This window comes from candidate division WOR-3 bacterium, assembly GCA_016934535.1.
GTDB lineage: Bacteria > SDB-A > SDB-A > SDB-A > SDB-A > JAFGIG01.
Window position 1 is genome coordinate 57,672 of sequence record JAFGSQ010000016.1, and the last position, 56,832, is coordinate 114,503.

Genomic DNA, 56,832 nt, shown 5'->3' on the forward strand with positions numbered 1-56,832 from the left:
TCTGTACATCGCTGAACTGATTTCGGATTTTAACGTCAAAATAACAAGACTTGGAAGGGGCATCCCTGTGGGCGGAGACATCGATCTTCTCGATTTGGAAACCATCAGACTTTCGCTTGAAGGCAGAATTGAAATCAAAAAACAGGTTGACTAATAGTGCTATTTCATATAACAAATACTCGTATTCCATGCAAACGGCAGTTTTATGTCTTATGAACATATAGATATACTTGAAGAAGACTTTTGGGTCTTGAAAAACATTACTTCGACGTTACAGAAGACAATTGACGCCAGAGTGGTTGTTCTGATTGACCGTTCCGGCCAGCCCATTGTGTCGTGCGGTGAAACCGAGGACATTGACATCCTCGCCTTTTCTTCGCTGGTCGCCGCAGATTACGCCGCTACAAGCCACCTCGCGGGACTTATTGGAGAGAACGCTTTCGCCACTCTTCACCACCAGGGCATTGAAAACAACATTTTCATTCAGATAATAGAAAATAAATTCATCCTGGCGATAATATTCAAATCTCACACTCCGTTGGGCAGAGTAAAGGTCGAAGCTCTTAGGACAAAGGAAAATCTTACCGATATTTTCCAAAAAATTACGAAAAAGATTGAAGAAGACAAGACCGCGGCTTTTCCGACTGAAGACGTCGAAATAGACAATTTCCTCGAAGACTTTTTTGAAGATTTACATTAGGAGCATATTTGTCAGTTATTAACTACGCGTCAAGAGAGATAAACTGCAAGATAGTTTATTACGGACCAGGCCTCGGTGGCAAAACGACAAACCTGAAGAAGATATACGAAAAAGTGAATCCAAGCCACAGAGGAGAGTTGATATCTTTGGCCACAGACATGGACAGGACGTTATTTTTCGATTTTGTGCCGGTTGATCTCGGTAACATCAGGGGATTCAAAACCCGTTTTCACCTCTACACTGTTCCCGGACAAGTCTATTATAACGCTTCAAGAAAACTTATTTTGCGCGGCGTTGACGGTGTTATTTTTGTCGCAGATTCCCAGATAGAAAGACTCGAGGACAACATTGAGAGCATCAGAAATTTGATTGAAAACCTGAAAGAATACAACCTAAAACTCGGTGAAACCCCTTTTGTCATTCAATACAACAAACGCGATTTGCCGAACATAGCGCCATTGAATCAACTTGAAAAACTCTTAAATCCGTTGAAAGTTCCTTCTTTTGAAGCTGTCGCCAGCGAAGGTGTAGGAGTTTTCTCCACTTTGAAAGAAATTTCAAAGCTCGTTCTCAAAAGACTCTCCCAATAATGGCTGAAACAGAAATCGGAAAATCATTCTTTGACGCCCTCAGGGGCATGAAGATAGCTTTTAAAACTCAAAAACACATTCATTTGCACATTTTCATTTTTTTCCTGGCTCTTTACTCGATAGTTTTCGGCGGGGCAGGTCTGAAAAATTCATTGGCACTGCTCGCGGTAGCTACAATGGTGATAACGGCAGAACTGATTAATTCTTCAATTGAGATTCTCTGCGATTTCATATCTCCCGGTCAAAACGAATTTATAAAAAATGCCAAAGATTTATCAGCGGGAGCGGTTCTTTGCGCGACATTTTCTTCAATAGTTTTTTCGTACATGATTTTAGCCGACTCAGTAATGGTTTCAATCTCCCGCTTTTCTGATTACATTGTGAAAACCCCACTTTTTTTTCTGGTTATGTCAGTTTTCCTTTTTTCAATTATCGTCTCGATTTATTACAAAAGATACTACGGAAAATTTTCATTTCCCCTGGAAAAAACCACTTTCGGGTTAGCTCTGCTGATTGCTTTTCTTTCTCTTTACAGCATTTCCGTGACTTTCATCTTTTTCCTTCTCATCGGCGGCATAATTCTCATAGAAGCTCTTCTGAGAAACCATCCCTGCGACAAAGTATATTTCACGGGAATTCTTGCAATCATCACAGCCTTTTTCTGCTATCGAATTTCATCCCAGATTAACCTTTATATATCGAATGAGTGCGCACTTGCATTTATAATAGGACTGTCGCCGTCTTTGGGATCATGTTACTTAGCTTCTCTCGGCTCTTCATTAACGTGTTCTGAAGTTTCAATCCTCGGTGAGTTTTTGTGTCTTGTTTTTTTTGTATTTTGGGGCGTCAGATTCAAAAATTCATTCGGAAAAAATCTGACTAATCATAAATCTTCACCTTTGAGCAGGTTTTATCTTCTTGGCCTTTTCGTCGTGTCAGCCTCTCCCCTCCCCTTTTCTTCAGCCGTTGTTTCTGCATCTTATGCCGTCGCTTTTTCATGCCCAAAAAAATATTCTATTCCCGTATCTTCAGCCGGATTTTGCCTGAAGTATTTCCTGGTATTTATCTCTTTTCCACCCTACGGAAGGATAGGAGCGTAAATGACTTATCTCATCACCGGCGGCGCGGGATTCATAGGATCTCACCTCACCGAAAAACTTCTCGATCTCGGCCACGAAGTTATTTGCCTGGACAATCTCTCGACCGGACACAGGATGAACGTGGAAAAATTCAAAAATGCCCGGTTCAGGTTCATTGAGGCAGATGTGACAACGCCCATAAAATTCGACGGGAAAATCGACGTGTTATTCCATTTCGCCTCTCCGGCCAGTCCACCGGATTATTTCAGGCTTCCGGTGGAAACACTTTTAGCCGGATCGCAGGGCACATACAACGCTCTGAACCTTGCTCTGGAAAACGACGCGGTGTTTTTCCTTTCTTCGACTTCGGAAATTTATGGCGATCCGACAATTTCTCCCCAGAAAGAAGATCTGTGCGGGAACGTAAATCCCATCTGGCCGAGAAGCGTGTATGAAGTTTCAAAACGCTTTGCAGAATCCATAACCATGACATATCACCGGAAAACCGGCTTAAAAACCCGCATCGTAAGAATATTCAACACATACGGTCCAAACATGAGAATCGATGACGGAAGATCAATACCTAATTTCATTAAATTCGCCTTGTCGGGAGAAGACATAACTATTTACGGCGACGGCAGACAGACGAGAAGTTTCTGTTACATAGACGATGTCACACAGGCGTTCATTCTTCTTTCACAGACAGACTACAATTACCCTTTAAACATAGGCAATCCTGAAGAGATATCAATATTGGATCTGGCGAGAACAATAATTGATATCACCGGATCAAAATCCGATATTTCTTTTCAAAACCCTCTCGATGACGATCCCAAAATAAGAAAACCTGACATTTCGATGGCGCAAAAGATACTGGGATGGCAACCAAATGTTTGCCTGAAAGAAGGATTGGAAAAAACAGTGGCCGCTTTTAAAAAAAAGCTCAGAGGATGACAGGCATCATCCTCGCCGGAGGCATAGGAACAAGGCTTATGCCGCTGACTAAAGTGACAAACAAGCATCTGTTGCCTGTTTTCAAGAAACCCATGATTTTTTATCCCATAGAAAAAATTGCCGAAACCGGAATTGAAGAACTTATCATCGTAGTCGGCGACAGGTCCTCCGGCGACTTCATAAGACTTCTCGGAAACGGCAGGGATTTCGGTTTAAAAAATATTTTTTACATTTATCAGGAAGGAGAAGGCGGCATTGCCCATGCTCTCGGTCTTTGCGAAAATTCGGTCCGGGACGATAAAATACTGGTCGTTCTGGGCGACAATTTGTTTTCCCACAACCTGTCCGATCAAACTGAAATATTCTCGCGGCAGTCAAATGGAGCCCGAATACTGCTTAAAAAAGTCAATGATCCTGAAAGGTTCGGAGTCCCGGAAATTATTGACGGAAAAATAGTGGGAATTACGGAAAAACCGAGTTCCCCCAAATCTTCCTACGCCGTTACAGGAATTTACATGTACCACAGAGATGTTTTCGACGTCATAAGGCGCTTGAAACCTTCTGAAAGAGGCGAAATAGAGATAACCGAAGTAAACAACTCCTACATCGAAAATCATACTTTGTCTTTCGGATTTCTTGAAGGCTGGTGGACTGACGCAGGGACTTTCGATTCGTACTCGCGGGCGTGGGATTTCGTCAGAAAAGGAATCCTGGAACAGTGAAAACAATCCTCCTAACAGGAGGCGCGGGAGTAATCGCTTCCGAACTTTCTAAACATCTGAGCGGATACAGAGTTATTTCCCCCGGTAAAAATGAACTCGACGTCGCCAGGGCGGCTTCTGTCAACAGTTTTTTCAGAAATACACGCGCAGACATGATTGTTCATTCCGCCGCGCTAACAGACGTTGATTACTGCCAGAACAATCCCCAGGAAGCCATGAGAGTCAACCTCATCGGCACGGAGAATCTCTTTCCTTACGCCGAAAACAAAAGGTTTCTGTTCTTCAGCACAGACTACGTTTTTGACGGCAAATCGGAAAGACCCTACACGGAGACCGACAAACCCAATCCGATTTCTGTTTACGGCAAATCAAAATATGCCGCCGAAAAGGCAGTAAATGCGGCCCTGTCGGATTTCGTAATAGTGAGGACTTCCTGGCTTCTCTCCAACTCGGGTGGATTTTTAAAAAAAATATCCAACCTATACGCGCAGAAAAACGAGCTGTTCGTTGTCAATGACATTAAAGGGTCTCCCACGGTCATCGACTACCTCTGTCTTGCAACGATCGGGCTCCTCGAAAGTTCATTCAGCGGCACAGTAAACGTAGCAAATTCAGGAGAAGCGACGTGGTACGAAGTTGCGAAAGAGTATTTTTCTCTGATCAATGCAGATCCCGGACGAGTCAAAAAAGCCGTATCTCCGACTTTTTCAGAAAAAGCTCCCAGGCCGAAATATTCAGTTCTCGACTGTTCCCTGCTTTCATCATTGATTGAATGCAAGCCTCCCGGATGGAAAACTTCACTCAAAAAACACTTGTCGGGAAAAAATGTAAATTAAATATTCTCGAGGTCTCTGTAAAGTTTCACAGTGAATCTGGTTCCCGTTTTATGCTCACTCTCGGCTTTTATAGACCCCTGATGCCTTCCGATTACCTTCTTTGCAAGAGCCAAACCGAGTCCTGCTTTTTTTTCGGGACTTTCGTTCTGTGAAAAAAAAGGATCAAACACTCTCTCAAGATTTTCTTTACTGATGCCGATTCCGTTGTCTTCAAAAATCATGTAAACGCATTTGTCTTCTGCGTCCGATTTCGTTGTAATCTTTATGGTTCCCGTTTCCGTATCAACTGCTTCTATCGAATTGATGAGAATGTTAAGTATAACCTGCCGGATCTGATCTTTATCAGCCTGAATTTCAGTGTTTTTTTTATCCAGAAAAGTCTCGATTTTTACTTTTTTCTTACCCGCGTAATTGCCCAGGATATTTATGGCATCTTTTATCAAGTCGTTCAAGTTCACGGAAGAATACATGAGTTTGTTGCTAGCGGAAATAGACCGCAAGTTGGTGACAATTTCCGAAATCTTTCCGACACCTTCAGTGATGCACGAAAAAGCCTGATCGAATTTCTCTTTTTCGGACACGATGTTCAAGTTGCCTATATAATCTATCGCGATCTGCAAAGCGCTCAACGGGTTAGAGATCTCGTGTGAAATTATAGAAGCTATCTCGGATACGAGAGTAGTTTTCGCATATTCGACAGTCGGCATTTGATATTGAGGAGGATTTCTTAAAGAGTCCGCAATGCCTTTGATCAGCCAAGTATTTTCAATAGATATTGACACTCTGTTGGCCAGCAGTCTGAGAATTCTCAAATCTTCATCGGATATTACGAAATCCGGCGGCAGCGCCATCAGTATCACGCCGTTAATTTCGTTTCTGCTCATCATTGTGAGAACAAACAATTTTTCATTTTTTGTTATTTTATGCATGTAAGCTTGGTTACTGGATATCGCTTCCCTGGCTGTTTCTTCATAACCGGAAGTTTCTTTTTCATCAAAGCCTTCTCCTTTGACCAATACGATGTCATTCTGTTCAGGCGAAGGTTTTATGAAAAACAGCAGTTTTTCGACCGGTAATATGTACCTGCAAGTATCCAGAACGCCCTTGAAGGCATTCTCGATTTTAACTTCGCAGGAAAGCGAATCAAAAAAGTCATTGACGGCGATTATTTTTTTCAAATACGTGTTTTCATTTCTCAAATCCCTCGCCTCAAGTTCTTTTTGAATCACTGAAATAATGTTTTTTGCTCTGAAAGGTTTCGGAATATATCCGACCGCTCCTTTTTTCATGGCTTCAACGGCTGATTCAATAGTCCCGTAACCGGTCATTACTATTGGGATAATCTTTTCTCTGACCTGCAGCGCACTTTCAATGAGTTCTATACCGCTCATTTTCGGCATTTTGAGGTCGGTGAGAACGACGTCGAAAGGTCTGTCTTTTATCATCTGAAAAGCTTCTTCAGAATCGTTTGATATTTCGACGTCGTAACCGCTGGAAATAAGTATCTCCTTGAGGAGTTCGGTTATCGACTTTTCGTCGTCGACAATAATTATAGAGTGCTTTTCAGGCATGTTGCTGATAATATTTCGAAATATCTTATATCAACTTTATGAATAAAACAACCTGTAAAAAGAAACCAGGGACAAAGTAATGCCTTTTACTGAAAACATTTCAGAGAATTATTTACTGACCGGCGATTATATCATGACGACCCCCGACGGAGACTGCATTGAAAACGGATCGGTCGTCGTTTCCGGCGATAAAATAATTGATTTGGGCAAAAGAGCAGAGATGACAGAAAACTATCCCACATTCTCTGAATTCAAAGAAAAAGATTCGATAATCTTTCCTGGTTTGATTAACGCCCACACTCACATAGCGATGACATTATTCAGAGGCATAGCCGAAGACCTGCCCCTGGAAAAATGGCTCAATGAAAGTATCTTTCCGAGGGAAAAAACGCTCTCAGAGGACATGGTATACTACGGATCGCTGCTCGGGTGTTCCGAGATGATAAGAAGCGGAACTACAGCTTTTTGCGATATGTACATTTTTGAAGAATCCGTTGCAAGGGCCTGCGAAATATCAGGTTTGAGATCTCTCCTCGGAGAAGGCCTGTTTGACTTTCCGTCACCTTCATACGGTGTTCTGGAAGACGGCATAATGAAAACCGCCGAACTGATTGAAAAATACATGTTATCTGAAAAAATAAGATTTTCAGCTTCCCCACACTCAGTATATACATGCTCGATTGAAAACGTGAAAAGAATCAAAGATTTAGCTCGTAAAAAAAAATCCAAATTCCAGATCCACGCCGCCGAGACCAGGGAAGAAAATGAAAATTCAATAAAAAATAACGGGCTGTCCGTCGTACAACTCCTCGACAGGGAAGGAATATTGGACAGGGACACACTCCTTTTTCACTGCGTATGGATAAACGAGAAAGACGCTGACATAATAGCCGGGACCGGCGCGACACCGGTAATCTGTTCGACTAGCAATCTCAAGCTTGGATCCGGTATACCGCCTTTGCCAATGCTGCTTGACAGATCAATTCATTTTTGCCTGGGAACAGACGGACCAGCAAGCAACAACAGCCTGGACATGATAGGGGAAATGAAAATTTCAGCGCTCATTCAAAAAGGAGTCAACATGAATCCCGAAATCTGCCCTGCCGAAGCTGTTTTCAGGGCGTCCACTTTAAACGGTGCGGAAGCCCTCGGTTTTGATAAATCCGGGATCGTTGCCCCTTCAATGAAAGCGGATCTGATAGTTCTGGATATAAACGAATCAAACTCATTGCCTCTTTACAGTCCTTTGCATCACATTCTATATTCTGCTTCCTCAAAAGACGTCAGAGACTGCATCGTCGGGGGGAAATTCCTGATGAAAAATAAAAAAGTCATTTCCGTTGATTTGGAAACCGTAAAAAAAGAGATTTCAAAGATAAAAGACTTTTTTTCAAAAAAGTATTCCCTCGCTCTTGCGAAATGAAATGAGTTGACTTTTATTTTTCCTCAAAATAACATTCAGGATATGCCGGGGTGGCGGAATTGGCAGACGCGCTGGATTCAGGTTCCAGTGAATGCAAATTCGTGCGGGTTCAAGTCCCGCTCCCGGCAATTCATTCCCGAAGGCGGCAAGTGAGTAACCTCTTGGAGATCCCGAGAAGATTTTTTGTTTTCTTTCTTCTTTTTCTATCCGCTTCCATGTCTGTTTTTTCTTTCAGAACAATGAGATCGGCAAGGCCGATTCAGGTAGCCGAACAAATGGCATATTTTCCGTCCGGAAAAAATTTCAGAATGGCTGGGCCTACTTTCGCCTCAGTAGTTGCCGACATGGCCTGGCTTCAGATTGTTCAGTACTACGGATGGGAAATCAGAGTGGGTCACGACTTTTCAATGATAAAACCTATACTGTTCATTCTCACCGACATAGATCCGAATTTTACAACTCCTTACACTCTCGGCGCTTTCATACTGCTCGATAACGCTCAGGATTTCGAAGGAGCACACGAACTGCTTAATAAAGGCGCCGTTTCAAACCAGGACGAATGGAGATATCCGTTTTTGAGCGGTTTCATATATTGGATATCAGCACCTTCACAACCCGACAGCCTGAAAAATTACTACTACGCTCTGGCCGGCAGTAAATTCAGGTTAGCCGCATCAAAACCGGAAGCTCCGGAATACGTTTTGAAGTTCTCTTCAGCCGCCGCCAAAAAAACAGGCGAACACCTGCTCGCCGCGGACATCTGGCTTCAGCTTTACGATTTGAGCGAACTGACTGAAGAAAGAGTAATATTCCTCAGAAACGCCAAACTGGAAATCGAGAGACACATTCAGTCCAAAATTGGGGTTTATTCGGATACCGGAAGTATCCCCTCCCTTTCCGAAATAGGATTAAAAGAGAATCATCTTATTCTGCCCGACGGATCAATCCTTTACATGGATGATGCCGGACAGCCGTCGTGGAAAAACCGCTGAATTATTTTTTTTGAACTGTAATTTCATCAACGGCTTTTTGAAGTCTTTTCAGGACCGTGGCTTTTCCGAGAATTTCGCATATTTCAAAAAGACCGGGTCCGGCTGACATACCAGTAAGGCAAACTCTAAGAGCATGGATCAACACGCTGTTTTTAACACCGAATTCTTTTGCGGTTTCTCTAAGAGAGGTTTCAAAGTCTTCTTTCGAGTCAGTTTTCCCCCGGGCAATCTTCCCTGAAAGAGCCGTAAGATACTTTTCAATTCCCGCAATGCTTTTGACCGATTTTTCCCACGCTTCTGCTTCATATTCATCAGGATCCCTGAAAAAATACCCCGCTCTTTCAACAGCATCGGAAATCTTTGGCAATCTTGTCTTTAAAAGCTCGAAAACTGCGGTCGAATACTTCTCGTCAAAATTTCGAGTCTCCAATCCGTTTTCATCGAGAAAACTTATCGCTTTTTTGTAGATTTCTTCTCCGGTCATTTTTGAAACATAGACTGAATTAATCCACTCCAATTTTTTTATATCGAACACCGCGGGGCTTTTCGAAAGCCCCTCCAGCGAAAATTTCGATACGATTTCATCTCTTTCAAGTATCTCTTCGTTGTTTCCGGGAGACCACCCGAGTAACGCGAGGAAATTGAACATGGCTTCAGGAAGTATGCCTAATTTTTCGTAATCACCTACATAAACCGAGCCGTGTCTTTTTGAAAGTCTCTTTTTGTCGGAGCCCAATATCACAGGCAGGTGGACAAACACAGGTTCTTTCCAATTCATTGCTTTGTATAAAAGCACGTGTTTCGGGGTAGATGAAATGAATTCGTCGCCTCGTAACACGTGAGATATCAGCATGTAATGATCGTCAACGACGTTTGCGAAATTATATGTAGGAAATCCGTCTTTTTTCAAAATGATCATGTCGTCGATTGTATCGTTCTGAAAACTTACCGAACCTCTTAGAAAATCTTCGTAAGAAGTCACTCCTGTCAAGGGAGTCGCGAACCTGACAACCCTTTCTTTTTCTTTAAGCGCCTTTATACCGTCGAAAGGCAGGTTTCTTTCACGGCAATGCCTGTCGTACATGGGATTTTCCTTAGCTTCTCGCATGACGTTTCTTATCTTGTCAAGACGCTCTGCGGAACAGTCACAGACATAAGCGAGTCCGTTTTCTATCATTTCAGAGGCGGTTTTTTCATACAGGTGGAGGCGTTCGGACTGACAGTAGGGTCCGAGATCTCCACCCGTTCCGAAACCCTCGTCCGGTTTTATATCCAGCCAGGCGAGGGCTTTTTCAATGGCTTCAACAGATCCTTCTACTAGTCTTTCTCTGTCTGTGTCCTCTATCCTCAGTATGAATTTACCTCCGTTTTTCCTGGCAAAAAGATAATCGAACAGGGCGGTTCTTATGTTACCGACGTGAGGAAAGCCGGTCGGGGAAGGCGCGAAGCGGACCCTGACTGTTTCCATCAATCTCTCCCGACTATCCCGTAAACTGTATTCATGATGTTTTCTTTTAATTTTGCGGCTTCGCCCATCATCTTTTCAGCTTCTTCTCTGACTTTCGTTGAAAAATGATCATCTTGGATTTCCGAAAGATTGATCAAAACGTTAAGAAAAGCTCCTTCGGCAGCAGCCATGGCTGAAAGGGCAGCGACACCGGCGTCCGAGATGCTGTTCGGATTGATTTTCGGAGCTATACTGTCAAGCTGACAGAGGACTTTTACAGCGCACGCGCATGTTCTGAGAGGCACCTCTGCCGCGATTTTATTCGCTGACTCCATGGCTTCCGACCTTTTCAGTTTCTCTTCTTCTGTTTTTTTAGGCAATCTTCTCGCTTGAATTATCATGTTGAAAGCTTCCGTGTCTTTGTCTATGAGTTCAGCCAATTCTTCTTTTAAATCGTGAGTCTTCAAAGCTGTCGTTTCCATTATATCCCTGTGCTCGGTGAAATCCTTGTGACTGAAAGTCAGATTTGAAACCATGGCCGTCAAAGCCGAAGCAAGAGAACCGAGAAGAGCGCTCACGCTTCCACCTCCCGGAGCAACAGAATCGGAGGACACTTCGTCTATAAAATTATAAACAGTCATAGAAGCGAGCGTTCCCGACCTTTTGGCTCCTACCACATAATCAATTATCTTCTTTTCGGGTTCGAATTTATAAAGCGAAGAAAGCCCGAGAGACATGACGGCTGCTTCTACGGTTTTTTTTTCCGGCACCGCAGAGCATTTACCCTGTTTCGAGAGATAGAAACGTCCCGTTTCTTTTAAGGCTTCAAGAGGCACCAATCCGACGATCTCACTTCCCGTCACAAGCGCGCCGCGGATGTCTGCCTGCCTTCTTACCTCTTCGAACGCAGTGTGAATTCCGGTCGTATGGTAATCTGTAAGGTTCATTGTCACCTGAGCAACGTTGAAGTCGGGCAAATACCAGCCTGTGGCTTTGCACGCTTTCAAAGTTCCCGGAATTTTTATTTTTTCTCCGTTTTCGTCGACTTCAAAACTCCCGTTCGTTTTCTTTTTGAATCTTCCGGAATCGCTTATGGTTTTGCCGATGTCTTTCGGGATTTTTGTGTCCGTCGTGTTCAGATTAATGTTGTATGCTATAAGGAAATCTCTGACTCCTATGACAGTTGCGCCGGATTTTGGATTGAAAGAAAAAGGTCCGTAATCGGGTTTCCAAAATTCGTCTTTCATTTTTTCCTCGAGAGCTTCGTATTCGCCCTTACGTACGTCGGCGAGGAGTCTTCTTTCAGGACGCGTGGCTGATCTTTCGTACATATAAACCGGGATTCCAAGTTCGGTTCCAACTTTTTCAGCCAATCTTTCCGAAAGCGCGACGCATTCTTCAGCTGTAACGCCGGACACAGGAATGAGAGGACAAACATCAGTAGCCCCCATTCTCGGATGAGCTCCGGTATGATTGGTCATGTCAATTAACTCGGAAGCCTTCTTTATTGCCGCAAAAGCAGCTTCCATAACTGATTCCGGAGTTCCTACAAATGTCACAACTGTCCTGTTAGTGTCCGGTCCGGGGTCTACATCGAGAAGTACCGCCCCTTTTGTTTTTTCTATTTCTTTGGTGATCAGTCCGATTTTTGACTTGTCTCTGCCTTCACTGAAATTTGGGACGCATTCTATCAGGTTCATCTTTCACCTTTCGATTTCTCTTTTAATGTCCGTCAGTTCGCTGTTAATATTTTCAAGGGATCTGGCTATCGAAGCCGCAGAATTCGCGATTTTTTCCAGATTTCTCGTGTCCGTCTCGAAGCTGTCGTTATTGAATTCAGCGTACATTTCGGAAAATGAAATATACGGTTTCACAAAATTCAGGAACATGAGTACTGCTATAATCGCAAGCAGTATTATAACCGGTTTTGATCCTTCGATTTTAACTGTCACGACTGCCTCCTTTTAAAAGTTAGAAAAACGACAGAATATAGTTTATCACAAACAAAATAAATTGCACGCTCTCGCTAAAATTCCCACGAACAAGACAACGCCTTCATAAGCAGTGAAAAAGCATTTTTACATTTTGCGATTTATTTTTTACCATTTCAATAATTTCTTTAATAAAATCATGATATTGCGTATAATAAACGAGTCAAAAGAATCAACCGGAGGTTTTCATGTTTGAATTCTGCACAGTGGCTATGATCACTCCTTTCATGAACGGTAAACTCGACAGGGACGGTATAAAGAAAAATGTCGATTTTTACATCTGCAAAGGAGTGCAGGGCATTCTTATAGCGGGTACGACAGGCGAGTCTCCTACTCTCAACGACGATGAATACGAAATCCTCACGAATGAAGTCGTCGAATCCGCAAAGAAAAGGGTGAAAATCATGCTTAATGTGGGAACGAATTCGACGGCGAAATCCCTGAAAAATCTGTCGTTTGCGAATTCAGCTGGTGTCGACGGAGTTCTCGCCATCACTCCGTATTACAACAAACCGAATTATTCCGGTATGAAAGATCACTTCGTCAGTATAGCAGAAGAAACCGATTTGCCGGTATACATTTACAACGTACCTTCGAGAACAGGAATAAACATAGACGTCGGACTTGTCGCAGAACTGAGAAAAATGAACAGGAACATAGCCGGCATCAAAGAAGCTTCCGGAAACATTGACAGAATCTCTGAAATGACCGGTAAAATAGACTCAGATTTCGAAATACTGTCTGGAGACGACGGCCTGACTTTACCTTCCATGTCTGTTGGAGCTAAAGGCGTGATATCAGTGAGCGCCAATGTAATTCCCTCCGAAGTTTCCAGAATGACCCGCTCTTTCGCTGAAAGAGACACTGAAACTGCTAGAATCATTCACATCAAATATTTCGAACTCACAAAACTGCTTTTTGTAGAGACAAATCCGGTTCCCGTGAAGACGGCCATGAGGATGATGGGTTTGCCTTCGGGAGAGCTTAGACTTCCTCTTGGTGAAATGTCCGAATCCCACAAGGTTTTACTGAGGAACGAACTTGAAAAACTTGACCTTTTATGAGCGGAATTATAGTACAGAAATTCGGCGGGACAACTGTCGGCAGTCCTGAAAAAATTAAACTCGTAGCCCGCGAAATTTCAGACATGGTCGACAAAGGATATAAAGTAACGGCAGTGGTTTCGGCCATGGGAGACCAAACTGATGATTTAATCACTTTAGCCCGTTCTGTTACAGAAAATCCGGACGCGAGAGAATTAGACATGCTCGTCACTGTCGGAGAAAGAATTTCAATTTCGCTTTTGTCCATGGCTCTGAATAGTCTCGGCAAAGATGCTATTTCTTTCACCGGGAGCCAAGCGGGTGTAATAACTGACTGCAATCACTGCGAAGCCAGAATTCTCAGGATAACTCCGGGAAGAATCCTCGAGGCCTTGAATTCCGGTAAAATTGCCATAATCGCGGGTTTTCAGGGCGTCAGTGAAAAAAAAGAGATCACTACACTCGGAAGAGGTGGATCGGACACTTCCGCGGTCGCTCTTGCGTGCGTGCTGGGAGCGGATTTCTGTGATATTTTCACAGATGTGGATGGTGTTTTCTGCTCAGATCCGAGAATACTGCCCAAAACAAAACTTATCGAACATATTTGCTATGATGAAATGATGGAAATGGCTTCGCTGGGAGCGAAAGTAGTCCACCCCAGGGCGGTCGAAATAGCATCCCGATACGATCTCGAAGTCAGAATCCGGAACATGGAGAATTATTTCAAAAAAGACTTCGGAGGTAAATTGACTCAAATAAAAAATGCCCCTATGTCCCTCGAAGCTGTCACCGTGAAAGGTTTGACGATAGATCACGAAGTGACTCTGATATCCGCCTCATTTAATGACGACCTCTGTCTTTCCTTCCTTCACTCCCTTTCTGAAAATAATGTGCCTGTCAGGAATTTCTTATATGAAAGCAAAGACGGATCGTTTTTACTTGAAGTCCTTATAAGCTCGAATTATTTTGAAAAAGCAAAAAAGACGGCACAAACATACGGATGCTGCAGATTCGAATCGTGGGACAATTACTCGATGATAAGCCTCGTGGGAACCGGCAGCGGTAACTCCCCCGAAGTAATGGAAAAACTCAGTTCCATACTTATAAAGAACGGTTCAGTCCTTAAAATGCTGTCGGCATCAGAAGTAAAAGTAAGCTTTTTGCTTGAAGAAAACAAGGCCGCCGCCGTGCTAAAAGAACTCGCTTCAGAATTCGGTCTTTTCGAAGAAGATTGACCGGATTTATCTGGATTCGCCTTTCTCGGCCGTTTTGACTTGTTTCTTTTTCTGAATACTGATTATAAGACCCAGAGGTATCAAAACAACATATCCTGCAATTAATAGAATCGGCGCCAGAGTGATCGAGCCCTGTCTCAAAAATATATACCCGAACAAAACGGACACTATTCCCGCCGCTATTATAAGATAATTGTATATGTTCAGCCCCAAACCCTCGGTTGCCTGGTTTCTTTGAACTTTACCCGTATCTTTTGTGTCTTTGTCCTTCTTTTTTTCTTCAGTCTTCTTACTCGGCATATTATCTCCTTCTTGCGTGCAGTTTCACTCGTTTAACGGAAGAATGCGCCCTCTCTGTATCGTCAGTAATTTATAGCTGAGGTGGCTTCCGGATTCGAGGGCTATCTGCCCTGATACGCCGGAATAAATCCTCAAAGAGATTATTGCATCTCCCAATTGTTTGGAATTCTCAAAAACTCTGTTCTGGGCGGCGACAAGAATGATTTTCATTGAATCGTAACCCAATCTTGCAACGCGACTGGGTTCTCTCCCGTATTGTTCGGTGTACCCGTTTACGAATTCAAGAGTTTCCGTGCCGTAATAACCTTTTCCAGGGAAAACCGATCCAACTACCGCATCCTCTCCGTACCTTACTATTTCATCGTTGTTCCATAAAGAGGATCCCAGAAATCTGGCCTTGCAACCCATGAATCTTAGCGTCGGTGTAAGTTGGACGATTTCGCTCACGCTCGAAGATATGAAAACTGCGTCTGGTTCCTCTAAAATGATTTCAGACGAAATTCTTGAATAATCACTGGTACCTCTGGGGAAAGTCCAGGAACCGGCGATTTCTGCGTTAAGATTTGTAGCGTAATCCGAAAATTTCCTCAAATCGTCTTCGTAACCTTCTCCGCCAACAACGCACAATCTTCTATAACCCGCTGTTTCCACAGCCCATTGAGCCAAAACATAAAGTTCCTCATCCGTTTCTGGTTTGTTAAGTTGAAAAATATAATTACCGATTTCACCGATTCCTTCCTGAGTCGCCGTCGGAGTCAACATTGGAACACCCGCCTCTTTACATATTTTCGCCACTTCAAATGAAGCCGAAGACAGCAAAGGACCTATGATGGCAATGACTCCTTCTTCGTATATGAGTTTTTTGGCGCATTGGACCGCCTGTGAGGCTTCTCCATAAGAATCGTACACCAGAATTTCCATGTTGCTGCCCCTGAGCGCAAGTTTTACGCCATTTATGACCTCGGTGCTGTATTGAGCGTGTTGACCAGTCAGAGGCATTATTACGCCGACTAGCCTGGGATTGACACGGCGAAGGAAGGGCGGACTTCCGGTGGCCAGGGGAGAATCCGGGTGATTTTTTTTTAAAAGATCCCATATTCTCTCCGATTCCTGCTGATTTCCCTCGCTGAACGCGGCTTTGGAGGCGAAATAAAGAATGTCCGGCGCGAGAGTCAGGGTTCTCTTTGCCTGGTATATTCCCATTAACTCTGCCGATGACAGATTCGCCGAAATCTCGTTTATTTTGTTTTGCGCTATGACCTTGTAAGGATCTTCGTTCGGTATCAAATCGTACATGTCAAGTATCGAGACAAAAGCCTCTTTGAAAGCCTGCTCGTCAGAATAAATCTGAGAGAGAAGCCGCAGAGCGGAAATTCTGTTTTTCTTGGGCAGATCGCCTGAAGAAGTAAGCCCGAGCAGTATTTCTTCCGAACCGGGCAGGTCTCCGAGCATGTATGAGCTAAGGGCGATCATGTATTCGGTCTCCTGCCTTGTGGAATCGGAAGGAGAGGAAGCCAGAATCTGTTTAAAAATTATTATGGCGTCGGAATATTCTCCGAGATCGTATTTTTCAAAAGCCATCCTGTTCAGATCTTCGATATACACTGACTCTTCTGTTCCGTCTCTCCGCAAAGTCGTACATGACAAAACGAGAAGAATCGAAAATCCCAAGGTGAGCAGGTGTTTTTTTTTCACTTCTCTTTGACTGAAATTAATTCGTTCATTTCCTTAACTATCTGATCTACGTCGAGCCCGTGAGCCAAAAGGCCGTCTTTCAGAGATTCTCCTGCCGCCAGAACACAGCCAAGGCAATGGAGGTTGTACTTATGAAAAACTTCGAGAGTTTCAGGATATTTTTGAATTACTTCGGTTAGTTTTGTATCGGGCGTGATGACATCAGACATAATACCTCCGAATTATATTTTTTACTTTTTTTCCTCATTTATCAACTAAATATATCCGAAATAAGCCATAAAGCAAGCCCCTTTAAGGACAATCGAGCTTTTGAGCGACTGCACAGCAGTATCTTGATATATCGCAACTTCCGCAAGCAGGTTTTCTGGCTTTGCAAATTTCTCTTCCGTGATCTCCGATTACGAACGAGAATTTTGTCATAATCTTTGCCGGAATAACTTTAATGAGCTCGAATTCTATTTCGTCGGGAGTAAGACCTTCCGGCACAAGTCCCAACCGGGCGGTGACTCTGATAAAGTGCGTGTCTACAATTATTGCGGGTTTACCGAGATATTCTCCGATGAAAAGATTGGCCGTTTTCCTTCCCACACCGGGAATTTTAACCAGTTCATCCATATCCTCCGGAATTGAGCCTCTGAATTCTTTCACAATGAATGAGGCTGCATCTTTCAGCCTTCTGGATTTCATCTTGTACATTCCTACCGGCTTGAGCAGTTTCTCAAGAAACTCAATATCTGCCTTCGACAAATCCACAAGAGAGGGATATTTCCTGAAAAGCGTAGGTGTAATTGAATTGACCCTTGCGTCGAGAGTTTGCGCCGAGAGTATGCCTGAAAGAAGCAGTTCGTGCGGTTCCTTGTAAACAAGATGACAACCGGCTCCGGGATACAAATCAGACAGGCGCTCGAATATTTTTGAAATTCTCGATTCAACTTTCATCTTTATCCTTTCAGAAATTAGAATGAACCTGACAGAACAGACCATCTGAATTAAAACATAAAATTTGTCACATGAAAACATCCTCAAACTCTGTTGACTGTAATCTCCTCGTGTAATATATATTCTCGTGAATTCTGAAATACCTTTATACACCGCTCTTATGAAAAAAGGTTCTCTGGGTGAAACAACCGCCGAGTTAGAAAGAATACTCGAAAAATGCGAACTTTGTCCCAGAAAATGCGGTGTCAACAGGCTCAAGGGTGAAAAAGGATTCTGCAGGTCGGGAAACAAAGCTTTGATCTCCTCTTACGGGCCTCATTTCGGAGAAGAACCGTTTATCAGCGGGAAAAACGGTTCCGGGACCGTATTTTTCGCAAACTGCACTATGCGATGTGTTTATTGCCAAAACTATCAGATAAGTCAGAATTATTCCGATAGTGCGTCTCGATCAGTCGATGTATCTTTGGCTGAAATCATGCTTTCCCTTCAGCACACCGGCTGTGAAAACATCAATCTGGTAACTCCCACTCATTATTTACCTCAGATATCCGCTTCAATCTTAACCGCAGCCGAAAAGGGACTGATTCTGCCTCTGGTTTATAACTGCGGAGGTTATGAGAATCCTGACGTCATAAAACTTCTTGAGGGGATAATTGACATTTACATGCCCGACGTGAAATATTACGACGAATCACTGGCACAAAAATACTCCGGCGCACCCTTCTATTTTGAAAACGCGATTAAATCGCTCGAAGTAATGATAGAACAGACAGGCAATTTCACTGCAGGAAAGAACGGAAAGGGCGCCAGGGGAGTTGTCTTGAGACATCTGGTCCTTCCGGGAAATTCAAGTGACAGTAAAAATATTCTGTCATCAGTGAAAGAAATAATTGGTGTAAATATCTGTCTCAGCATCATGTCACAGTACTATCCCTGCAATGTCGCAGGGCTGTATCCTGAACTTAACAGAACGCTGGGAAAAGACGAATATTCCGAGGTCGTGGATTTTGCCTGCGATCTGGGTTTTGATAATGTCTTCGCTCAGGATTTGAACGAATCTCCTTATATTTATAAACCGGACTTCAGGAAAGACAAGCCTTTTGAAACATGATGAATCAGGTTTCGTCTTCGGTTTTTTTCAGGCGAAAAAAAAGTGCCGCAGCATTGGCTGCGCAAAACACTGACGTCAAAGCTATCCCCGCAATCCCTGAATACTCGAAAAACCTGTATGTCTCGGCTACTATCCAACCGAGTGCTCCAACGACTGCAAAATAAGCGAAATGTTCTTTGAGAATTTTCTCTTTTTTTGACAATCTTTTCCTGAGGATTTTCGGCTTTTTGTATGATTCTTTCTGTCCGAGCATTACACTCCAGCTTCCGAAAAATAACAAAAGAATCCCTCCCGTTATTCTGCTCAATAATACAGTAACCATGGATTTTCTCCTTTTTCCGTGCAAATTCAGGCAAGTGTTTTGATATTCCGGACGAAACCTGTATAATATATCAACACGAAAAGAGAAGCAACTTCAACCGGAAGAAAACATGAAAATCGCATCCTGGAATGTAAATTCGCTTAAAATGCGTGCCGAATACCTTCACATCTGGCTCGAAAAAAATGACGTCGATATCATCCTTCTTCAGGAGATAAAAACCACCGACGATAAATTTCCAGTCTCATTTTTTCAAGAAGTCGGCTACAGATCATATTATTACGGTCAGAAATCATACAACGGAGTGGCGATCCTTTCAAAAATGACTTTGGAAAATGTCGTCAAGGGGCTTGACGGATATCTTGAAGAAGAAAAAAGGTTCATATCAGCACAGTTAGGTGATTTTGTCTTTGCCAGCGTTTACGTCCCCAACGGTAAGTCTCCCGAAGACCCGGCTTTTAAAATTAAGCTCTCTTTTCTCGAAAAACTGAAAAACCATCTGGTAGGCATTCCCAAACCAAATACTGTAGTCGGAGGCGATTTCAACGTGGCTGTTCGGGACATTGACGTTTGGGATCCCGTTTACCTCGACGGCTCTATCTGTTTCCACAGTTCTGAAAGACAGAGAATGCAGGCTATTCTAGACAGCGGTTTTGTGGACTCTTTCGCGAAAACCCATCCCGACAAACAGTCATTCTCTTGGTGGGACTACCGCGACGGAGCTTTTCATAAGAATCACGGTATGAGGCTTGATTATATCCTTGTATCCGAAAACCTGTCCGATAGGATCGTCTCAAGTTCTATAGACAGGGAATCGAGGAAAAAAGCGGGAGAGTTGAAACCTTCGGATCACTCTCCCGTTCTGATTGAAATCAGGGAGCGATGATTTCCAGAAGCGCTTCCGTCACTTTTGCCTGAATCTCTGCATTTTCAGGATTTGACAAGTGACTCGCTATCCATATAAATTCGTCTTCGGTCATGGAGTACTTTCTGTAAATGTTTTTTTCGGATTCAGTAAAATTTCCCCCGACCGTTATGTTGTTGTAATTGTCTACGATTTCTTTATTATTTGTTTTAAAAGCTGAATCCGCGAGTTGTTCATACGTTACTCCAAGACTGTCCAGATAATTTTTTCCCGCTTCCGCTCTCTGCTGTATAAGCGAGTTTATGTCTTTCGCGCACATAATATATCTTTCAGACATATCTTCAGTAATTATTCCGTCCGCCGGAGGCGTGAAGACTACGTCCATGGTGTCTACTGTGATGGTGTCTATTGCGCCGTTGACTCCTGCCAGGGTCGAGTCTCCTGAGTCACCGGGTTTTTGACTGCACGATAACAATGTTAAAACAGTCAGGATAACTGCTGTGTAAACTCTTTTCACGATTCCTCCTTTTATAAACTATAAACTAAAAATTCGAATATGAAATTTACCATATTTTGTTGAAAGAATCCATACATCCGAAATATTTTTCGTAATCAGGCCCTACGATAATAGTGACGTCGTGCATGCAGTTTTTCTTTATCTCGACGAGAGGAGGAGATATCGAGGAAGCCCGGCAAAGGATTTTAGCGTTTCTGCCGGTTGAATCTTTTCTATCGACGACGAATGATCTGTCGAGTTCGGGTTCATACCAATTGTCAATCCTGATTACGTCGAATATGAATAAAGTTTCGTTGAACAACACTCTTGTGGATTTTAGTGTGTCAGCGACGTATCTGCCGAGAGCGTCTTTTCCTGTTCCGTTAAGTATTTCAACCAGCACCGTGTCCTGCGGATACTGAGAATAATCTGCGTACGGATTTTCAGTTTGCAACCTGATTTTCGGAGGTTTGCTGCAGGACAGCAAAAGGATTAAAACAACTATCGGTAAATTTTTTTTCACGCGGTTTCACCGTTTTTCAAAACAAAGTCTTTTAAATGGCAATGCGGACCCACGACGCAATTTTCGCCAATTTTTGTTTTTCCGGTCAGGTACGCGAAAGGGTGGATCACCGACCCCGCCCCTATATCAACCTCGTAATCGATGACAGTATTCTCTGGAGACGTTATTGTGACGCCTTTCTTCATCAGTTCGTTCATTTTGTCATTTCTTACCAAGGAGCTCAGAATTGAAAGTTCGGCCCTGTCGTTAGCTCCCTGAAATTCTGAAGAATCGCTGGCAATTGAATACATGACTCTCACTCTTTTCTTATTCAATATCCGGATCGTGTCGGTTAGATAATACTCTTTCTGATCGTTTTCCGGCTTCACTTCAGCGAGGGATTCAAACAGCATTTTCCTTTCGCAGATCATGATTCCAGTGTTGACAAGTTTTATAAGTTTTTCAGAATCGTTTGCATCTCTGGCTTCCCTGATGGCCGACAAATTCTCGCCTTCAGTTATCAGTCTGCCGTACGAACCTGGTTTATCGAGCTTCATACCGAGAATAGAGGCAGTCGCTTTTTCGGACCGAAGAATAAAATCCTCCAGCGTTTTAGCTTTAACCAGAGGCACGTCTCCGTAAAGCACCAAAATTCTCATGGATCCTGAAAACATCTTTTCTGTCTGCAGAACTGCGTGACCGGTGCCCAGCTGTGGTTTCTGTTCGACAAATTCCAGGGGTCTTGATTTGAAAAATTCCATAATCAGATCGCCCCCTTTTCCGATTACAACCACCGTTTTATCAGGATGTAATCTATCCGCCTGATCCAAAACATAACAGAGCATAGGATATCCCGCCACTTCGAGCAGAGCTTTGGGTGTTTCCGACTTCATTCTTTTGCCTTCACCCGCGGCAAGTATTACAACGCCTAAGCCGTTCATTCTAATTAATCAATCTGTTGTCGCCGTCAAATTTCAAGACAGTCATTTCAAAGCTGTCAATCTCTTCCATAGACAACAGCACCTCTGACATTATTATCAGCCTGTCGTTTGGGAGACCCAACCTCGCAGCAGCTCCGTTCAGCTTGACTTCACCCGAGAACGGCTCTTCCTCTATAATGTATGTTTGAAATCTTTCTCCGTTGTTGAGATTGGCGACGAGAACCATTTCACCCGGCATCAAAGACGCCTTTTTCAGTATTTCAGAATCAATTCCTATACTGCCGGTGTAAGCGAGGTTGGCCTCTGTCACTTTAAGCCCGTGTAGTTTGACTTTCACAAATCTCCTCAGCATTCATTTCTCCTTGCGGTCGATTATTTCGTTGTCAATGAGTCTCGTTTTACCCACAAAAGCCGCGACAACCAGCAACATCTTTCCTTCCGCTTTCCTGAGAGGTTCCAGGGTCAATGGATGGACGATTTCGGCGTAATCAGCTTCCGCTCCGTACCCGGACAAGACATCGAGCATGACCTTTTTTATTTTTAAAGGATCTTCTTCTCCGGTTTCAATTTCCTTTTTACCCGCCATAACTGCTTTTCTCAAGGACAATGCCTTTTCTCTGTTTTCGCCGGACAAATACCTGTTCCGTGAACTCATCGCCAAGCCGTCTTTTTCTCTGACAATAGGACACATTATAAGTTCGACACCTAATGCGAGGTCTTCGACCATGCGTTTTATTATCATAAATTGCTGATAATCTTTTTGCCCGAAAGCGGATACCGAAGGCTTGATTATCCCGAATAATCTCGCGACGACTGTTGTGACTCCTTTGAAATGACCCGGTCTTTTCAAACCACAAAGTCTTTCTGCTAAATTTCCAACTTCGACCGAGGTTGAAAATCCCTGCGGGTATATTTCTTTATCGTCGGGAATAAAAACATAATCACAGACGCCTTCAAGCATCTTCAAGTCGTTCTTCTCGTCTCTCGGATATCTTTCAAAATCCTCTCCAGGACAGAATTGCTTGGGATTGACATATATACTCGCCACCGCGGCGTGGCATCTATTTTCAATATGCCTGAATAGAGAAACATGACCCTCGTGAAGACTTCCCATTGTCGGAACAAAGCCCAGCCTCAAACCCTGTTTTTTGTAAAATTCCGATATCTCCGTCATTTCAAAACGTTTTCTGACGACTTTCAACGGTAATCTCCTATGTTGTAAAATTTCAATCCTTCTCCAAAGTTTGAAATTTCCCTTATCACGGCAGATGTGTCTTCGCCGTTTGATTCGTCGTAGCCGTTTATTACCATCATGTCCTGATTTGAAAGATTCAACAGGTAATCATCCATCGCCTTAAAAAGAGTTGAAAGATAATCTTTGCTGAGTTCTCTTTCGGAGATGAAACCTGATTTTGCAAGTTTGGCTTTGGCTAAAACAGGATCCGTTCGGATGTATACTATCAGATCCGGTTGGGGCAGGTTGTCGAGGAGAAGTGAAGACATATTGAGAAAAAGCGAATATTCATCGGAGTTCAGGGTACAGGATGCGTAAATTCTTCCTCTGTGCAAAGAAGCATCGGCGATGTAACATCCGCTGCCGAATATTTCAGGTTGAACGATTTTTTTAAGTATTTCTCTTCTTTCGAGAAGCAAAGAAACCTCGGCCGCAAAAGCGAAACTTCCCTCAGAAGAATAAAAATTCTTCAAAAAGGAATTCTGAGAAAAATCAGACCAATATATCCTGGCATCGAGTTCCTCCGACAGTTTTCTGGCCAGACCGTATTTTCCAGAACAGGGCAATCCTTCCATAGAAATCATTTTAAAACGCATCGATTTCCTTTCTCAATTGGTCTCTTTTCCTGAATGCGCACACTTCCACCTGGCCGACAACGCCGCCCAGGCTCGGTGAAGGTTTTTTCACTGTCACCTTTATCTCTTCAATTATGCTGAATTTTTCAAACAGAGATTCCATTATGCTCCTGGCAATCTTTTCAAGGAGGTTAAACCTGTTGTTCATGACCTCCTCTTTAACGGCCGTGTAAACTTTTCTGTAATCGAGTGTGTCCCTGAGATTGTCTGAAATCATTGCTTTATCAATATCAAGAATTATCTCCGCGTCTATTTCAATGTTTATTCCGTTGTTTCTTTCTACTTCAGCGTGTCCGTGATAAGCATAGAATTTCAGTTTTTTCAGCGAAATTCTATCCAGCATCGTTGCCCCTTTCATATATTTCAGTTGTCTGATAGAATATCACAAAAGAATATGAATTCAAGAATTTTATCAATAGACCCGGGACGAAAAAAGTGCGGAGTTTCCATTTCAGACGAAACGTGCGTTATTTCCAGACCTTTGATGACTGTAGAAAGAGACAAGCTTTTCGAAATCCTCGCCAAGCTAATTGAAGAATACTGCGTCGCTGAAGTTGTTGTTGGCCAGACAATGACTCTTAACGGCCCATATAAACCTTCCGCTCGTCTCGCCGAAAAAATAAGAAAAGAATTCAGAATTAAAGTCTCTCTTTACGACGAGAACCTCTCAACAAAAAGAGCGAAAGAAATAAAATCGAAAAAACACGGCGACGATGCGCTTTCTGCCGCCGTAATACTCCAGGATTATCTCAATGAAAATAATTCGGCAAAATAGGATTTTTTTCCCCTTTCCTTTTTTGGTTCAGCTGTTTTTTATATCTTGTAAAATGCTGAATTTATCTCAGAGCTTCACAGTTAACGGATCCGATTCAGTGATCTTCGAAATCAAAAGCGGTTCCTCCGTCGACGAAATAATGGACGATCTGGAAAAAAAAGGCGTTCTTCTCAGAAACGACAGGCAGTATTTCCTCAGATCCATAATCAGAAACGGCAAAGACAGATCAATTGCAAGCGGCAATTACCTTCTGCCCGTTCCTTCCAATCCCGAATCCCTGGCTTTGATTCTCGAAAGAGGTCCCGTTAAAAAATATGTCACAATACCTGAAGGTTTGACGATTGAACAGACGGCTTCCATTTTAAGCACAAAAGCAAATTGCGACAGCGCGGAATTTATCAAACTTTGCACTCAAACGGAAATGATATCCGCAGTATTTTCCGGAGACCGCTTCCGATCCGATCTACCCTCCTCTCTCGAAGGATTTCTTTTCCCGTCGACGTATGACTTCGGTTTCGGGGCATCTCCCGCCGAGGCCATACAAGAAATGGTTTTCCTTTATTTTACCGTCATCGATTCCGTTGAAAGACCTCAAATTATGATTTTGAACGATTACGAAGTCCTCATTCTCGCTTCCATGATTGAGAAAGAAGCCAAAGTTGATGAAGAAAGAGAAGTAATTTCTTCCGTTTACATCAATCGCCTTACAGCCGGAATGCCTCTTCAGTGTGACGCGACAATCCTTTACGCCTTGGGCGGACACAGAGAAAAAATATATTTCAGAGACCTTGAAATCAACTCTCCTTACAACACATATCTTTACAAGGGGCTTCCGCCGACACCGATATGCAATCCCGGAAAAAAATCCATTGAAGCGGCTTACTGTCCATCAGAAACAGATTATTTTTACTATGTGGCAAAAAAAGACGGAACACACATTTTTTCAAAAACTTACACCGAACATATAAGAGCTGTCAACAGCGTCAGAAACAATTGAACGAGAGGCGGTCATGTTTATTCTCGGATCTGAACAAATAAAAGAGGCAGACAGAAAGGCGATCGAAGAGACGGGAATTCACCCTCTCGCGATGATGGAAAATGCCGGAAGAGCCGTGGCTGTCGCGGCAATAAATAATTGGAATTTACATGACTGCGATGAAGTCTTAATTCTAGCAGGAAAAGGGAACAACGGCGGTGACGCCTTGGTTTGCGCAAGGTTTTTAACCAATTTTGGGATCAAAACAAATGTTTTTTGTGTTTTCGATCCTTCTCTATTCTCAAAAGATGCGGAAATTCAGTACGGGATACTCAAAAGAATCGGAATAACCTTGAATGAACTCTCTGTGTCAAATTTTAAAGAAAAATTTGAAGACAGTCTTTTTAACTCGCACCTTGTGATAGACGGAATTTTCGGGACGGGATTCAAAGGTCCGGTCACGGGTTTGCCTTCGGTTATCATTGATTCGGTCAACAAAGCTAAAAAGCCGGTACTTTCAATCGACATACCAAGCGGAGTCAATTCTGACGACGGTTCTGTGAAAGGGACAGCCGTGAGAGCCAGTATCACAGTTACTTTCGCCTGCCCGAAAAAAGGACACTTCTCTATATCAGGAAAAGAACATTCCGGAAGAATAATAGTCGCCGATATAGGATTACCAGGATCAATCGTCGAACAGCTTCACGATTCAGAACTCCTGACAACTGACTACGTCAGAAAAGTCATACCGGCCAGAAATGACACATGGCACAAGGGACAGTTCGGTAAAATACTCGTTGTCGGCGGGTCTGCATGCATGCCGGGAGCCCCTTTCCTCGCGGGCAAAGCGGCCTTCAAGACCGGAGCAGGTTTCGTCACTCTCGCCGTGCCGTCTGATATAATCGGCAATCCGTTCGGTTTTGAAGAGGCGACTTACTTCTGCGCGAACGACGGACCGTATCTGACCATGAAAGGTGCGAAAAGAATAATCGAACTGTCGGAGAATTACGACGCGGCCGTAATTGGTCCCGGCCTCGGCAGGGAAAAAGAAACCGCTTCAGCCGCCGCGGAAATACTGCTCGAATCAAAAATTCCGGCTGTCGTCGACGCTGACGCCCTGCATGCTGTTGTCCCTTTTCTGAAGAATGTCTCCGGGAGAAAACACACTGTGCTGACACCGCATTTAGGTGAATTCAGCGCTTTGACAGGACTCCCTACTGAAGAAATTAATAAGGATCCGGCCGGCCAAGTTCTGCGTTTTGCAGAAAAATACTCACTTACAATTCATTTGAAAGGTCCTCTCGGGAGAGTGACTTGCGGCAGTACATTGATGACCGCTGTGAATCCGGTGATGGAAAGCGCTCTCGCCACAGCTGGAAGCGGCGACGTTCTTTCGGGCATAATCGCCGCTCTCCTTGGAAAAACTTTTGACGCTTTCAAAAGCACCGGAGCAGGAGTTTTTATACACGCAGTATCCGGGATTATTGCGAGAGAAAAGTTTTATGCCGTTACTGCTTCCGACATTTACCGAAGTATTCCGGACGCGATAAAAGCCGTCATAGAAAACAGAGACTTCGGATTTATAGATACAATTTAATGAATTTTAGCAAAAACAGAAAATATTATTTCGTTTCAGCGTTTTTAGCCCTGGCGATACTGATCTTTTTTTCTTTTTTTTCAAAATCACTGCTTATAAAATCTGTCGACAAAATCCTTCGATCACGCGGAGTCGAAGCCTCACGGATCGCATTCCGGTTCCCTCTATTTTTTACTCTCAAAGACGTGAAATTTACAGAGGCAAACAGATTTGAAGGCGGATACGCGGAAGAAATTTCTTTCGCGCTTTCCCTACCGGATCCGGGAAAGATAAAGTTTTTATCTGTCGAAGATTTCCGAATTCCGTTTGCCAGCCGGATGAAAACAGGTGAAAGCGGAGATATTTCAGTTTCCGGCAGAAATATTCCTGACGAAATAAGACTGAAAAACGGGATCATAGAATTTTCAGGGCGTGAAATTATTGTGGATTCTTTTTCAGTGAAAACGCAAGAAGATTCTCTCACGGGATATTTCAGTTCTTCTGGATCATTTTGCACTATTAACCTGCGTGATTCATCCGGAGTCTATCTTTTGTCAGCGCGGTCCAAAGACACTATAAAAATCTCTGAATACATGAACTTAAGCGGCTTCTCACTGAAAGCTGAAATTACAAGCGGTTCAATAAAAGGAAGCGTAAGAGGGAACTTTTCGACTTCGTTTTTCGGCGGGATCGAAACAACCTTAGAAGATAAAATCGAGATTGATTTTTCAGCTTCCCCCGCTGTCTTCTCACTTCCCAACAGAGGTGTTCGTGTCTCGACCAGTGAAGACTGTCTGATGATATCAGCCGACAGTTTCTTTTCACCGATCAAACCTCACGAAAAATTCGAGATAATATCATACAGCGTTTCCGGAAATTTGAGATTTTGCATAAAAGAAGGATTGTTCCTCGTAGATGCCGACTCTCTGAAAGTTTCAAACCTTCGGGTTCATTCACGTTTCATCTGCCGGGACACAGTGACTTTCAGCAGTTTGAACATACCATTGGCGCGGCTGTCGATTTCCTTTGATGACAGTTTAGTCGAAATTGACACTTTTGTCTTCGCTTTAGACAATTCTGATGTTTCGATCAACGGTTTTGTTGATTATTCCGACTCAGTGAGACTCCGGATTTCTTTCTGCGGAGAAAAAATCTCAGTCGAGGACATCATCAACTTTGTACCTGATGAACTTCTTCCGAATCTTTCCGGAATAAGCGGAAGAGGAGATTTCGATGTCTCGGGATATTTTTATTACGTTTCCTGCTTTCCAGAAAGCACAGATTTCGGCATCGGTTCTGTTTTCCGTGGAGTGTCAATAGATCACTTCGGACCGAAAATAGACATGGACACTTTTTCAAGACCTTTCGTCGCCACCGTCAGGATCGGTTCTTCGAAAGGTGAAAAGATAGCTCTCGGTATTCACAACCCGAATTTTGTGCCCATTGAAAATTTGCCCCAGTCTCTCATCGGCGCCGTACTGGTTTGCGAAGACGGATCGTTTTTCAGCCACAGGGGATTCAGTCTTTTCCATATAAGAAGAGCCATGAGAGAAAACCTCAGCGCCGGCAGATACATAAGCGGCGGAAGCACTATAACGATGCAGTTGGCCAGAAATCTATTCCTGTCGGACGAAAGAAGCCTTTCAAGAAAACTCGAAGAAGCGGTGCTCACCTGGCAGTTGGAAAAACACCTCTCAAAGAAAAGAATACTTGAAATTTATCTGAATATTATCGAATTCGGTCCCGGAATCAGAGGAGTACAGGAGGCGTCAAAAGAATATTTCGGAACTGACGCCTCAAATCTTGATCCTCTTCAATCAGCGTATTTCGCCAGTATTATACCAAACCCCAGAAGATATTATCAGATTCAATTCGAAAGAGGCTCCATCTCGCCGTACTGGCACCAGAAACTTGTCAGAATTATGGAACTGGAACTGGCAAGAAATTACATCGATTCAACCGCTTTCGACAGTTTCTCCGCAATTGATTTGGAATTCATTGATCGATAAATTTGCTGGGGGACAGAATCGAACTGTCCACACCGGGATTTTCAGTCCCGTGCTCTACCTACTGAGCTACCCCAGCAAAAGAAAAACGATTCTATAACATAGCCGAATGATTGTCAATAATAATGAAACAAAAAAATGGACACCAAGCCTTAAAAACTTTATCATCCCTGTATGATTAGAATTTCGAGCGTTTTCGTTATCCCGGCTTCTTTGATTTTCCTTTGTTTGTCCTGCACACAGCCCGCAGATCCGTCATATAAGGGTCCCGTAATTGAAAGTGTCAGCGGCCGCCATGTTTTCATTCTGTCGGAACCTTGTTCCCTCAAGATATATGTTTCCGACGAGAAACACTCTTCCATAGAGATCAGATCTATTACAGGAGAAGACACCTCTCAATGGATGAATTCTTTTCCTTCCAATCAGGATTTCTACATGGAATTGAATCAACCGGACACGGGCTTCAACTCCGTAACACTGCAGGCGAGAAATCCTGATGAAATGACTTCTTCCTGGTCCGACCCGTTTATTTTTTTCGCGGCGGCGGACTCGCTTTATTTTTATGATGATTTCAACACACAGGACACATTTCTCGACACGTCCGTATGGACATTCGGCACGAGCGGCAACGCCGTAATAAAGATCGGCGACTGTGATCAAAGAAGGGCGGTTTTATTTTACGACCCTCTGATAGGTTCGAGCTGGATTACAGCCTACGCCTACATTCCGTTGGCGGATTCCGGTTCGATTTCATTTTCAGTTTTCATTCCTTCGTCTGCTTCTGCGGACGAAAGCAATTTACTGTCTTTCCGGACATTTCCCTATAACTGGGACTGGCCCTCCCGGGGAATGCATTTCGGGATAGTTTCAGATTCACTCTGCTACAAATACGGAACCACGTGGAACAAACTTGCTTCCATCCCCAGAGGGCAATGGAACGATATATCTGTTGTATACAGCTCCATGTCGAAAAAGTATTCTTTTTTAATTAATCAAACCCAACTGAATGTGCCCATTGATTTTGACGGTTCCGGCACGGACAACATTCTCTTCCAGATACTTTGCCCGGATAACGCCTTCAGGGACAGTATTTGGCTTGACGACCTCTCTTTCAGGCTTCTTTGAATACCGATTCTTAATCTACTTCATGCGCTGTTTGTGTATTGATTTACTCTCATCCATGGGATAAAATGCTCATTATGCTTAACCATCTTCTTGTGTTCTTTTTTCTCACTTCTGCCGTTAATTCGTCGAAAATTGACGGCTTTATAAGATCTTTGGGACCAGTACATTCAGGTATTCATTGCGTCAACACTAAAACGGGTGAATCAGTTTATTCTTACAACCAGGATTTCCTGTTCGTGCCGGCTTCGGTTCAGAAACTTCTGACGGTAGCGGGATCGTTTTTCATACTCGGCACCGATTACAGATTTTCGACCTATCTCCTCTGCGATTCTATCAGATCCGACACCGTTTACAATCTCGTTTTAAGAGGATCGGGAGATCCTTCGTTAGATTTAAAATCCATAGAACTCCTCGTCAAACACCTGAAATCCATTGACATTAATAATATTCAAGGAGATATTTGCACGTATTCACGCGATCTCGACACACTTCCTCTCGGCGTCGGCTGGATGTGGGACGAAGGTTATTACGCTTACAGTGCGAGAATTTCGGCTTTGAGCTGCTGTGGGAATTACGTTACTGTCAAAGCTGCCGTGACTGATGGAAGGATAACTTATGACATAATGCCGAAATCTGACTTCGTCGAATTGGTAAATCTTCTCGCTCCGGGAACCGAAAACAAATACACCGTCGAAAGATACTTCGACGGAGAAATTAACATCATTGTACTCTCCGGTACTCTCAAAACCCCTATCGAGAGAACAGTGAATTTGGAAAGGCCGGACCTTTTCACGGGACACCTATTTATGAGAGCCGCAATCGAAAGCGGGATATCCTTCCAAGGAATGGTACGATCCATACAGACCCTGCCTGCAGTTTATGAAACGGCTGCTGTTTTTGTATCCCCGCCTCTTTTCGCCCTGTCAGACAGCATATTGAATTACAGTCTCAATCTCTCGTCAGAACTATTGTTGAGAAAGATTGCCTCTCTGAACTCTTTGGGAGCGTCTTCTCTCGAAGGCATATCCCTCATTTTCCAGAAATTCAGTTATTTAGGCCTCTCAACGTCAGGTATTGTGTCAAAAGACGGTTGTGGTCTGTCGAGATACAATCTTCTTTCACCAAGATTCCTGACTTCTCTTCTCTCTCTGATGTTAAAACAACCCGGTACGTCTAATCTTTTTTTCAATTGCCTTCCGATAATGGGCAGGGAGGGCACCGTGAACAACAGACTTCGCAGAATTTCTGAAGACAGAGCGAGAGCAAAAACTGGAACTTTGTCAGGCATATCAACTATAGCCGGCTACATTGTAACGAAAAGGCAGGACACTCTTTCTTTCGCTATTATGATGAATAATTTTTCTATATCCCAAAACCAGATAAAAAATGTTCAGGACAGTATTATCCTCGAACTGATGAACTACTGAAATGAACTCACTGGTGCTTTTCGAGAAAGACAGAGACAATTTTTACCCCCTTTCCCTTTCAAGGCACGTATCGGATCTAATTACAGGTTATTTTACTTTTTCGGAGGGTTTCAGACGCCTGTACGATTTGTGCGAAATCACTTTATTATCTCCCGCTTACATGGAAGAACACCTCAGAGAATCTCATCCCGCTTTCCGAATTAACGAAGAACAGCAGTATTCCCTATATCTTCGCGCCTCTATTTTGCCCGAAAAAAAAATTAAAAAACAAATATCGTTGGACGGACCCGAAGAAGCCTTCACCTGCGAAGGAAGTGTTATCGGATTCAGAGGATCCCCTGACACTGCAAAAATGTTTTTTAAGGAAGGCTTGACCCCCAAAAACATGCCTGTCAGGGAAGTTGAAGCGCAGGTTTTCAATAGCGTGTGTGATATCGTCGAAGGCAATGCTTTGTCGCTTGAAAGAAATTTTACACGCGGAGCTCTGAACGGCGAGATAGCAGGAACGGCTAAACTCATATCGCCCGAAAAGATATTTGTCGGCGCAAATTCGACAGTTGAAGATTATGTTCTTATCGACGCGAGGAAAGGTCCCGTTCACATAAGCGAAGGAGTAGAAATTAAATCCCACAGCGTTGTGGCCGGTCCGGTTTACATAGGACATGGTACTCTTGTAAAACCATTCACTCACATACTCAACGGATGCAGTTTCGGTCCTCAGTGCAGACTGAGCGGAGAAATATCAAAATCGCTGTTTATCGGATACTCAAACAAACAGCACTCCGGTTTTTTGGGCAATTCATACGTTGGAGAGTGGGTCAATTTCGGAGCCGGAACGACAAACTCAAACCTCAAGAATAACTATTCCGAGATCACCGTGCATTATAAAGGTGAATTTCACCGGACAGGAATGACTTTTTTGGGCCTGCTCTGCGGAGACCACGTCAAAACAGCCATTGGCACTCTCTTCAACACAGGAACGACTGTAGGCTTGGGCGCCAACATCTTCAAACCAGGTTTGACGGATAAATGTATTCCATCTTTAAGCTGGGGACCCGGAGAAAAGTATTCATTTGACAAATTCCTGAAAACAGCTGAAACCGTCATGTCGAGGAGAGAAAGAAAATTGACGGATTCATACGGAGAAATGCTCGAACACATATTCATAAATTCATGAAAATCCTTCTCCTGTCTTTTTTTTTTCTTTTTTGTTTTAACAGTTTGTGTTCATTCGACCCTGACCGTCGGGTAACCGAAACCGTAAGAAACAAACTCTCTTCTCCCTTGTCTCAAAATTTAATGGAATATACTACAAAACTCGGGGACGGCAGGACAGTTCTTCTAACTTCCACAGTCATGTCTTTTGGTGATGAAAAAATGAGAAGGTGCGGCGAGCTTTCGATGGCATCTTTCGCCGTTTCCGGAATACTTACCGTCGGCATAAAATACGCTGTGAACAGACAAAGACCCAACGGCGGCACCAGCTCTTTCCCATCGGGTCATACTTCCACCGCTTTTTCCTGGGCCGCGGTTGTTTCCAGCGAATATCCTCAATACAGTATTCCGGTTTTCGCAGTCGCCGGATTAGTTGGTGTTTCGAGAATAGCTTTGGATAAGCACTGGACTTCCGATGTAATCGCAGGAGCAGTCATAGGATATTTTTCGGGTTTGTTTATCGAAAAGATTTCCTGCTGGATAACGGATTATTGAAAAACCTCGCATATAAAAAATTCCTGCCTTATTTAATTGTAACAAGGCCGTTAAACCTTGTCATAATCGCCGCAGCAGTTTATTTGGGATTTGCAGTCACTTCTAACGCTTTTGTGCCTTCTGTCCGCCAAACAATTTTATTCGTGCCAATTATCCTTCTAGCCGCCGCGGGATACTGCATCAACGATGTTCTTGACATGAAAGAAGACAAAATCAACAAACCTGATCGAGTTCTCGTCAGAAAAGCCGTGTCTAAAAAGACTTGCACTATTTACGCCCTGGTACTTACAGCTTTTTCTGTTGCTATTTCTCTTCATGATATGACTCTTGCTGTCGTAAACACCACTTTGATAGTCTTCGTTCTAGCGTACAATTTTTTTCTTAAAAAAACACCCCTCGCAGGAAACTTTACGACGGCAATTCTTTCATCTTTCCCCGTAATTTGGGGAAGTTATATTGGAGGTACTGTAAATCTCGACATTATATATATCGCTGTCCTCGCCTTTATCCTTCACTTTACCCGTGAAATAGTAAAGGACATTGAAGATATCAAAGGAGACTCACTCGCAGGTAAAAACACAACGGCGGTCTTTTTCGGAGCAAAAATATCGGTTTTGCTCGCTTCTTTTCTGATTTTATTATCCTGTGTAATGGCGATTTTTGTTTTTACATATCTTTTTAGAATATCTGTCTGCTCAACTTTTTCTTCCGCAATTGTTACTTTATCATTGATGTTCAGTTTGTTTGCTTTGTTGAGGGCAAAATTTCCGATTGCTTCAAAATCCATCAGAATCTCAATGATTCTGTGTGTCTTCTGTCTGTTTTTCCTCTACTTATAAAAAAAAGGGACCGGATACCCGGTCCCTGTAAACCCTAAAAGGATAATTTACAAACCGAACCAAACAAGCACTGCGTCGTAAATAGAAGCGATAGGTTCGTAATTAACCGCATCCCACTGCATGACTCTTCCTCCAAAACTAAAGGAAACAGATTTTATATCCATCGACGGATTAGAATGAAAAACTCCAATCGGAGTTTCAGTCCATGGAACAGGTCCTATCCATTTGTAGATAACTGTAATATTTGGATCGGAAGTTCTTAGGTTTTCAACATAAGCTAATGCTGGATATACAGGTGGAATGTTATGAGTCATTTCAACATATAAAGTGTCCTGAGGAAGTCCGTATGTCGAAGCATAACTGCTTGGAGCTGCTCCATCGAGTACCCAGTTTCCTGAACAATTCGTATAATATTCAACTCCCAGATATTTTTTTACAATAGTACCGCCAATACCGAAAGTATCAAGCTGATTAAAGAAATTCAAACCAAATGTCCACAACCTTCCACCGCAGTTAAGATAATCTTCAAGCGCCAGAGTATCTCTCGAAAAACCTGAAATAAATGTACTCGGATCGTCGCGTACATAAATAACAAGCTTGGCGTTTTTGAGACTGTCTTTGGGTAAGACTCCACTATTTCTGTTAATGAATCTCACAGTTGTGTTGGGTCTTATTGTGTTGAAAAGGTCCACGTACCAGTTAAGATTATTATAAGTTTGGGTTGTTGCCATCAAAACGAGTATTTCTCCAGCATCAAGATTCGGATTTATTGTTCTGAACGCTAAAGAATCTACGTTGCTTTGGACATGGGATGCATTTCTGCCCTGTAAATAAAAAACGTGCAATCCATCATTCAGGTTCTGGGTCACTGTAATAAACGAATCACCTGCTGTGTTCGGATTCATATCGGTCCATTCTGACCAGATGTCATTATCAATTTTATATCTATACCCGATAGGCATGTTCCATTCTGGATTGAGCGTATCAATTCTACTCCACCAGAACTGCAGGCCTTTCCATGACGGTGTGCTGTGATCAAGATAAAACATTACCGGTGTGTCTGTTTTGAACCAAAAATATGGCCTTGTTTCATCGTAATATTTTAGCAGACCAGAGTTTAAATCGTTTGCCATAGTGTCCGGTGGTACAATTTCTATCACCGGTTTTTCACTATAAACACTCCATCCTCTTTGAGCTGGCATCGGATCTCTCATACCTTCGTCGTCGACAGCTCTGACGTAAAAATATCCCCTAAAATGCCATATCTCTCGGACATCGTAAAATGTGTCCGGTACTATTATTACCGTGTCAACAATTGTGTCGAGTACAATTAGCGAATCCGGGACATCGTCGACCGTAAGTTTCATCGTGTCGCTCGAAGCGAAAATCGAGTCCCAGCCTGTAATTTGGGAAGGATTGACTGAATCTCCTGACACAAACCATTCGTAATAAGCAACAACTCCGTCTTCGTCTGTACCGTACCAATAAACCAGAGAAACAGCATTTATAGTGTCTATTCCGGGCGGTACATTGACGATGTAAGTTTCGGGCGGTTTGTTCTGATTAAGAGATCCAGTTGGGGCTGTGCTGCAACCCAACCAGAGTCCGGCGGCCAAAGCGGCCAGGACGAATAAAGTAGCAATAGTTGTTTTTCTCATTTTCCCCCTCCTCGATTACGGAGCCGCAAAATAATAAATCGAAGTGTGAAGAGCTATTCCGATAGCGGCCTGATACTGCGTTGACACATCGATGTATCCTCTTCTGCCCGACGGAGTGTGTCTTTGGAACCTTATTTCATAAACGTTGTTCTGTGCTCCTCTTATTTCGTCCATGATTCCCCAGACGCTCCCCATTGAAAGCTGATACTGATAATAGGCATCGGTGCCGAGAGACAACTGTTCGATGTTAGCCGTGTCGGGATTGTCACTGAACTTCAGAAAATATATCGGAACTCCTGCGGCGTTCGCGGCGTTTATCACAGCCTGTCTGTCTAATGGATCCTCATTATTAACACCGTCACCAAAAACTACTATACCTTTGTTTCCGCTCTGCCCCTGAATCTCAGTTATCGCTCTATTTACGCCCCTGAACATTGCACTTCTCCCCCAATAGCTCGGGAAATCGGCTCCGGCTTCAAGAATCGTTATCGATTTCGTGAAATCGGTTATGAGTGTGTCATAACTGTGGAATCCGATGATTGCTATGGAATCTCTGGGATCTTTCCAGTTTATGAAACGTTTGATGTATGTTGTTATGGTTGCATCGTAGGAGGCGACTGACGAAGACATGCTTCTCACAAGAACAATTGAATTGTAATCGTTTCCGCCAGTAGTGTTCAGCGTCCTCATAGTCATATCATTGAAGAGAACGGCGTTAGTGTCTATGCTGCCGTCAGGTCTGTAAGACATTTCACGGACAGTGAAATTCGCTTTGTTGAGATTTTCGACGGATATATTTTCCTGCGTCTTAACGCTCACTCTCACTATTACGTCACCGCCCGAAAACTCGATGCCGAGAATCGAAGTTGTAATGCCTGTAGTCGAGCTGTCGTCTCTGTTTATATAAGGAGGAATTGTTGGCGGTTGATCGATAACGCTTTTCGAGCAACCGGCGAAAACAGTCAAAAGCGAAATCAGAAACGTCAGAGATGTAAAAATTGTTCTGCCATTTATTTTCATCTGGTCCTCCGTATTAATACACGTATCTGAGTTTGGGAACGGGTTGATAGTTCCAGCGGAAATAAATCACGGCTGAATCCAAATCACTTGCCGGAGGAGACATATATATGCTGTCTACGCTGATCTTCAGATACCGTTGCATCGTGCTCTGCAACCAAACAATGTCTCCCATGACGATAGGAGTTGTATACAAATACTGGTCTCCTATCGGAGCTATCCTAAGCTCAGCCCAGCTGGAATCAGAACCGACATTATAAATACCTGCTTGTTTTCCTCCGGAAAACGGCGGATTGAATGCGGAATTTATCTGAAGGAATGCGAGGGCTGTATCGGTTACAATAGTTGTATCGTAAACCCATAAAGTGTCAATGAATGTAGAGTCTATTATGAAAACGGTAGTGTCTATTCTGTCCAACGAGTCGCACGGATCGTACAGGTACACTTCGGCAATTGAGTGTAGCTGGGAATTTCCGAAACCGATGACTTCAAATGTATTTTCATCCCATATCGCGGCAAAATTTCCGTTGAGTCCGTATGCGACCATGTGGGAAGAACCGGATTTTGTAGTTGTGCTGACCCTGCCGACTGTATCTGCGGACCAGACATTCCCGCTGCTCTCTCTCGAAAAAAGGACAGTATACGTACCAAGCTGTTGTGCGTCGTTGAGCGTCCAGCTGTTGAAATAAGTTGTGTCGCCGCTGACGACTTCGTATGCCGGGAATACAGTGTCTATAGTGTTCCCGAAAATTACTCTGTATCTTCTCGCCTGGGTTATTATGTCCCATGTGAATTTGACGCCTAGACCGTCGGTAGTAGTGCCCTGAGCGGCAAAATGGTAATCAATCACTATGGTGCCTTCGTGTCGCTTCCCTTCGTCCAAAGGAATAGTCGAACATCCCACGAATATGAACATCACCAGGAAAACGGCAGATAGTATAAACCCCGTTTTTCTAACCATCAGCTTCCCTCCTTCCTGAAAGGCATACTATATGTTTTGAAACTCAAAATCATTTAATTAGTAAAATTATCAGCTGGTTCAACCAAAGTCAACATAAATTTGACCTTTAAAATGACAGTCTAATCAATATTTATGAAATCTTTGTTGTTGGTTGATATTTACCGTGATAAAACATACGCATGAAAATCAGCCTCGTCATACCCGTGTTCAATGAAACATCCATCCTGAGAAGGACTCACCGTTCCGTGAAAGCCTTTTTAGATGATTTCGGACCCGGAGAAGCGGAAGGTATTTACGTCGACGACGGCAGTTCCGACGGATCATTCGAAGTGCTCGAAAAACTTTGCCTGGGCTCTTCTCAGGTGTTCAAGCTGGTTCGGCATCATGTTAATTGCGGCCAGCACTGCGCCGTTCTCACGGGCATGAGACGTTCCACCGGAGACCTTGTTCTCACTGCCGATGCAGACCTTCAGACTCCTCTTTGGAATTTTCAAACCCTATTGAATGCCATGGAAAGCGGAGATTCCGTAATCTCGGGAATTAGAATAGACAGGACAGATCCGCTTCCTAGGAAAATCATTTCATTTTTTCTAAACGCTCAGCTTTCTTTCCTGTTCAGAAACCGCATAAAAGACATCGGCTCGATGTTCAAGTGCTACCGGAAAAATGCCGTCCAAGATATTTTGAAAAATTCAAACAAAAACACTTTTGTGCCGGCTCTTGCTATGAAACTTGGATACACGATTAAAGAAGTTCCTGTCCGGCAGGAATCTCCCGTGAGAAAATCGCGATACGATTTGGCGAGACTGTCCAGGCTCTATCTCAGACTCGCTGTCGAAGTAGGATTACCGTGTCATTTGCTGATTTTTGCTTTTTCAGTTTTTATTATAATCTTTTTTGCGGAATTGGTTATCATGCTATTTTAAAGAATTCTTAATATATATTGTTATGATTTTGGTCCGGTATACTATATGTCCTTTAATAATCAGTTCAATTAAATCGAAACTCAGGGGGCGGCGTGCGATTTGATAAAAAATACGGATTTTTGCTTTCGTTTCTTTTTTTTATGTTGCTGAACGCGACTTTTTACCTGGCCACTGTAGCTCCGGGTCTGACGTTCATTGATTCCGGAGAACTTACCGCCTGCGGAGCGCTTTACGGCATTCCTCACCCGACGGGATATCCGCTATATTCGCTTTTTGTCAGAATTTTCATCTCTTTGACTTCCGTTTTCAAAGTTGAAGCGGATATTGCTTCAAATCTGTTTTCGGTCCTCTGCGCCTGCCTGGCGGGCGCAGTTTTGTCTTCATCCCTGCATAGAAAAACCGGTTTTATTCCGGCCCTGATTTTAGACATTCTCCTTTGCTTTCATCCGATCGTGTGGTCGGCGGCTACAGAAACTGAGGTTTACGCTCTTACTCTCCTTCTTTCATCAACGCTTCTCGCCGTATTTTTGAACACTCCGAAAAAGAAATACTATCTTTCTTTCTCTTTACTTCTATCTTACATGTGCGGACTTTTTTTGGGAAATCATCTCATGATAGCCGGATTTGTATTACCTCTGCTCTTTTATTCAGCCCTGAGGCTCCAGAGAAAAAAAAGATTTTTCGCCTTTTTCGCCATTGTCGCCGCTGCAGCAGGCGCCAGCATATATTTGACAATCTACTACAGGTCTATGTGCCCACCGCCCCTGGATTGGGGCGGGACTTCGCGAGGATTCACCCAGCTTTTTTATCACGTGACCGGAAAGCAATATCAGGTCTGGATGTTTTCAAAGGGTGCCCTCGGTTTCTTGTCCGCTCTTTCAAATCTTCTTAAATTTATTTTCATAAATCCGTTCGCGCCTCTTTATCTTCTCGCAGTCCCCGGGATCATGCACCTTTACAGAAAAAACAGGCCTTTACTGTTCATTCTGCTGGCGTGCTTCGGTCTCAACCTTGCCTACGCTTCCTCATACAGCATACCGGACATATCAAGCTATATGATTCCTTCAGTAACGGTCATAGCGGTTCTCTGTGCTTTCGGATCATTTTGGCTTTTTTCAAAAAAATCCGCTCGGTTTTTTATCGCGGTGGTTTTGATCCTCGCCGTTTTTCCGATGTACAACGGATTCAGAAAAGAAGACAAAACAGGTCTTTTTCTCGCCGAGGACTACGCTCTTTCCATACTCTCTTTTCTTCCGGAATCGTCGGTTTATCTCGTAAACTCCCCCGGGGCTCTCGCCTGGGAGGAAGTATCTCCGATCATATACTTTCAAAGCATTAAAATGCACAGAACAGACGTCACGGTAATCGACAAAGAACTTTTGCGGAGGTCGTGGTATGTGATTTGGATAAACTCTGAAAATCCTGATCTTGCGGAATCATGGCCGAATGAGTACAACAGTTTCCTGCTTCTTCTGACCGCCTGGGAGAAAGGAGACGAAGTGGACACAGGCTCTCTTCAGAATGCTTTTGAAAATTTGATTTTTGCCCTTTACAGATACGGAAAAAGCCGTGGCGGATTTTTCATTTCCAATCCGCCTTCCGGAAAGTTCACGGCACATCCCGATCATGACCTGAGAAAATTATCCGAAGTCTCGTTTTTGCCTTACGGTTTTTTCTTCACGGACGACAGCTCGGCAGATGACTCGCATATTTGGAAATCACTGACCTTGAGGCCTGTTCCCGGAAATTTGTCCCGTAACGAAAGAGTCCTCATGATAACGGGAAACATCAAACAATCCGCCTGGAGAAAGGTTTACAGAATCAATATGGAAAGCGGAGGGAAGTTCACTGAGAAGTCACTTCCCTACATCGAATTCATTATCAAGCTTGATCCGGAGGATACTCTGGCGTCTGGAATCATGAATCGGTTTTACTGATTTTCGCCGCTTTCGCCATTTTGCTTTTAAGCCTGGCGGCCTTGTTTTTGTGATAGACATTCTTCTTCGCCGACTTGTCTATCAGCGAATAGGCTTTAGAGAGATTTGCTTCCTTTTCCTTTATCTCTTTTGAAGTTTTGATTTTTTTAGATACGGTCTTCACCTGGCTTTTCATGGCGCGGTTTCTCAGGTTGCTTTTCTCGTTCTGCCTTATCCTTTTTTTCTGCGATGCATGTCTCGGCAATTTACCTCCTATTTAAAATTTTGAATATTATAATTTAATTTCGTGTTTTGTCAAATTCATAAAATATTCTTTTTCCTTCCCGCTGAGAATCCTGTATTCTCCGGGTTTCATATTCCCCAACAGCACTGCGCCGTGACGCGTTCTGACAAGTCTTCGGACTGAAACCGAAAAAAAACCCAACATTTTTCTTATTTGCTTGTTGTATCCTGTCTTGAGAGTCAGTCTTATAATTCTTCCATCCGTTACGACTTTCTCAAACTTCATCAGCTTTCCTTCGATATCGATGCCTTCAACGCTTTTCACGATCTCTTCCCTGTTCAACTCTCTGTCAAGAGTAGCCTCGTATTCTTTATCGCAGCCGAACGACGGATGAGATGCTCTGTGAAGGAACTGACCGTCGTCACTGATTATCATCAGCCCTTCGCTCTCTGCGTCAAGCCTTCCCGCCCATTTCCATCCTATCCCGGAGGGGAGAAGGTTTATTACACTTTTTTTTCCGGGAGCGTGCGTGCAGACGAATCCTATGGGTTTGCATAAAACGCCGTAGGAATATTTTTTATCAGGATCACCCGTGAGCTCTTTCCCGAAAACTTTTACTTTGTCGTGAGACAAAATGTTCTGCCCCAAAACGGCTTTTTTCCCGTTGACAAGTATTTTACCTTCCGAGATCAGAAAATCCGCTTTTCTTCTGCTCGCGACGAATCCCTCAATGACAAGAAAGCGGTTGAGCCTCAATTTATATTTCTCAGAATACAAAACGGCGTCATTTCAGCACCCTGCCCCATGGGATTATCTTTCATCGCCGACGAGAGTCTTTTCCTGTCAATACCATCGGAAGCTCCGAGAACCCAACTGCCTCCTATATCGTTTATGTCCATGACGGCTACTTCCACAGCGAATTTGGAAGCCAGGGCGCGGGCGTTCTCTTCCGGATCCAAAGGACCTTTGATTACGCATTTGGTGTAAGGTTCGACAGGAGAAGTGAAAGCGGCGTCAACTGTCGCCGCCTGTTTGCCTGCCACCATGTAAAACATTCCCTTTTTCCCTAAAATTTTTGTGACACCGCCTGCCACCGCCGCTGCAATGATTCTAATAGCACCCGTTTCGTCTATGGCGCACTGCATGCTGGTCGGGCTCCTGAGTCCTATGCCGTAAGGGACTTTGCCGACCAATCTCCACATGACTCGGGCGAGAAATCCGACCTTTATCTCATCGACAGGCACAGCCCTGCCCTGAGTTATCGCCAAAACGCTCTCAGCGATTACGAGGCAATCGCCTTTTTTAAGATGTCTTCCGGCGTACCTGTTGACGGCTTTACTAATGTGCATCTTCTCCGTGATCAAATCTGTCTTTACAAGAAATCTTCTGTAGCCTTTTTTGGACTTTACTTCTTTAATATTTCCTGAAATTAATTTCAACTCTGTGCCGCGATTTCATCCATCGAAGGCAGGTCTTCGACAGAATTGAGCTGAAAAAATCTCAAAAATTCCTTTGTAGTCGAATAAAGAGTGGGTTTCCCGGGAGAATCAGCTCTCCCTGCCGCGTGGATCAGGTTCCTTTCCAACAGCGTTTTTACGGGGCTGTCACAGCTTACGCCTCTTATCTTTTCGATTTCGGCTTTCGTCACGGGTTGTCTGTAAGCTACCACAGCGAGGGTTTCCAAGGCTGACTGGGTAAGTCTGGATTCTCTTGTCCTGTCGAGTTTCGACACCAGCTCCGCGTACTGCGGTCTCGTGTACATCTGATAACCGCCGGCTATTTCCAGAATGTGAAAAGACCTTTTTGTAGAATCGTAGAAATCGTTAAGAAAAGTCACTGCAGTTTTTATCTCCCTTATCTGTGCGTCGTCGATGATGTTTTTCAGTTTTTCCACTCCGACGGGCAATTCCGAGGTCATGAGGACGGCTTCGACCATCCGTGAAATTTCAAGAATTCTATCTTCGCTTGTGTTATCCAAATTTCCTCCGTAAATGAAAGAATACAAATAGTATTTTACATTATTTGTGTCAATAAAAAAAATATTCATGCACGCTTTATGTGCTCAAATTTTCAGATTCCAAGATACTGAAAAATATTATTTCTCTTCATTTCGTAACATAAGAAAATATTTTATTTTAGGCACGCTTGTTGCTAATTATGAAATAAAATGGAGTTGAATTTTGGACGGTAAAAGATTAGAATTTAACACAAATAAATGTAAGGAGGAAAAAATGAAGAAACTGACGATGTTGGCGATTTTGACAGCTGTTTTGTTTTCCACTGCATGGGCTAAACCCGCTACATCGAGTGAAGTGACTTTCGACTGGGCGGCTCTTTTTGTCATTGAAAGCGGCATTGACGACGTTGAAGCAGACGACGACTGGCTTCTCGATAATGACAGAGACGGCGGCTATGTTTACGAGACTCTGGCTTCACTGGTTTTCAGCTGGGATGAAGTCTCGGGCGGAGACTGGAACATACAGTTCAGAGTTAACGACGCCAACGGTGACGATATTTGGTCTGACGTCTTCTATTTCGGTTCTTCCGATGATTACAAAATTCAGAAATGGGAATTTGACGTAGACTATACAGGTACTTACGACGTTTATGTCTATATAAACGGTTACGAATGGTACCACGGAACTTTTGAATCCAAGTAAATTTCTGGCGGCGCTCAGGCGCCGCCATTTTAAACTCTCTTAATTTTCAGGCCAAGATCAGACAATCTTCTGTCTATGTTCTCGTAACCCCTGTCTATCTGATGGGCGTTGCTTATCACGCTTTTTCCTTCGGCAATTGAAGCCGCTATGAGAAGCGCCATCCCGGCTCTTATATCGGGACTCGACATGTATTGAGCCCTGAGTTTTGAAGGTCCTGTGATGACGGCTCTGTGTGGGTCGCAGAGAACTATTTTTGCACCCATCGACACGAGTTTGTCTACGAAGAACATCCTGCTTTCAAACATCTTCTCAAAAACAAGCACAGTTCCGCGCGAACCGGTTGCAGTGACAAGAGCAATGCTGGTAAGATCCGCCGGGAATCCGGGCCACGGACCGTCTGAAACCGTCGGTATCGCGTCTCCGAAATCAGTTTTTACGGCGAGTTCCTGGTTTTCAGGAACAGTGAGAATTCCGTCTTTGAACTCCGTTTCAATTCCGAGTTTTCTGAAACTTATCAAAACCGGTTCAACGTGATCTTTCTGAAGCGAGTCTATTTCAATTCTCCCGCCAGTAAGAGCCGCAAGAGCGACTACGCTGCCTGTTTCGATATAGTCGGGGCTTATTTCGGCCTCCGCTCCGTGAAGAGAGCCTTCACCCGTTATTTCAAGCCTGTTGGTTGAAATTCCCGATATAGAAGAACCCATTTTTACAAGCATTCCGCAAAGATCCTGAACGTGCGGTTCACACGCGGCGTTTTTTATCAAGGTCGTGCCTGAGGCGAGAGAAGCCGCCATCAAAGCGTTTTCAGTACCCGTCACGCTCGGTTCATCGAGGAAGATCTCCCGGCCCATGAGTTTCTTCTCTGCTTTGAGAACATAAGCCGATCCGTCCCATTCTATTTTTGCCCCCATAGATCCCAGAGAAACGAAATGAGTGTCCAGTCTTCTTCTGCCTATCACATCTCCTCCCGGGGGAGGGAATCTCACGTATCCGTTGCGCGCCAAAAAAGGACCGGCCAGCAAAATGGATGCTCTTATCTTTGAACAGATTTCCGGATCGAGATCGAAATTGGTTATGCGGCGCGAATTCAATCTCAGCACGCCGTCTCCTTCCCATTCGCATTCTGCGCCTGCCAAACGAAGAAGATCTATCATGTACTGAACGTCTCTTATTACAGGCACATTTTTCAGCGTGACCTCTTCTTCAGTCAGGCAAGCCGCTGCGATCATAGGCAGAGCGGCGTTTTTGTTTCCTTTGGGTTTGAAAAAGCCTTCAATCTTTGAAGGGCCTGTGATTTCGAATGAATCCATTATGATTCACCGTTTTCGTGTTTTTCCAGATGGATAGTCTGGGTCGGATAGGCAAATTCAATTCCCGATTCACTCAGAAGCTCGAATGTTTTTGAGTTGATCCTCTGTTTAACGTCCATGTACTTCAAATAATCTCCTCCTTCGATGAAATATATCGCTTCGAAAACAAGCCCCCAATCGGAAAAAGAACCGAAATGAGATCTGTCGTATATCGATCCTTCGGTATCTTCAATAGCTTTTTTAATCAGATCAGGTATTTCTTTGAGCTTTGCGAGCTGAGTTTCGTATTTGACCTGAATATTGAAAACGACTCTCCTTCTTTCCATTTCCGAGTAGTTTTTTATCACTGATTCGGCGAGAAATGTGTTTGAAAAAATCAGTTTCTCCCCGCTTATACTGGTCAGTCGCGTGCTCTTAATGCCTATTCGTTCAACGATTCCTTTGAAATCCCCGACCGTTATGAAATCACCTATGACAAAAGGTCTGTCGGTCACGATAACGAAATAGTTGAAAAGGTCTCTCAATACGGCTTGAGCGGCAAGAGCCACAGCCACTCCTCCGATTCCGAGACCTGCCAGAAGAGTGTTTATGTCGAAACCGAAATTGTCGAGGACGAACAATAATCCCGCGGACCAGAGGGCAACTTTGACAAAAGGCATTAGCGGGATCTTGGCGGCGCCCGTTTTTGTATCTCCGTCGTAGGATCTTTTCAGGAAATAGGAAACCGCGAAAATCAGAAATCTGACAACGAGAATAATGGCTGCGACTAAAGATGTTTTATCTATAACTCTGCAGACCGTTTCAGGAAAGGAAAGAAATCTGAGACCAGCATACAGAACCAGAAAATACAAGACAGGGAAAAAGTGCTTCTTCAGCGTCTCTGATAAAAAACCTCTGTTTTCGTCCTTTTTTCTGAATATTATTCTCGAGGAGACTGCAAGCAGCATTGAAAGGACAACAACAAAAGACAGTGCTGAAAAATAAGCAAGAACCGGATTTCCGAAACAGTTTCGGTTCAAAAATTCAGTCAAATTTGTCTCTTTTGCAGTTTTCGAGAAGCGATTGTCTGATCTCTTCAAATCCGGGTTTTATAATCTTGTATATCAGGTGGTTTCTCTGCCTGTAAGGTAAAAAAGCCGACTTCATCGCGTTTACAGTCAATTTTTCGAGGTCTTTCATCGTCAGTCCGTAATGCTCCACGGCTTTTAAAAATTCACCGCTCATCGTCGTCTCGCTCATCAGAGTGTTGTCCGTATTGACAAAAACCCTGTACTCCATTTCGTGAAAATGCTTAAAGGGATGTTTTTCGTAAGATTCCGCGGCTTTAGTCTGGACGTTCGAAGAAAGGCAGACTTCGAGGGGAATCCTGTGATCGAGAACGTAACTCGCCACGGATCCGATTTTCTCGACTTTTCCTTCCGGTGAAATAATCATGTCTTCGATAAGCTTAGTGCCGTGACCTATCCTGTGAGCTCCGCAGTATTGGAGAGCCTGCCAGATCGAATCTACTCCGAATCCTTCCCCCGCATGGATAGTGATGTTGAAATTGGCCTTTTTGCAGTAATTAAAGGCATCCAGATGTTCTTTTGCCGGATAACCGGCCTCTTCTCCCGCCAGATCGAAACCGACAACCCCCTTGTCCCTGAACCTGACGGCAAGCCTGGCTGTTTCAAGAGAGTCTTTTCTGTGCCTCATCGCGCAGATTATAAGACCCCATGAGCAATTGTACTTTTTGCCGGCTTCTTCGAATCCGGAGAGGACTGCATCGACTATTTCATCCTCGCCGAGGCCTTTTTCCGTGTGAAGAACCGGCGCGAATCTCAATTCGCTGTAAACCACGCCGTCTCTGACATTGTCCTCTATGACCTCAAAAGCTGCTCTTTGAAGATCTTCGGAAGTCTGAAGCACCGAAGTCGTAATGCCGAAACCCTCCAGATACAAGGAAAGGGATCCTCTTCTCGCTCCTCTTTGAAAATACGATCTGAGTTCTTCGGATTCGTAATGAGGAAGCTCGATGCCGTTCTTTTTTGCGAGCTCTATGATGGTCTGCGGTCTCAGGCTCCCGTCAATGTGCTGGTGCAGATCCACTTTGGGAAGAGCTCTGACAATGTCATAGGAGAGAATGCTTTTCGGATGAATTTCTTTCTTGCAGTCCTTGTCCCATGTTGAATAGTTGAAATTTCTCGTTTTGAACATTTTTTCACCTCAGTTTTTCTTTCGCCCATTCTGCCTCCTGACTTTCGGGATATGCGTCAATAACGTCCGCAAAAAATCTTTGCGATTCGGACTCTATACCGGTGGCAAGTTTGCACAAGCCGCACTTATACAAAGCCGAAGGCATGAAAGGACTCAGTGGATAATTGGCTCTGAAAAGCGAGTAATTCGAGAAAGCATCATCGTATTTTTTCTGGTTGAATTGCGACTCCGCCAGATAGAAAAGGGCGTCGGAATTTTTCAGGCTTGCCGGATATAATCTCAAAAAATCAACGAAAGCCATCTCGGCTATATCATAATTTCCCCTGGAGAAATCCACCATTGCTCTCTCAAAAGCCTGCTCGGAAGCAGTTCTGTCCGTATCGGACATATTCTGGATCCTGTGAGTCAAAGCGTCCAGCTGGCTTTTCGAAAGCTGGAGCGCCTGCCTCAGAGCTTCGATTTTTTCGTTCAGATTCTGCAGGTTCTGAAGATAATAGGCGTCGTTTTCGCGCTGATAGTGAGATATGTCACTCGTCGTCGAGTCAAGTGAATTCACTTTTTCTTCCACTCTAACCAGCCTCTGGTCCATCTCTCTGACCGTGTCCCTGACATAGTCGAAATCCTTCTTGACCGAACAAGACAGGACAGACAAGCACAAAAAAGCCGGGAAGAAAGTCTTTTTCATATCTGCCTCGAAGGCCTGAATTCAACTCTTCTGTTTTTTGCCCAGACGCTTTCGCCCGTTCCTACGGCCGCGGGTCTTTCACGCCCGTAAGAAACAGTAATCAGCCTGTCCGGTGCTATACCGTAATTTATCAGATAGGCTCGGCAGGCGTCGGCTCTTTTCTGGCCGAGTGCCAGGTTGTAATCTGAAGTTCCTCTTTCGTCGCAATGTCCTTCGAGTACGACTTTGACCGACGGGTATTTCTGCATTTCCCTCGCGTTTTGTGAAATTATATCGCGGGCGGAAGAGCTCAATTCAAATGAATTGTAATCGAAATACACAGTTTTCAGTACAATCAGGTCTTCGGGGGCCGTCGTTGCAATTGTGTCGTTTTCTCCGTTGAGACCGTTTAATGTCGTGTCGATGATAACCGTGTCGTCGTCGTTTCTTTTTGGCGTGCAGGAAAAAAGAACGGCAATTGAAATTACAATAAAAACCGCAATAGATGAATCCTTTAATTTCATGTTTCCTCCATTTTTTTATTTCGACCAGGCGGGCATTACACTTCCCGGAGAAGAAACTATTTCTCTCACGAAAGTGCCGTCGAAATTCATAGTGTAAAGTCTGTCGTTTCCCGACCTGTTGCTCGAAAAAACAACGTGAAGTCCGTCTGGAGACCACGAGGGATCTTCGTTGTCTCCGACAGCCGTCAGTTGTCTTAAATTGTCTCCAGAAGGTGAAACACTGAATATCTGGAAAGACCCTCCTCCCTGCATTCCGACAAAAAGTATCCTGTCTCCCCTCGGAGACCACGCCGGCGATGTGTTGTAGGAACCTGTGAAGGTGATCTGCCTCGCGTTGATGCCGTCTCTTCCCGAAACGTAGATCTGAGGTCCACCGGCTCTGTCGCTCGTGAAAGCGATTTCATTGCCGGAGGGCGACCACGTCGGAGAACACTCTATCGAATGTGCGGTAGTGACTCTTTTGAGGTTGTTGCCCGGAAGTTCGAGGACATATATGTCAGTATTTCCGTCGATGTTCATCGCGAAAGCCAACGAACTCCCGTCCGGTGAAAATTCACCTCCGACTTGCAGGTTACCGGAAACGGGGATGGGTTCAAGTTTGCCCTGTGCCAAAGTAACTATTTCGGGTTTTTCGCTGACGTATGAAGTAAAAAGCAAACCTCCTGATGAGTTCCAGAAAGGAGAAATGTTTATGGACCCGTTGCTGACAAAACTTTCGTCGTTGAAACCGTCGTAATCGCAGACACGAACGCCCGAGGTCGAGTGGCCTCTTCTCGTATAGGCTATCCTGGTAGTAAAAATACCCTTTTCGCCTGTCAGGGCCGCTACAATGTCGTCTGAAAACTCGTGAGAGATTTTCCTTATCTGATCGCGCGATCCCGTGTACGTATTCTCGAAAATCGCACTTTCTGAATACAGGTCAAGAAGAACTCCTTTTATCAGAATCTTCCCTCCTTCTTCGGAGATCGACGCGATGGCGATAGCTTCGGTTCCCGTCGCCTGAAGCTTACTCCACCTGGGAGGCAAAAGGTCGCCAATCGTCAAACCGGCTTCTTGCGGTGTGACTATGGAAAAATAAAGGCTGTAAAGAAGGTCGGAACCGACAATCTGCTGGGACTGAGTCGCCGTTCCTGAAAGTTCTCCGGAAGAAGTGAACGGCATGATTATTATGTCAATTTGCTCTTTTCCGTAAGCTGTTATTCCGACGTAGATGTCACTCTGTGACAAAAACAGGTTCAATATCAAATACAAAGCAAACATCGCTGTCTCTCCCCTGATTACTTGTGTTCAAAATAAAAATGGACGACGACGGAATTTCCGAACCTTTCTGGCAGCGGAGGAAGAGGTGAAGAATTTCTGACAGCTCTGAGACCAGCGAGGTCCAGCGCCGAGTTTCCCGAGCTCTCTTCTATCTCTGCCCCGGATATTTCCCCGTTCGAATTTATTGTGAATTTTATAGTCGCTTTTCTTATTTCCGCTCCGGCACCTAGAGGGTCGGAATAATACCTGGAAACTTTTCTGACTATTGACTTGATGTAGGGATCTTCAGGTCCGACGCCGGGAATGTTTACGGATATCGGATCGCTTCCTCCCGTCGCGACCGGCAGGACGTTCTGCTGATCGGTCTGTGTTACGTCGTCTTGCTGAATGACCGTTGTCTGGTTCTGGTTGTCTGTCTGCAGAAGCGGCTGTGTTTCTGCAGTACTACCCGTGTGGCTTTGCGTTCTATCGCTGGAGGCTACCAGATTGACTCTGTATCTTACAATCTCAGTGACCACTGTAAAATCACTCATTTTCACGAAAACTGCTCCTGCCAATAATGCAAAAACTGCGTGTGCCGCGAATGAAAACGAAAATCCCTTGAACGTGTCAGCGCTTGACCGTGTATACAAGTTCGACATTGTTAATCCCTGCCTTCGCAACTGCTCTGACGCAGTCGAGCACGTGTTTGTACATCGCCGAGGAATCAGCCTCTATGCTCACCGGTGTCAAAGGATCGAGTGCCCTGAGACGGGGTATGAGGTCCTCGGCCGCTGAAAGAGTTTCACTCGAAACGGCTCTCTGACCAAGGTAAAGACCGAAAAAAATATTTCCGGTGCTGTCAATTGAAATGACGGAAGTTTTTAGGTCTTCGGGTACGACTTCCGAGCGGGCGCTGTCGCTCAAAACAGGCACACCGACAGAAGACCTCACCCTCTGTTCGTTTATAAGCGGGACGGTAATCATGAACATTATAAGCAGAGACATCGTTACGTCCACCAAACTGGTGACATTTATTCCGGACATCGGTTTCAGTTCGTCGGAAACCGCCATCATTCACCTCTCATGAAATCATGCCCCAAACAAGGGATTTTTCAATTATTTCGTCCGAAAAATTTTCCATTGATACTACCATGCTTCTAAGTTTGGAATTCAGTCCGTTGTAAAGCATCACGGCCGGAATGGCGACCAGCAATCCGACGATAGTCGTCACAAGAGCTGCCGCAACACCGGGGCCAATGGCTGAAATGTCGGTTGATTTGTGCTGTCCCATCGCCATGAAAGACAGCATTATGCCCCACACTGTACCCAGCAGGCCGAAAAAAGGCGCCACGGTAGTAGTAGTCGCGAGAAACGTTATTTTTCCCTCTAGCCTGTGCATTTCCTCTCTGACAAGTTTTTCCGAGAGCATTTTAATCTCTTCGAGTTTCGGTTTTGCCGGTACAGGGGCTTCGGGATTCGGAGTAAAAAAAAGTCTGTTGTGAAGGCCGATGAATATCCTTGCAAAAGGTGCCGGGTCGCCGACGATAGTCAGATTTCCCATCATCTCTTTGGTTTTGATGTTGCCGAAAGTAGTTTCAAAACTGTTGTTGAGAGACGTCGCTTTTCTGAAAAGCAGAAACCTTTCAACCGCGATCGAAACCGTAAAAAAAGATATTATAAAAAGCGCGCCTAGGATCACCCAGGTGACGGGATCGTTTTTGGATATGCGTGCCGCGTTTTCGTACGACAGTGCCGAAAGGTAAATCAGGACCATAATCCGGTTTTCTCCTTAACTTCTTTCATTGTTGACTTGGCCGTTTCGCGGGCTTTCCTGCTGCCCTCCGAAAGGATTTCCTTGACGTCAGGAATTCTTGAAAGCCACTTCTCCTTGTTTTCCCTGTAAGGTGCGAGTTCTTTTGCGAGGTTTTCAGCGAGTATTTTTTTACATTCGAAACAGCCGATGGAAGCTTTTATACATCCTTCTTTACAATATTCTATCTGCTGGGGTGTGGAAAGTAAACCGTGCAGGGAAAAAACGTTGCATTCGGTCGGTACACCGGGATCTGTTTTTTTCTGTCTTCGGGTATCCGTGACTGCCGTCGCCAGTTTTTTGTTAATTTCCTCCGGTGAGTCCGACAGGTAAATGCAGTTGCCCAGACTTTTCGACATTTTTAATTTTCCGTCCAGGCCGAGAATGACCGCTCCTTTACCTATAATCGGCTGAGGTTCGGGAAAAGTGTCACCGAAAGTTGCGTTGAATTTTCTGACAATTTCCCTGCAGAGTTCGAGGTGAGGGAGCTGGTCTTTACCGACGGGGACAAGTTCCGATTTGTAGACAAGTATGTCTGCAGCCATCAAAACCGGATAGTCGAGCAGTCCGACATTGACGTTGTCTGCGTTTTGAGCGACTTTGTCCTTGAAAGTAGGTACCCTTTCGCACCACGAAAGAGGGGTGGCACAGTTGAGTATCCACGCAAGTTCCGTATGTTCGGGAACCATAGACTGAACCATCAGGACTGAGGTCTCGGGATTCAATCCCGCCGAAAGGTAGGAAACGGCGGCGTCCAGAACTCTACCTTGAAGCTCGCCGGGGTCATACCTGACGGTCATGGCGTGGTAATCCACTATTCCGTAGACACAGTCGTATTTATCCTGAATTCCTATCCATTGTTTCAGAGCTCCGAAATAATTGCCGACGTGGAGGTTTCCCGAGGGCTGGATTCCGGAAAAAACCTTTTTGCTCAAAATTCACCTCATTTTCTTTTGTTTTCCTGTGAAGAGTTGTCCGCACGCGGCTTGTATATCTTCTCCTTTGCTGAACCTTGTAGTTACTTCTACCCCTTCTTTTTTCAGGGCTTCCTGAAATCTCAGAAGTATTGCCGGCTCAGGTCTTTCGAAGCCTTTCTCTGCGCGGTTATAAGGGATCAGGTTCACTTTGCAAAGAACTCCATCAAGCAGTTCCGATAGTTTTCTCGCGTCCGAAGGTCCGTCGTTGAAACCTTTTATCAAAACGTATTCGAAAGTCACCTTCTTGTTCGTTATATCCGTGTATTGCTTGACGGCGTCCATGAGAGCCGACAAAGTCCATTTCCTTGCCACAGGCATGATTTTCTTCCTGTCGGTATCGTTCGAAGCGTTCAGAGAAACAGCCAGTTTGTATTGTTTGGCGCTTTTTGCCAGAAATAGTATTCCCGGCACTACCCCCGCAGTGGAAACTGTGATTTTTCTCTGGCCGATCCCGAGCATTCTCTTGTCGTTAATCATGTCGCACGCAGCCATTGCTCCTTTGTAGTCGTAAAAAGGCTCCCCCATCCCCATCAGGACGACATTTGTAGGGTTCGCCTTTCCGGCGGACGCGGCGAGAAGAACCTGAACGGCTATCTCGTAAGGCGTCAGCTGTCTTACGAATCCCATTCCTCCTGTAGCGCAGAAAAGACATCCGTACGGGCAACCTATTCCGGTCGAAACGCACACGGTCGTCCTGCCCCCTTCTTTTATGAGAACGGTTTCCGCTTCATTTTTGTCCCAAAACTTCACTTTATACTTTACCGTTTTATCACCGGATTTATTCATTTTTTCTATCTCCGGCAAGTAAATCTTTTCCCTGAGGTCTTCTCTGACGGAAGTCGGCAAATTGGACATCGAAAGAGGATCCAGTGCCTTCTTTTTCCATATCCATTCGAGTATCTGACCTTCCCTGTAAGAAGGAAGCCCCTCTTTGTGACAATAATCGGAAAGATTGTCCGGAACAGGTTCCATGAACTTATGCTTTCTTTCTTCGGTGTTCATTCGACCGGATATCCGAGTTGTATCCAGGATTTAATCCCCCCGGACAGATTCAACACTCTTATGAAATTCAATTCTTTCATGATTGTGGCCGCGCTCGAACTCCTCGCTCCGTGTTTGCAGTATAAAAGATAGAGACATTCCCTGGGAAAAGTATCGATTATTTCCCTGAAATTCTCAGAACCGTAATTTACGTTTATCGAATTGGATATCCTGAAAGAATCGAATTCTTCGGGCCGTCTTACGTCTATAATACGGACACTGCCGTCGGACAATCTCAGTATTTCCTGCGTCTGTTCGGGCGTGACGTCCATGTAAACGGTATCTCTGTTCAACAATTCGACACAGACAGATTCCATACTCATCCCTCTCCTCGCGTTACAGCTTGATAAAGTGATTCCGGTTGAAGATAAAACAATAATCCCTGCCAAATATTTTTTCACAATAAACCTCTTATCTGTAATTACTCCTTTTTTCTTATCTACATTCCAATGTATTGTTTTCAGAATCTCAGTAACGGTTGAATTTTCTGCTGAAAGTCGCCTGTCCTATCCTGGCGAGCACGAAATAACTTCCCGCCTGGATTCCCTCTCCAATATCCTCTGATAATAAGTGGTGTCCCTCCGAATACCTGCCTTCAGCGACGACATAGACGCTTCTTCCTGTGACGTCAAAAATCTTTACTGAAACGTCGGTCATCTCAGTGAGAGAGAATTCGACTCTCAACAATCCCTCCGAAAAGACGGACGCGAATTCCACCTGCGCCGGAACGACAGTGACAGGCATCTCTTCAACGGAATTAATTTCGTAAGACACGGTGTAGAATCCTTCCGGAGCCGTGTAGGGATCCCTTTCGGTCCTTCCGGAGGAGTCTGTCGCCTGGATAAAGTAATCAATAACAGCAGTGTCGTCGGCGACCGGTTGAGGCAAAATACACCAAAAACTGTCGGGAAAGCCGGTTACCCTCTCCATTGTCTCAAAATTTTCAAAAACGCTGTCTCCGTGGAACTTCCACGCGAAAAACACCTGATCGCTTATTACGCCTTCGCCGCTGTAATCATGGACGAGAGCGCGGATTCTCAGTTCGAAAGGATCTATACCGGGGTCGTGATCTACAAAAAGCATTCCGGGGTCGAAAATAGCCATAGTCCTGCAGTGGATGGCGTCTGTGGGTTCAAAACTGTAATCCGTATAACCTACTGCGTCGTAACCGGGCATCTCCCTCTCGTAAAAGTTGATCGCGGCAGTGTCGTACAATGTATTGCCGGTCACCGGCACGTAGACTTTATTGTTGAGTATCAGGCTGTTGACGTAAGCGGCGTATATGCTATCAGGACAGTTGAGCCTGACGACCTCGTAATTTCTGCCGTAACAGTTTGTAAGAGTCGTAATGTAATTCGCGAGCTGATTGAGAGCGGCGTCGTCAACTCCGTTCCTTATGACGACAACTTTCTCTTCCGAAAGAAATTTAGCATAACAATCTATGTGATTTATGTAGCTTCCGAGCGGGTCGTTGAAAGTGTAATAGTTGGAAATTCCCCAGTAGGCGAGCATCAAAGCGTTGACCGAATCTACGGACAAAGACGGGTTGTCGTCTGAATATACGTTGTTGCTCGACATCGCTCTGCCGTGGCCGTCGCACATCATATTGCCGCCCGTGTGAGCGAGCATTGTTTTCCACAGTTTTATTCCGAGAGCCGGTGCGAGGTCCCAGTTGGACTCGTCGTCGTCTATCCTGCCGTGAGTGTATCTTCTGTTGTAGACGTGGTCTGAAATTCCCACTGAATCGTTTCCGTCGAAGACCGACCAGGGGCCGTAATCCCTCGTCCAGTAGCTGTTGGTTGGAGTCGAAACGAAAGTTACGTCGGAGAGAGAAATGCCGTGGCTCGTGAAAGCCGACTGGGCGGACGAGACGTTGTCCGTAAGACAGGTGACGTGGAGATCCTGAGCGAGATCTGATATAAGATTCCACGGCAGTCCGACGGGATATCTTATGAGAACGGAAACCGCCGGTTCCCACTCGGCGCACATCCTGACGGGCGCGGCGGGAGGATCGGTCGGCACAACGGGATCTTTTCCCATGGAAGGATAATATTCAGGCAGAAGCGGTTTTAAAGGGCCTGGATCGTGAGGAGGATGATTGACAGACATTCCGTCGACGATTAGTTCGGCGAATTCTCCGGAAAACGGCCCTTCTTCATGTCCGGGTATCCAGGTATTCGCGGAAGTGAGTACAATTGTCAGAACGAATATTAAAAACATGTCACCTTCCTTTTTCAAATTCGGCTTCGAGCCGGTTCTTCAGAAAAAAGTTTCTGTTTGAAGATTTGTCGTTGGCGAGCGCAGTGTAAAGCGCCTTTTTGTCGCCTACGATTATAACAAGTTCTTTGCCCCTGGTCACCGCTGTGTAAAGAAGATCCCTGGCCAGCATCATGTAATGACTCGAATGAACAGCGACGACAACTGCCGGATACTCCGTTCCCTGTGATTTGTGAACTGTGACGGCGTAGCCCAGGACGAGATTATCTCTTTTTTCTTTTTCAATTTCAACGGTTTTGTAAGAGAAGTCTACTGTAAGAGAAAAATTATTTTTTGCGACTACGACGCCGGTGTCGCCATTGAAAATATCCAGATCATAATCGTTTGAAATCTGCATCACTTTGTCCCCGGATGCCGGTCTTTCAGTCTTTCCGGGATTGAGAAGCTCCGCGAGTCTTGAATTCAGTTCCTTGGTTCCGGCTTCGCCTCCGTTGACAGGGGTTATGACCTGAACGCAATGGGAGGTTCTCTTTCCGTATCTTTTTACGAGTTCTGTACCTGCTATCCTGCACACCTCTTCAGCAATTTCAATGAGGCTCCCTTTTTTGACAAAGACGAAATCTTTTCCGTTGAAAGAAGGCATTTTCCCCACGAGAATGTCTTTGGCCGCCGGTATGATGCCTCCCGTTGATTTCTGTCTGAACACTTCTTCGAGCCTTACGGCAGGTATGAAAGAGCAATTGACAATGTCCCTGAAAAAATTCCCCGGTCCTACAGGCGGTAGTTGGTCGGCGTCGCCTACAAAAATAAATCGGGTATTTCTACCCGCAGCCTGAAGAAGGCTCGCGGCGAGATATATGTCTATCATTGAGCTTTCGTCAACTATTATGAAAGTGTCGTCAATTCTGCTGTTCGAATTGTATTTGAACATGCCCGTGACCGGATTGTAATTCAACAATCTGTGAATTGTCCTGGCTTTGATTTTTGTCACTTCTTCGAGTCTCTTCGCCGCCCTTCCGGTAGGGGCGCAGAGCTCGATATTCCCTTTGAAGCTCTCTGCGATTTTCCTTATCAAAGTCGTTTTACCAGTTCCCGGTCCTCCGGTTATGACGCTGACGGCGAATGCCGATGCGTTTGACACTGCTTCTTTAAGAACAGGTAAAAATTCAGAAGATATGTTGAATTTTTCCGGACAAGCTCCGCTCTCGCCGAAAAGCCGGATTATCTCTTTGCAAGCCGTTTTTTCGGCTCTTTCGGTTGAAAACGTGTATACATATTTGACGCCCGAGAAATCCGCGCTTTTCAATGCCGCGGCGCCAAGCATATCACCGAGAACCGGCCTTATCTCAATCGCATCCGCCCCCGTGATCTTTGAAGTTGCGTCTATTAGTTCTTCAAGAGGTATACATGTGTGA

At 44.3% G+C, this 56,832-nt stretch carries 62 protein-coding genes and 2 tRNA genes (2 of these 64 running past the window's edge); 26 read left to right on the forward strand and 38 right to left on the reverse strand.

Annotation, left to right across the window (positions count from 1 at the left end; all coding sequences use genetic code 11):
* The 7 genes in view from recR to rfbD are tightly spaced (at most 51 nt apart) and all read left to right on the forward strand, a layout consistent with a single transcriptional unit that may run on beyond the window.
* Nucleotides 1–154 carry the 3' portion of a recombination protein RecR gene (recR, locus tag JXL83_03180; protein ID MBN2363114.1) on the forward strand. 461 nt of this gene lie to the left of the window's left edge, so the window shows 154 of its 615 coding nt (coding positions 462–615); its start codon lies off the left edge, out of view; the stop codon is at nt 152–154.
* 51 nt (nt 155–205) lie between these two features.
* Nucleotides 206–700 (forward strand): roadblock/LC7 domain-containing protein, encoded by a 495-nt coding sequence (locus JXL83_03185; GenBank protein ID MBN2363115.1) that lies wholly within the window; start codon nt 206–208, stop codon nt 698–700.
* Between the two features lie 8 nt (nt 701–708).
* The gene (locus tag JXL83_03190; GenBank protein ID MBN2363116.1) at nt 709–1,290 is read left to right on the forward strand and encodes a GTPase domain-containing protein; all 582 of its coding nucleotides are present in this window, start codon (nt 709–711) and stop codon (nt 1,288–1,290) included.
* A complete protein-coding gene (locus tag JXL83_03195) occupies nt 1,290–2,390 on the forward strand; it encodes a diacylglycerol kinase (protein MBN2363117.1) in 1,101 nt (366 codons plus the stop codon). Before JXL83_03190 ends, JXL83_03195 begins: the two co-directional genes overlap by 1 nt.
* Nucleotides 2,391–3,323 (forward strand): NAD-dependent epimerase/dehydratase family protein, encoded by a 933-nt coding sequence (locus tag JXL83_03200; GenBank protein ID MBN2363118.1) that lies wholly within the window; start codon nt 2,391–2,393, stop codon nt 3,321–3,323.
* A complete protein-coding gene (locus JXL83_03205; GenBank protein ID MBN2363119.1) occupies nt 3,320–4,045 on the forward strand; it encodes an NTP transferase domain-containing protein in 726 nt (241 codons plus the stop codon). Before JXL83_03200 ends, JXL83_03205 begins: the two co-directional genes overlap by 4 nt.
* The gene (gene rfbD, locus JXL83_03210; protein MBN2363120.1) at nt 4,042–4,881 is read left to right on the forward strand and encodes a dTDP-4-dehydrorhamnose reductase; all 840 of its coding nucleotides are present in this window, start codon (nt 4,042–4,044) and stop codon (nt 4,879–4,881) included. The genes JXL83_03205 and rfbD overlap by 4 nt, the downstream gene beginning before the upstream one ends.
* On the opposite strand, the gene JXL83_03215 is transcribed toward rfbD, so the two are convergent.
* Entirely contained in the window at nt 4,878–6,452 is a 1,575-nt protein-coding gene (locus JXL83_03215) for a response regulator (GenBank protein MBN2363121.1), read from the reverse strand. The two genes, rfbD and JXL83_03215, sit on opposite strands and share 4 nt — an antisense overlap.
* A gap of 79 nt (nt 6,453–6,531) precedes the next feature.
* Between JXL83_03215 and JXL83_03220 the strand changes: the two genes are divergently transcribed.
* The 3 genes from JXL83_03220 to JXL83_03230 all read left to right on the forward strand — a co-directional run bounded on the left by JXL83_03220 (nt 6,532) and on the right by JXL83_03230 (nt 8,867).
* The gene (locus tag JXL83_03220; protein MBN2363122.1) at nt 6,532–7,875 is read left to right on the forward strand and encodes an amidohydrolase; all 1,344 of its coding nucleotides are present in this window, start codon (nt 6,532–6,534) and stop codon (nt 7,873–7,875) included.
* A gap of 44 nt (nt 7,876–7,919) precedes the next feature.
* Nucleotides 7,920–8,003, forward strand: a tRNA-Leu gene (locus JXL83_03225).
* Between the two features lie 21 nt (nt 8,004–8,024).
* A complete protein-coding gene (locus JXL83_03230) occupies nt 8,025–8,867 on the forward strand; it encodes a hypothetical protein (protein ID MBN2363123.1) in 843 nt (280 codons plus the stop codon).
* A 1-nt stretch (nt 8,868) separates the two neighbouring features.
* On the opposite strand, the gene JXL83_03235 is transcribed toward JXL83_03230, so the two are convergent.
* The 3 genes from JXL83_03235 to JXL83_03245 are packed head-to-tail and all read right to left on the reverse strand — an operon-like array spanning nt 8,869 to nt 12,266.
* Nucleotides 8,869–10,335 carry a glutamate--tRNA ligase gene (locus JXL83_03235; GenBank protein MBN2363124.1) on the reverse strand — a complete coding sequence of 489 codons (1,467 nt, stop codon included), beginning with the start codon at nt 10,333–10,335 and terminating at the stop codon, nt 8,869–8,871.
* Entirely contained in the window at nt 10,335–12,014 is a 1,680-nt protein-coding gene (gene ftcD / locus JXL83_03240) for a glutamate formimidoyltransferase (GenBank protein ID MBN2363125.1), read from the reverse strand. The genes JXL83_03235 and ftcD overlap by 1 nt, the downstream gene beginning before the upstream one ends.
* Before the next feature lie 3 nt (nt 12,015–12,017).
* The gene (locus tag JXL83_03245; protein MBN2363126.1) at nt 12,018–12,266 is read right to left on the reverse strand and encodes a hypothetical protein; all 249 of its coding nucleotides are present in this window, start codon (nt 12,264–12,266) and stop codon (nt 12,018–12,020) included.
* Nucleotides 12,267–12,493: 227 nt separating this feature from the next.
* On the opposite strand from JXL83_03245, the gene JXL83_03250 reads away from it, so the two are divergent.
* Nucleotides 12,494–13,369 (forward strand): 4-hydroxy-tetrahydrodipicolinate synthase, encoded by an 876-nt coding sequence (locus JXL83_03250; GenBank protein MBN2363127.1) that lies wholly within the window; start codon nt 12,494–12,496, stop codon nt 13,367–13,369.
* Nucleotides 13,366–14,583, forward strand: a complete 1,218-nt coding sequence (locus tag JXL83_03255; protein ID MBN2363128.1) for an aspartate kinase — start codon at nt 13,366–13,368, stop codon at nt 14,581–14,583. The genes JXL83_03250 and JXL83_03255 overlap by 4 nt, the downstream gene beginning before the upstream one ends.
* 6 nt (nt 14,584–14,589) lie before the next feature.
* Here the strand turns inward: JXL83_03255 and JXL83_03260 are convergent, their stop codons facing one another.
* The 4 genes from JXL83_03260 to JXL83_03275 all read right to left on the reverse strand — a co-directional run bounded on the left by JXL83_03260 (nt 14,590) and on the right by JXL83_03275 (nt 17,517).
* Nucleotides 14,590–14,883: a hypothetical protein gene (locus tag JXL83_03260; GenBank protein MBN2363129.1), complete on the reverse strand. Its 294-nt coding sequence runs from the start codon at nt 14,881–14,883 to the stop codon at nt 14,590–14,592.
* Between the two features lie 24 nt (nt 14,884–14,907).
* Complete coding sequence (locus tag JXL83_03265; protein ID MBN2363130.1) at nt 14,908–16,578, reverse strand: ABC transporter substrate-binding protein; 1,671 nt, start codon at nt 16,576–16,578, stop codon at nt 14,908–14,910.
* Nucleotides 16,575–16,787 carry a DUF1858 domain-containing protein gene (locus JXL83_03270; protein MBN2363131.1) on the reverse strand — a complete coding sequence of 71 codons (213 nt, stop codon included), beginning with the start codon at nt 16,785–16,787 and terminating at the stop codon, nt 16,575–16,577. The genes JXL83_03265 and JXL83_03270 overlap by 4 nt, the downstream gene beginning before the upstream one ends.
* A gap of 82 nt (nt 16,788–16,869) precedes the next feature.
* Entirely contained in the window at nt 16,870–17,517 is a 648-nt protein-coding gene (locus JXL83_03275; GenBank protein ID MBN2363132.1) for an endonuclease III, read from the reverse strand.
* Nucleotides 17,518–17,677: 160 nt separating this feature from the next.
* Between JXL83_03275 and JXL83_03280 the strand changes: the two genes are divergently transcribed.
* Entirely contained in the window at nt 17,678–18,628 is a 951-nt protein-coding gene (locus tag JXL83_03280; protein ID MBN2363133.1) for a radical SAM protein, read from the forward strand.
* A 4-nt stretch (nt 18,629–18,632) separates the two neighbouring features.
* Here JXL83_03280 and JXL83_03285 read toward each other — a convergent pair whose 3' ends face one another.
* A complete protein-coding gene (locus JXL83_03285) occupies nt 18,633–18,950 on the reverse strand; it encodes a hypothetical protein (protein ID MBN2363134.1) in 318 nt (105 codons plus the stop codon).
* Between the two features lie 109 nt (nt 18,951–19,059).
* Here JXL83_03285 and xth point away from each other — a divergent pair, with 109 nt between their 5' ends.
* Entirely contained in the window at nt 19,060–19,833 is a 774-nt protein-coding gene (gene xth / locus JXL83_03290) for an exodeoxyribonuclease III (protein MBN2363135.1), read from the forward strand.
* On the opposite strand, the gene JXL83_03295 is transcribed toward xth, so the two are convergent.
* Genes JXL83_03295 through folB form a run of 7 tightly spaced genes read right to left on the reverse strand, consistent with a single transcriptional unit; the run spans nt 19,820 to nt 23,963 of the window.
* A complete protein-coding gene (locus tag JXL83_03295; GenBank protein ID MBN2363136.1) occupies nt 19,820–20,329 on the reverse strand; it encodes a hypothetical protein in 510 nt (169 codons plus the stop codon). The genes xth and JXL83_03295 overlap by 14 nt on opposite strands.
* A gap of 46 nt (nt 20,330–20,375) precedes the next feature.
* Nucleotides 20,376–20,831, reverse strand: a complete 456-nt coding sequence (locus JXL83_03300; GenBank protein ID MBN2363137.1) for a LytR C-terminal domain-containing protein — start codon at nt 20,829–20,831, stop codon at nt 20,376–20,378.
* Nucleotides 20,828–21,751, reverse strand: a complete 924-nt coding sequence (locus tag JXL83_03305) for a bifunctional N-acetylglucosamine-1-phosphate uridyltransferase/glucosamine-1-phosphate acetyltransferase (GenBank protein ID MBN2363138.1) — start codon at nt 21,749–21,751, stop codon at nt 20,828–20,830. The genes JXL83_03300 and JXL83_03305 overlap by 4 nt, the downstream gene beginning before the upstream one ends.
* A gap of 1 nt (nt 21,752) precedes the next feature.
* Nucleotides 21,753–22,103: an aspartate 1-decarboxylase gene (locus tag JXL83_03310; protein MBN2363139.1), complete on the reverse strand. Its 351-nt coding sequence runs from the start codon at nt 22,101–22,103 to the stop codon at nt 21,753–21,755.
* Nucleotides 22,104–22,952, reverse strand: a complete 849-nt coding sequence (locus tag JXL83_03315) for a pantoate--beta-alanine ligase (protein MBN2363140.1) — start codon at nt 22,950–22,952, stop codon at nt 22,104–22,106.
* Nucleotides 22,949–23,569, reverse strand: coding sequence for a deoxynucleoside kinase (locus tag JXL83_03320; GenBank protein MBN2363141.1), 621 nt, complete (start codon nt 23,567–23,569; stop codon nt 22,949–22,951). The genes JXL83_03315 and JXL83_03320 overlap by 4 nt, the downstream gene beginning before the upstream one ends.
* A gap of 1 nt (nt 23,570) precedes the next feature.
* Entirely contained in the window at nt 23,571–23,963 is a 393-nt protein-coding gene (gene folB, locus JXL83_03325; GenBank protein ID MBN2363142.1) for a dihydroneopterin aldolase, read from the reverse strand.
* A gap of 51 nt (nt 23,964–24,014) precedes the next feature.
* Here folB and ruvX point away from each other — a divergent pair, with 51 nt between their 5' ends.
* The 4 genes from ruvX to JXL83_03345 are packed head-to-tail and all read left to right on the forward strand — an operon-like array spanning nt 24,015 to nt 28,956.
* Nucleotides 24,015–24,395 (forward strand): Holliday junction resolvase RuvX, encoded by a 381-nt coding sequence (gene ruvX, locus JXL83_03330; GenBank protein ID MBN2363143.1) that lies wholly within the window; start codon nt 24,015–24,017, stop codon nt 24,393–24,395.
* Between the two features lie 52 nt (nt 24,396–24,447).
* The gene (gene mltG, locus JXL83_03335) at nt 24,448–25,392 is read left to right on the forward strand and encodes an endolytic transglycosylase MltG (protein MBN2363144.1); all 945 of its coding nucleotides are present in this window, start codon (nt 24,448–24,450) and stop codon (nt 25,390–25,392) included.
* Nucleotides 25,393–25,405: 13 nt separating this feature from the next.
* Complete coding sequence (locus JXL83_03340; GenBank protein MBN2363145.1) at nt 25,406–26,968, forward strand: NAD(P)H-hydrate dehydratase; 1,563 nt, start codon at nt 25,406–25,408, stop codon at nt 26,966–26,968.
* On the forward strand, nt 26,968–28,956 hold the full coding sequence (locus JXL83_03345; protein ID MBN2363146.1) for a transglycosylase domain-containing protein: 1,989 nt from the start codon (nt 26,968–26,970) through the stop codon (nt 28,954–28,956). The genes JXL83_03340 and JXL83_03345 overlap by 1 nt, the downstream gene beginning before the upstream one ends.
* A gap of 3 nt (nt 28,957–28,959) precedes the next feature.
* Here the strand turns inward: JXL83_03345 and JXL83_03350 are convergent.
* A tRNA-Phe gene (locus JXL83_03350) sits at nt 28,960–29,032 on the reverse strand.
* A gap of 95 nt (nt 29,033–29,127) precedes the next feature.
* Here JXL83_03350 and JXL83_03355 point away from each other — a divergent pair.
* The 5 genes from JXL83_03355 to JXL83_03375 all read left to right on the forward strand — a co-directional run bounded on the left by JXL83_03355 (nt 29,128) and on the right by JXL83_03375 (nt 34,054).
* Nucleotides 29,128–30,078 (forward strand): hypothetical protein, encoded by a 951-nt coding sequence (locus JXL83_03355; GenBank protein ID MBN2363147.1) that lies wholly within the window; start codon nt 29,128–29,130, stop codon nt 30,076–30,078.
* A gap of 65 nt (nt 30,079–30,143) precedes the next feature.
* The gene (gene dacB / locus JXL83_03360) at nt 30,144–31,505 is read left to right on the forward strand and encodes a D-alanyl-D-alanine carboxypeptidase/D-alanyl-D-alanine-endopeptidase (GenBank protein ID MBN2363148.1); all 1,362 of its coding nucleotides are present in this window, start codon (nt 30,144–30,146) and stop codon (nt 31,503–31,505) included.
* 1 nt (nt 31,506) lies between these two features.
* Nucleotides 31,507–32,682: a hypothetical protein gene (locus tag JXL83_03365; protein MBN2363149.1), complete on the forward strand. Its 1,176-nt coding sequence runs from the start codon at nt 31,507–31,509 to the stop codon at nt 32,680–32,682.
* Nucleotides 32,683–32,804: 122 nt separating this feature from the next.
* Entirely contained in the window at nt 32,805–33,215 is a 411-nt protein-coding gene (locus tag JXL83_03370; protein ID MBN2363150.1) for a phosphatase PAP2 family protein, read from the forward strand.
* Nucleotides 33,212–34,054, forward strand: a complete 843-nt coding sequence (locus tag JXL83_03375; protein MBN2363151.1) for a UbiA family prenyltransferase — start codon at nt 33,212–33,214, stop codon at nt 34,052–34,054. The genes JXL83_03370 and JXL83_03375 overlap by 4 nt, the downstream gene beginning before the upstream one ends.
* A gap of 47 nt (nt 34,055–34,101) precedes the next feature.
* Here JXL83_03375 and JXL83_03380 read toward each other — a convergent pair whose 3' ends face one another.
* Genes JXL83_03380 through JXL83_03390 form a run of 3 tightly spaced genes read right to left on the reverse strand, consistent with a single transcriptional unit; the run spans nt 34,102 to nt 37,690 of the window.
* Entirely contained in the window at nt 34,102–35,712 is a 1,611-nt protein-coding gene (locus JXL83_03380) for a hypothetical protein (GenBank protein ID MBN2363152.1), read from the reverse strand.
* A gap of 15 nt (nt 35,713–35,727) precedes the next feature.
* Nucleotides 35,728–36,732, reverse strand: coding sequence for a VWA domain-containing protein (locus JXL83_03385; GenBank protein MBN2363153.1), 1,005 nt, complete (start codon nt 36,730–36,732; stop codon nt 35,728–35,730).
* Nucleotides 36,733–36,745: 13 nt separating this feature from the next.
* The gene (locus tag JXL83_03390) at nt 36,746–37,690 is read right to left on the reverse strand and encodes a hypothetical protein (GenBank protein MBN2363154.1); all 945 of its coding nucleotides are present in this window, start codon (nt 37,688–37,690) and stop codon (nt 36,746–36,748) included.
* A 179-nt stretch (nt 37,691–37,869) separates the two neighbouring features.
* Between JXL83_03390 and JXL83_03395 the strand changes: the two genes are divergently transcribed.
* Nucleotides 37,870–38,616 (forward strand): glycosyltransferase, encoded by a 747-nt coding sequence (locus tag JXL83_03395; protein MBN2363155.1) that lies wholly within the window; start codon nt 37,870–37,872, stop codon nt 38,614–38,616.
* 92 nt (nt 38,617–38,708) lie between these two features.
* Nucleotides 38,709–40,553: a DUF2723 domain-containing protein gene (locus JXL83_03400; GenBank protein ID MBN2363156.1), complete on the forward strand. Its 1,845-nt coding sequence runs from the start codon at nt 38,709–38,711 to the stop codon at nt 40,551–40,553.
* Here JXL83_03400 and rpsT read toward each other — a convergent pair.
* The 4 genes from rpsT to scpB form a co-directional block, all read right to left on the reverse strand.
* Nucleotides 40,534–40,797: a 30S ribosomal protein S20 gene (gene rpsT / locus JXL83_03405; protein MBN2363157.1), complete on the reverse strand. Its 264-nt coding sequence runs from the start codon at nt 40,795–40,797 to the stop codon at nt 40,534–40,536. The genes JXL83_03400 and rpsT overlap by 20 nt on opposite strands.
* A 27-nt stretch (nt 40,798–40,824) precedes the next feature.
* Nucleotides 40,825–41,532: an rRNA pseudouridine synthase gene (locus JXL83_03410; GenBank protein MBN2363158.1), complete on the reverse strand. Its 708-nt coding sequence runs from the start codon at nt 41,530–41,532 to the stop codon at nt 40,825–40,827.
* Complete coding sequence (locus tag JXL83_03415; GenBank protein ID MBN2363159.1) at nt 41,529–42,125, reverse strand: hypothetical protein; 597 nt, start codon at nt 42,123–42,125, stop codon at nt 41,529–41,531. The genes JXL83_03410 and JXL83_03415 overlap by 4 nt, the downstream gene beginning before the upstream one ends.
* 86 nt (nt 42,126–42,211) lie before the next feature.
* Nucleotides 42,212–42,754 (reverse strand): SMC-Scp complex subunit ScpB, encoded by a 543-nt coding sequence (scpB, locus tag JXL83_03420; GenBank protein MBN2363160.1) that lies wholly within the window; start codon nt 42,752–42,754, stop codon nt 42,212–42,214.
* A gap of 253 nt (nt 42,755–43,007) precedes the next feature.
* Between scpB and JXL83_03425 the strand changes: the two genes are divergently transcribed.
* On the forward strand, nt 43,008–43,436 hold the full coding sequence (locus JXL83_03425; protein MBN2363161.1) for a hypothetical protein: 429 nt from the start codon (nt 43,008–43,010) through the stop codon (nt 43,434–43,436).
* A gap of 29 nt (nt 43,437–43,465) precedes the next feature.
* Here the strand turns inward: JXL83_03425 and murA are convergent, their stop codons facing one another.
* The 14 genes from murA to JXL83_03495 all read right to left on the reverse strand — a co-directional run.
* Complete coding sequence (murA, locus tag JXL83_03430; GenBank protein ID MBN2363162.1) at nt 43,466–44,746, reverse strand: UDP-N-acetylglucosamine 1-carboxyvinyltransferase; 1,281 nt, start codon at nt 44,744–44,746, stop codon at nt 43,466–43,468.
* Nucleotides 44,746–45,765, reverse strand: a complete 1,020-nt coding sequence (locus tag JXL83_03435; protein MBN2363163.1) for a mechanosensitive ion channel — start codon at nt 45,763–45,765, stop codon at nt 44,746–44,748. The genes murA and JXL83_03435 overlap by 1 nt, the downstream gene beginning before the upstream one ends.
* Nucleotides 45,766–45,769: 4 nt before the next feature.
* Entirely contained in the window at nt 45,770–46,942 is a 1,173-nt protein-coding gene (locus JXL83_03440) for an adenosine deaminase (GenBank protein ID MBN2363164.1), read from the reverse strand.
* 4 nt (nt 46,943–46,946) lie between these two features.
* Nucleotides 46,947–47,627: a tetratricopeptide repeat protein gene (locus JXL83_03445; protein MBN2363165.1), complete on the reverse strand. Its 681-nt coding sequence runs from the start codon at nt 47,625–47,627 to the stop codon at nt 46,947–46,949.
* Nucleotides 47,624–48,130, reverse strand: a complete 507-nt coding sequence (gene pal, locus JXL83_03450) for a peptidoglycan-associated lipoprotein Pal (GenBank protein ID MBN2363166.1) — start codon at nt 48,128–48,130, stop codon at nt 47,624–47,626. The genes JXL83_03445 and pal overlap by 4 nt, the downstream gene beginning before the upstream one ends.
* A 15-nt stretch (nt 48,131–48,145) precedes the next feature.
* Entirely contained in the window at nt 48,146–49,390 is a 1,245-nt protein-coding gene (locus JXL83_03455; protein ID MBN2363167.1) for a PD40 domain-containing protein, read from the reverse strand.
* A gap of 17 nt (nt 49,391–49,407) precedes the next feature.
* A complete protein-coding gene (locus tag JXL83_03460) occupies nt 49,408–50,031 on the reverse strand; it encodes a TonB C-terminal domain-containing protein (GenBank protein ID MBN2363168.1) in 624 nt (207 codons plus the stop codon).
* Nucleotides 50,000–50,446 (reverse strand): biopolymer transporter ExbD, encoded by a 447-nt coding sequence (locus tag JXL83_03465; GenBank protein MBN2363169.1) that lies wholly within the window; start codon nt 50,444–50,446, stop codon nt 50,000–50,002. Before JXL83_03465 ends, JXL83_03460 begins: the two co-directional genes overlap by 32 nt.
* Nucleotides 50,447–50,453: 7 nt before the next feature.
* Entirely contained in the window at nt 50,454–51,146 is a 693-nt protein-coding gene (locus tag JXL83_03470) for a MotA/TolQ/ExbB proton channel family protein (protein MBN2363170.1), read from the reverse strand.
* The gene (gene trpS / locus JXL83_03475) at nt 51,137–52,117 is read right to left on the reverse strand and encodes a tryptophan--tRNA ligase (GenBank protein MBN2363171.1); all 981 of its coding nucleotides are present in this window, start codon (nt 52,115–52,117) and stop codon (nt 51,137–51,139) included. Before trpS ends, JXL83_03470 begins: the two co-directional genes overlap by 10 nt.
* Before the next feature lie 3 nt (nt 52,118–52,120).
* Nucleotides 52,121–53,161, reverse strand: a complete 1,041-nt coding sequence (rlmN, locus tag JXL83_03480; GenBank protein MBN2363172.1) for a 23S rRNA (adenine(2503)-C(2))-methyltransferase RlmN — start codon at nt 53,159–53,161, stop codon at nt 52,121–52,123.
* Nucleotides 53,158–53,601 carry a rhodanese-like domain-containing protein gene (locus JXL83_03485; GenBank protein MBN2363173.1) on the reverse strand — a complete coding sequence of 148 codons (444 nt, stop codon included), beginning with the start codon at nt 53,599–53,601 and terminating at the stop codon, nt 53,158–53,160. The genes rlmN and JXL83_03485 overlap by 4 nt, the downstream gene beginning before the upstream one ends.
* Nucleotides 53,602–53,668: 67 nt before the next feature.
* A complete protein-coding gene (locus JXL83_03490) occupies nt 53,669–55,420 on the reverse strand; it encodes an agmatine deiminase family protein (GenBank protein ID MBN2363174.1) in 1,752 nt (583 codons plus the stop codon).
* A 1-nt stretch (nt 55,421) separates the two neighbouring features.
* Nucleotides 55,422–56,832, reverse strand: partial view of an ATP-dependent RecD-like DNA helicase gene (locus JXL83_03495; protein MBN2363175.1) — the 3' portion only. The gene runs 671 nt beyond the window's last position; only the last 1,411 of its 2,082 coding nucleotides appear in the window; its start codon lies off the right edge, out of view; the stop codon is at nt 55,422–55,424.

Coding starts and splice junctions, on each gene's coding strand:
- JXL83_03185 (MBN2363115.1), top strand. CDS start 206: ATGTCTTATGAACATATAGATATACTTGAAGAAGACTTTTGGGTCTTG.
- JXL83_03195 (MBN2363117.1), top strand. CDS start 1,290: ATGGCTGAAACAGAAATCGGAAAATCATTCTTTGACGCCCTCAGGGGC.
- JXL83_03200 (MBN2363118.1), top strand. CDS start 2,391: ATGACTTATCTCATCACCGGCGGCGCGGGATTCATAGGATCTCACCTC.
- JXL83_03205 (MBN2363119.1), top strand. CDS start 3,320: ATGACAGGCATCATCCTCGCCGGAGGCATAGGAACAAGGCTTATGCCG.
- JXL83_03215 (MBN2363121.1), bottom strand. CDS start 6,452: ATGCCTGAAAAGCACTCTATAATTATTGTCGACGACGAAAAGTCGATA.
- JXL83_03220 (MBN2363122.1), top strand. CDS start 6,532: ATGCCTTTTACTGAAAACATTTCAGAGAATTATTTACTGACCGGCGAT.
- JXL83_03235 (MBN2363124.1), bottom strand. CDS start 10,335: ATGGAAACAGTCAGGGTCCGCTTCGCGCCTTCCCCGACCGGCTTTCCT.
- ftcD (MBN2363125.1), bottom strand. CDS start 12,014: ATGAACCTGATAGAATGCGTCCCAAATTTCAGTGAAGGCAGAGACAAG.
- JXL83_03250 (MBN2363127.1), top strand. CDS start 12,494: ATGTTTGAATTCTGCACAGTGGCTATGATCACTCCTTTCATGAACGGT.
- JXL83_03255 (MBN2363128.1), top strand. CDS start 13,366: ATGAGCGGAATTATAGTACAGAAATTCGGCGGGACAACTGTCGGCAGT.
- JXL83_03260 (MBN2363129.1), bottom strand. CDS start 14,883: ATGCCGAGTAAGAAGACTGAAGAAAAAAAGAAGGACAAAGACACAAAA.
- JXL83_03270 (MBN2363131.1), bottom strand. CDS start 16,787: ATGTCTGATGTCATCACGCCCGATACAAAACTAACCGAAGTAATTCAA.
- JXL83_03275 (MBN2363132.1), bottom strand. CDS start 17,517: ATGAAAGTTGAATCGAGAATTTCAAAAATATTCGAGCGCCTGTCTGAT.
- JXL83_03280 (MBN2363133.1), top strand. CDS start 17,678: ATGAAAAAAGGTTCTCTGGGTGAAACAACCGCCGAGTTAGAAAGAATA.
- JXL83_03285 (MBN2363134.1), bottom strand. CDS start 18,950: ATGGTTACTGTATTATTGAGCAGAATAACGGGAGGGATTCTTTTGTTA.
- xth (MBN2363135.1), top strand. CDS start 19,060: ATGAAAATCGCATCCTGGAATGTAAATTCGCTTAAAATGCGTGCCGAA.
- JXL83_03305 (MBN2363138.1), bottom strand. CDS start 21,751: ATGAACGGCTTAGGCGTTGTAATACTTGCCGCGGGTGAAGGCAAAAGA.
- JXL83_03310 (MBN2363139.1), bottom strand. CDS start 22,103: ATGCTGAGGAGATTTGTGAAAGTCAAACTACACGGGCTTAAAGTGACA.
- JXL83_03320 (MBN2363141.1), bottom strand. CDS start 23,569: ATGATTTCTATGGAAGGATTGCCCTGTTCTGGAAAATACGGTCTGGCC.
- folB (MBN2363142.1), bottom strand. CDS start 23,963: ATGCTGGATAGAATTTCGCTGAAAAAACTGAAATTCTATGCTTATCAC.
- ruvX (MBN2363143.1), top strand. CDS start 24,015: ATGAATTCAAGAATTTTATCAATAGACCCGGGACGAAAAAAGTGCGGA.
- mltG (MBN2363144.1), top strand. CDS start 24,448: ATGCTGAATTTATCTCAGAGCTTCACAGTTAACGGATCCGATTCAGTG.
- JXL83_03340 (MBN2363145.1), top strand. CDS start 25,406: ATGTTTATTCTCGGATCTGAACAAATAAAAGAGGCAGACAGAAAGGCG.
- JXL83_03345 (MBN2363146.1), top strand. CDS start 26,968: ATGAATTTTAGCAAAAACAGAAAATATTATTTCGTTTCAGCGTTTTTA.
- JXL83_03355 (MBN2363147.1), top strand. CDS start 29,128: ATGATTAGAATTTCGAGCGTTTTCGTTATCCCGGCTTCTTTGATTTTC.
- dacB (MBN2363148.1), top strand. CDS start 30,144: ATGCTCATTATGCTTAACCATCTTCTTGTGTTCTTTTTTCTCACTTCT.
- JXL83_03365 (MBN2363149.1), top strand. CDS start 31,507: ATGAACTCACTGGTGCTTTTCGAGAAAGACAGAGACAATTTTTACCCC.
- JXL83_03370 (MBN2363150.1), top strand. CDS start 32,805: ATGGAATATACTACAAAACTCGGGGACGGCAGGACAGTTCTTCTAACT.
- JXL83_03380 (MBN2363152.1), bottom strand. CDS start 35,712: ATGAGAAAAACAACTATTGCTACTTTATTCGTCCTGGCCGCTTTGGCC.
- JXL83_03385 (MBN2363153.1), bottom strand. CDS start 36,732: ATGAAAATAAATGGCAGAACAATTTTTACATCTCTGACGTTTCTGATT.
- JXL83_03390 (MBN2363154.1), bottom strand. CDS start 37,690: ATGGTTAGAAAAACGGGGTTTATACTATCTGCCGTTTTCCTGGTGATG.
- JXL83_03395 (MBN2363155.1), top strand. CDS start 37,870: ATGAAAATCAGCCTCGTCATACCCGTGTTCAATGAAACATCCATCCTG.
- JXL83_03415 (MBN2363159.1), bottom strand. CDS start 42,125: ATGCACATTAGTAAAGCCGTCAACAGGTACGCCGGAAGACATCTTAAA.
- JXL83_03425 (MBN2363161.1), top strand. CDS start 43,008: ATGAAGAAACTGACGATGTTGGCGATTTTGACAGCTGTTTTGTTTTCC.
- murA (MBN2363162.1), bottom strand. CDS start 44,746: ATGGATTCATTCGAAATCACAGGCCCTTCAAAGATTGAAGGCTTTTTC.
- JXL83_03440 (MBN2363164.1), bottom strand. CDS start 46,942: ATGTTCAAAACGAGAAATTTCAACTATTCAACATGGGACAAGGACTGC.
- JXL83_03445 (MBN2363165.1), bottom strand. CDS start 47,627: ATGAAAAAGACTTTCTTCCCGGCTTTTTTGTGCTTGTCTGTCCTGTCT.
- pal (MBN2363166.1), bottom strand. CDS start 48,130: ATGAAATTAAAGGATTCATCTATTGCGGTTTTTATTGTAATTTCAATT.
- JXL83_03455 (MBN2363167.1), bottom strand. CDS start 49,390: ATGTTTGCTTTGTATTTGATATTGAACCTGTTTTTGTCACAGAGTGAC.
- JXL83_03460 (MBN2363168.1), bottom strand. CDS start 50,031: ATGTCGAACTTGTATACACGGTCAAGCGCTGACACGTTCAAGGGATTT.
- JXL83_03465 (MBN2363169.1), bottom strand. CDS start 50,446: ATGATGGCGGTTTCCGACGAACTGAAACCGATGTCCGGAATAAATGTC.
- JXL83_03470 (MBN2363170.1), bottom strand. CDS start 51,146: ATGGTCCTGATTTACCTTTCGGCACTGTCGTACGAAAACGCGGCACGC.
- rlmN (MBN2363172.1), bottom strand. CDS start 53,161: ATGAACACCGAAGAAAGAAAGCATAAGTTCATGGAACCTGTTCCGGAC.
- JXL83_03490 (MBN2363174.1), bottom strand. CDS start 55,420: ATGTTTTTAATATTCGTTCTGACAATTGTACTCACTTCCGCGAATACC.